Genomic DNA, 54,057 nt, shown 5'->3' on the forward strand with positions numbered 1-54,057 from the left:
CATGATTTCCTCCAACCGGCTGGCCGTCTGACGCGGATGCCGAACCCAGCCTAGAAGCTATCCGCGTGATGCGGAAACACAAATCTTTTTGAGAAAACGCCGCGGCTTGGGGGCCGCGGCGCCTTCATTCTTCAAGCGGTCAAACTCAGTTGCAGGCCGCGACGCTGCCGGCGGCGACGCCCGCGCAGACTTCGTCCTTCTTGATCCAGCCGGCGTCGATGACGAGGTTGAGATTGTCCTTGGTGATGGCGACCGGGGTCAGGAACAGCGACTTGACGGTGTTGCCGCCAGGCGTCGTGAAGTCCTTCGCGCCGGCGATGTCGGTCATCTTCTTGCCGTCGGCGAGCTGCGAGGCGATCTCGGCGGCGTTCTTGCCGAGTTCACGCGCATCCTTCCACACCGACACGGTCTGGGTGCCGAGCGCGATGCGGTTGAGCGCGGCGTGGTCGCCGTCCTGGCCAGAGACCGGCACGGTGCCGGCGAGCCCCTGCGCCGTCAGCGCCGCGACGACGCCGCCGGCGGTGCCGTCATTGGCCGCGACCACGGCGTCGACCTTATTGTCGTTGGCGGTGAGGAACTGCTCCATGTTCTTCTGGGCGTTGGCGGGCAGCCAGCCGTCCGTATAGGCTTCGCCGACATTCTTGATCTTGCCGCTGTCGATGGCTTCCTTCAGCACTTCCATCGAGCCCGAGAACAGGAAGTCGGCATTCGGGTCGGCACCCGAGCCCTTGATGAAGACGTAATTGCCTTCAGGCTTGACCTTGAACACCTCGCGAGCCTGCATGCGGCCGACTTCCTTGTTGTCGAAGGTCAGGTAAAAGACGTCCTTGTTCTCGATCAGGCGGTCATAGCCGACGACCGGAATGCCCTCGTCGAGCGCCTTCTGCACCGCTGGGCCGATGGCCGAAGCATCCTGCGCCAGGATGATCAGCGAATTGGCGCCCTGGGAAATCAGGCTTTCGACATCGGTCAGCTGCTTGCCGGGATTGGACTGCGCATCGGCGGAAATGTACTTGTCGCCCGCGGCCTCGATCGCTTTCTTCATGGCGGCCTCGTCGGTCTTCCAGCGCTCTTCCTGGAAATTCGACCAGGAAACGCCGATGACCTTGTCCTTCGCCTGCGCCACCGACGCCAGCGTCAGCGACATGGCGACACCCGCCAGGATGGCGACTGTGAATCTCTTCATGGTATATCCTCCCTGCGCCGCGTATGGCGCGACCAAACTGGCCCGAAGGCCGGCATAGGCCCTATTTTTTCGAGCCTCGAAAAAACACTGATCCATCGTCGGAACACTGTCAACATCGATTCTGATGGATTTTGAGGTGCCGGGAGCCTTTTTTCGAGTCCCGCAATAAATAAATGACAGCTCCTGCCGCATCTGCCAGTATTCGGCCCATTGCCGGAGAGGTTCGAGGGGGTGTCAAGAACCGCGGCGACGGGAGGATGTGGGAAGCATGTCGGTCGGAATCCGCCACGACGATCTGCGCCGGCGCAACCGCGCCATGGTGATTGCAGCCGTGCGTCAGGGTGGTCAGCCCTCGCGCACCGAGATCGCCGCCACCACCGGCCTCAGCCACTCGACCATATCGGCGATATCAGCCGACCTGATCGACGAGGGTATCCTGACCGAAGGCAAGCCGAACGAAGCCGGTTCACTGAAACGCGGCCGGCCGCAGGTTGGCCTTGGCCTCAACCCCGAGGCCGCGGCTGTGATGACCGTGGTGCTGTCGCTGAATTTCCTGTCCGTCGCCGTCATCGATTATTCCGGCCAGGTGGTCGCCGAGGAACAGCGACGGCTGGACACGCTGACCATGTCGCGCGAGGCGCTGATCGGCGAATGCACGGCAATAGTGCGGCGGCGCCTCGAGGACCCCGATCTCGACGTCCGCAGTATTGCCCGCATCGCGCTGGCGATCCAGGGCATCACCGACAGCGAGGCGCGTGCGATGCTGTGGTCGCCGATCACGCCGCAGACGAACATTCCCTTCGCCGACATACTTGAAGCCGAGTTCGGCATCCCCGCCACCATGGAGAACGACTGCAACATGATGGCGGTGGCGCTGCGCTGGCGCGACCCCGAACGCTACCGCGACGACTTCATCGCCATCCTGCTCTCGCACGGCATCGGCATGGGCCTGGTGCTGAAGGGCGAGCTGTTCACCGGCACGCATTCATCGGGAGGCGAGTTCGGCCACATGATCCATCGCCCGGGAGGCGCGCTCTGCCGCTGCGGACGGCGCGGCTGCGTCGAGGCCTATGCCGGCAACTACGCCATCTGGCGCAACGCCAGGCAGCTTGGCGAGGACGCCGAACCGGTCGCAGATGTCAGCGATGCGCAGATGCGGACACTCGCCGCGACGGCAAGGGAGAAAGACGGACCGGAGCGCGAAGCCTATCGCAAGGCCGGCGAGGCGCTGGGCTATGGGCTGGGCAGCCTGTTCGCGCTGATCGATCCCGCACCCGTCGCCATGGTCGGCGTCAGCGCCGCCGCCTTCGACCTGATCGAGCCGGCCTTGCGCGAGGCCATCGGCCAGACCGCCGGCGGCCAGCATTCGGAATCGATTTCCTTCGACACCGAGCCGAACGAGCTGCCGCTCATCCGCGAAGGTTGCGCTATGCGCGCATTGACCTTCGTGGACCAGGAGATTTTCGCGCCGGGCGTGCTGGCGAGGCCCGGCGTTCCGGGCAAGAATGTAGCCTGATTTCAGTCTTCGCGGATCGCGTAACCAGCGCCGCGAATGGTGCGGATCACGTCCGGCATACGGCCGTTGTTGACCGCCTTGCGCAGCCGGCCGACATGCACGTCCACGGTGCGTTCATCGATATAGATCGTCTCGCCCCAGACATTGTCGAGCAGCTGGCTGCGCGAGAACACGCGGCCGGGATGACGCATCATGAATTCGAGCAGGCGGAACTCGGTCGGTCCGAGCCGGATCTCGCTCTTCTTGCGATAGACACGGTGCGATTCCCGGTCGAGCACGATGTCGCCGACCTTGAGCACGCTGGACAGCACTTCCGGCTTGGCGCGGCGCAGCAGCGCCTTGACCCGGGCCATGAATTCCGGTGTCGAGAACGGCTTGACCAGATAGTCGTCGGCACCGGTCGAGAGGCCGCGCACGCGGTCGCTCTCCTCGCCGCGCGCCGTCAACATGATGATCGGCAGCCTCTCGGTCTCGGGCCGCATTCGCAGGCGCCGACAGAGTTCGATGCCGGAAACCGCCGGCACCATCCAGTCGAGCACCAGGAGGTCGGGCACGTTCTCCTGGAGGCGGATCTCGGCTTCGTCGCCGCGTGTCACCACCTCGACCTGGTAGCCTTCCGATTCCAGATTGTAGCGGAGAAGCACGCCGAGCGGCTCCTCGTCCTCCACCACCATGATGCGTGGCGCGATCATCGATTGATCATCCCTGCCGTCAAGCCGCCGGCACCGACATCGCCGTCTCGTCCTGCTTCGGACGGTTGGCGGGCAGTTGCGTGCCGGTCAGCACATAATACGCATTCTCGGCGATGTTGGTCACGTGGTCGCCGATGCGTTCGAGATTCTTGGCGCAGAACAAAAGATGCGTGCAAGCCGTGATGTTGCGGGGATCCTCCATCATGTAGGTCAGGAGTTCGCGGAACACCGAAGTGTATTTGATGTCGATGCGTTCGTCGTCATTCCTGAGCTTGGCGAGGGCGGCGGCATCGCCTGCCGCGTATTCCTCGACTACCCCCTGCACCTGGATCAGCACCAGCTGCGCCATGGAATCTATCGAGTGCGACAGATCGCGCGGGGTGGCGGTAAGGCCGACGGAGCCGACGCGCTTTGCAATGTTCTTGGCAAGGTCGCCGATGCGTTCGAGATCGCCCGCCATGCGGATGGAGCCGACGACATGACGCAGATCGTCGGCCATCGGCTGGCGCTTGGCGATCAGGGTGATGGCGCGATCGTCGAGTTCGCGCTGGCGCGCGTCCATGATGGCGTCGTCGGAGACGACGCGCTGTGCCAGCGCATTGTCGGAATTCAGCAGCGCCTTGGTGGCGCCGCCGACCATCGTGCCGGCAAGATCGCCCATGTCGCTGATCAGCTTGCTGATCTGTCCGAGATCCTCGTCGAAGGCTGCGACTGTGTGTTCGGCCATGATCCTGGTCCTCGTATGCGTGAGATCAGCCGAAGCGGCCGGTGATGTAGTCCTGCGTGCGCTTCTCGCGAGGCGACGTGAAGATCTTCTCGGTCTTGTCGAATTCGACCAGCTCGCCCAGATACATGAAAGCCGTCTGCTTCGAGACCCGCGCGGCCTGCTGCATGTTGTGTGTGACGATGACGATCGTGTAGTCGGCCTGCAACTCGTCGATCAATTCCTCGATCTTGGCAGTCGACAATGGGTCGAGCGCCGAGGCCGGCTCGTCGAGCAGGATGACCTCCGGCTTCACCGCCACGGTGCGGGCGATGCAAAGCCGCTGCTGCTGGCCGCCCGACAGACTGAGGCCGCTGGCATTGAGCTTGTCCTTGACCTCGTTCCACAGCGCGGCGCGCTTCAGCGCCTGCTCGACACGGCCGTCCATCTCGGCCTTGCCGATCTTCTCATAGAGCCTGACGCCGAAGGCGATGTTCTCATAGATCGACATCGGGAACGGCGTCGGCTTCTGGAACACCATGCCGATCTTGGTGCGCAACAGGTTGAGATCCTGCGAGCGGTCGAGAACGTTCTGGCCGTCGAGCAGCACCTGACCCTCGGCGGTCTGCTTGGGGTAGAGTTCGTAGATGCGGTTGAAGACGCGCAGCAGCGTCGACTTTCCGCAACCCGACGGTCCAATGAAGGCCGTCACGCTGCGCTCGGGCAGCGACAGCGTGATGTCCTTCAGCGCCTTCGACTGGCCGTAGTAGAAATTGAGGTTCTTGACCTCGATCTTCGCCTTGGCGGCCGCCTCGGTGGCAATCGTCATGTCTGGAGACAACATCTGGCTCATTTGTCCTCTCTGCGTCCGGTCAGGCTGCGCGCAAAGATGCTGAGCGCGAGAACCGTCAATGTGATTATGAGTGCGCCGGTCCAGGCCAGTTGCTGCCATTCCTCATAGGGGCTGAGAGCGAACTGGAAGATGGTGACCGGCAGGCTGGCCATCGGCGCGTTGAGGTTGCTCGACCAGAACTGGTTGTTCAGCGCCGTGAAAAGAAGTGGCGCCGTCTCGCCGGAAATGCGGGCGATGGCCAGCAATATGCCGGTGACGATGCCGGACATCGCCGCGCGGTAGGCCACCGAACGGATGACCACCCAGCGTGGCGCGCCAATCGCCGTGCCGGCCTCGCGCAAGGCGTTCGGCACAAGGTTGAGCATGTCCTCGGTGGTGCGCACCACGACGGGAATGACCAGGATGGCCAGTGCCACGGCACCGGCGATGGCCGAGAAATGCCCCATCGGCCGCACCATCAATTCGTAGACGAACAGGCCGATGATGATTGAGGGCGCCGACAGCAGGATGTCGTTGATAAAGCGTACCACGGTGGTGAGTTTCGAAAAGCGGCCGTATTCGGCCATGTAGGTGCCGGCCAGCACGCCGATCGGCGTGCCGACGACGATGCCGATGATGGTCATCACGATGCTGCCGTAGATGGCGTTGAGCAGGCCACCGGCATCACCGGGCGGCGGGGTCATTTCCGTGAACACCGAGAGCGAAACGCCCGACAGACCCTTATAGAGCAGCGCGCCGAGGATCAGCGCCAGCCAGGCAAGGCCGATGCCGGCGGCGATGACGCAGAGCGTCATCATCACGCCGTTCTTGCGCTTGCGGCTCTGGTGAAGCGATGCGGCTGTCGACATCGGTCAGACTCCGGTACGGGCATCGATGCGCATCAGCATGTACCGGGCGATGGCAAGGATGAGGAAGGTGATGACGAACAGGATCAGGCCGAGCGCCACCAGCGAGGAGGTGTAGAGATCGCCGACGGCTTCGGTGAATTCGTTGGCGATGGTTGCCGAGATCGTCGTTGCCGGCGCGAACAGCGAGGCGCTGATCCGGTGGGCGTTGCCGATGACGAAGGTGACCGCCATGGTTTCACCGAGCGCACGGCCGAGAGCAAGCATGACGCCGCCCATTATGCCGATGCGGGTGTAGGGGACGACGACCCGGCGTGTTACCTCCCAGGTCGTGCAGCCAATGCCGTAGGCGGACTCCTTCAGCACCGGCGGCACCGTGTCGAACACATCCTTGGTGATCGAGGTGATGAAAGGCAGGATCATGATGGCCAGGATCATCGCCGAGGTCAGCAGGCCAATGCCATAAGGGGGCCCGGCGAACAGGCTGTTAAGGCCGGGAATGCCATGGAACACGCTGATGATGAAAGGTTGCACTGTCGTCTGCAGGAACGGTGCCAGCACGAACAGACCCCAGATACCGTAGATGATCGAAGGAATGCCGGCCAGCAGCTCCACCGCCATGCCGATTGGGCGCCGAAGTGGGCGCGGGCAAAGCTCGGTCAGAAAAATGGCGATGCCGATGCCGAGCGGCACGGCGATCAGGATAGCGATGGCCGAAGTGATGATGGTGCCATAGATCGGCGCCAAGGCGCCGAATTTCTCGGTAACGGGATTCCAGCTCTCGGTGGTCAGAAAGGAGAAGCCGAAGGTCGACAGTGCCTGCCAGGAACCGGCGAACAAGGAGATGGCAACGCCGCCGAGCAGCACCAGCACGAGAATGGCGGCGGCGCGGGTCAGCCCATGGAAGATCGAATCGGTCAACGCGAACCGTCTGACGGTGGCGTCGCGTGAACCTCGAATGGCTGGCAAGGCTTCCTGGGCAGCGCTCATGTCAAGCTCGGCTCTTTGTGTTGATTGAAAAGGAGCGCCGCGGGGCGGCGCTCCTCCAGAAAGATATTACTCGCCGGCGTAGACGGGCTTGCCGTCGGCCTTGATGTCGGCCTTCCACGAAGCCTTGATCAGGTCGACGACGCTATCGGGGATCGACACATAGTCGAGCGCCTTGGCGGTTTCCTTGCCGTCCTTGTAAGCCCAGGCAAAGAACTTGAGCGCTTCGCCGGTGGCCGCGGCATCGTCCGGAGCCTTGTGGATCAGCACCCAGGTCGAGGCGGCGATCGGCCAGGTGGCGTCGCCGGGCTCGTTGGTGATGATGACGTTGAAGTTCTTCGCGCCCTTGAAGTCGGCATTCGAAGCGGCGGCGCCGAAGGATTCGAGCGACGGCTCGACGACCTTGCCGGCTGCATTCACCATCTTGGAGTAGGACAGCTTGTTCTGCTTGGCATAGGCATATTCGACGTAGCCGATGCCGCCGTCGGTCTGCTTGACGGTGTTTGCAACGCCTTCGCTGCCCTTGGCACCGACGCCGGTTGGCCATTCGACGGCCGTGTCCGAACCAACCTTGTTCTTCCAGTCGGGCGACAGTTTCACCAGGTAGTCGGTGAAGTTGAAGGTCGTGCCCGAACCGTCCGAGCGATGCACGACCGCGATCGCGGTCGACGGCAGGGTGAGCGAGGGGTTCAGCGCCTTGATCGCGGCGTCGTCCCAGGTGGTGATGGCGCCGAGATAGATCTGGGCCAGCGTCTTGCCGTCGAGGACGAGTTCGCCCGGCTTGATGCCCGTGAGGTTGACGATCGGCACGATACCGCCCATCACCATCGGGAACTGCACGAGGCCGTTCTTTTCGAGGTCTGCGTCGGACATCGGCTTGTCGGTGGCGCCGAAGGTCACGGTCTTGGCGATGACCTGCTTGATGCCGCCGCCGGAGCCGATCGACTGGTAGTTGAGGCCGATGCCGGTATCCTTCTTGTAGGTGTCGGCCCATTTGGCGAACACCGGATAGATGAAGGTCGAGCCGGCGCCGGAAAGGTCAGCTGCCATTGCTGCGGAAAGGGTGAGGGTGGACGCCGCAGCCATTGCAATCGCAACGGCCGCCGAGCGGATGAAGTGTCTCATGTGGCCTGCTCCTGTTCGGAAGATGGTCTCTCGGCGCCACTTCTTTCCGGCGCCCGCTGAGGCCAATAGCCTTGGATTATAACAGTCGCATGACAGTTTCATGTCAGCCCGGTAACGCGTCGTCGGCACCGGGAAAAGCACCGGTGTCGGGCGCTTCGCGGCGCGATCCGAGTTTACCGCCGGAATCAGGGGCTTGAGCCGTTCGACGGCTGGAAGCACCCGGAATTCGACGGGGCTTTCCCAAGTGAAGAAAATCCGGACGGGAGCGCGTTGCTCGCAGCCAGAGCGTGTCATGGCTGGGCCATCGCCAAAAACAGGTCCGTTGGGGTAGAGTGACACTGTTTCTTGCAGGCGGTCGCTGCTCCCGCCCGTAACTGAGAAGAGCGGAATTCGATTTTGCTATTGTTCCGGCTGGACACCGTCTTTGATATGGCGCGATCGCACCATAGTCACTGCACGCGGAAGTAGCGGCAAATCCCCAGCTGATTCCCTCGATTTGCCTCACCGGATCCAAAATCCAGCGACGCGGGCGCTATCCCGCGTTGCGATGGACCTGACGGCCGGCGCCGACCCAACGCTCGACCTTCTCGAGCAGGGCCTTGGGGCTGATCGGCTTGGGCAGATAGTCGTCCATGCCCGCCTCCAGGCAGCGTTCGCGGTCACCCTTGAGCGCATGCGCGGTGACCCCGACGATCGGCACATGCGTACCGGTTTCCTGCTCCAGCAGGCGGATCGCGGCCGTCGCTTCGAGACCGCTCATCTCCGGCATCGAGACATCCATCAGGATCATGCACGGATTGAGCGTGCCGAAGGCGTCGAGTGCCTTGCGGCCATTGCCGACGATCTCGAAACCGTAGCCGGTCTCGCCGAGGATCTGGGTGAAGACCATCTGGTTCACCTCATTGTCCTCCGCCACGAGGATATCCAGCCTGTGCCCGCCCCCGGTGGCAGGCAGTCTGGGACGAACCGGCGGCGGCTGCAGCTGCGCGCGCTGCTCGGAAAGCGCCAGAGGCGACCGCGGGGTAATCTCGAGCGCCTCGCTCGCTGGCGGCTGAACGGCCTGATCGTTGGTGGCGTGGCGATGGCGCTGGATGGTCGCGACCAAGGTCTCCAGGAGGACCGAGGAGCGTGCCGGCTTTATCAACTGCGCGTCGATGCCGAGATCGCGGTAGCTGGTGTTGGCAAGCGACTGGTCGACCGAGGTCAGCATGATGATCGGCGTGTCCGCGAGGCCCTCGGTGTTGCGCACGATGCGCGCCATTTCGGCGCCGCTCATCTCAGGCATCTGGTAGTCGAGCACGACACAATCCACCGCCACGCCATAGGCTGCCGCGGCGATCAGCACCTTGAGACCTTCGGCGCCGCTTTCGGCCGCGCAGGAATCGAACGTCCACGAGGTCATCTGCTCGGTCAGGATGGCGCGGTTGACGGCATTGTCGTCGACGATCAGCACGCGTGCGCCCGTCACGTCCACCGGCGTGATGCGCTGCCCGTTCTGCTGCCCGGCCCCCGGCAGCGTCACCGTGAACCAGAAGGTCGACCCCTTGCCTTCGGCGCTCTCGACGCCGATGTCGCCACCCATCAGGTCGACCAGCCGCGAGGTGATGGCAAGGCCAAGCCCGGTGCCCTCGTGGCGCCTTGTCGACGACGTGTCGACCTGGCTGAATTTCTCGAACACCAGTTTCTGTTTTTCGTCGGGGACGCCGATGCCGGTGTCGGTGACCGAGATCGTCAGCCTGGTTCCCGTCGGAACTCGTTCGCCGCTCACATCGACCAGCACGTGGCCTTCTTCGGTGAACTTCACCGCATTGCCGACCAGGTTGGTGACGATTTGCCGGATGCGGCCGACATCGCCGATGAACAGGCTTTCGAGCCGCGGCTCGATGCGCACGATGAGCTCGAGGTCCTTTTCCTTGGCCCGCGTAGACACCAGCGTCGCCACGTCCTCGATCGCCTCGGCGAGATTGAAGGGCGCCGGGTCGAGCACCAGCTGGCCGGCATCGATCTTGGAGAAATCCAGGATGTCGTTGATGATGGTCAACAGCGCATTGCCCGATTTGACGATGATGTCGGTGAATGTCTTCTGCTTCGGGTCGAGATTGGATTTGGCCAGCAGTTCAGCCATGCCCAGCACGCCATTCATCGGCGTGCGGATCTCATGGCTCATATTGGCGAGGAATTCCGATTTGGCGCGGTCGGCGAGCACGGCGCGCTGACGCGCTTCGCTGAGCTCCGCCTCACGCTGCTTCAGTTCCGTGATGTCGGTCGTCGAACCGATCAAATAGAGCGAACCGTCGGAGGCGATCATTGCGCCCTTGCGGGCGAACTGATGTCTGACGCTGCCGTCGGGAAGGCGCACCGTCTCCTCAATCTCCTGGGTCTCGCCGGTACGCAGCACGGCGAGATCGCTGGCCACGAAGGCCTCGCCATCCGGCCCGAAGATCTCGACGTCGGTGTTGCCGATCGCCTCCTGCTTGCTGAAGCCGGTGAGGTCGCACCAGCCCTTGTTGACATAGAACTGCCTGAGATCGGAGCGCTTGGCGTAGATCGACACCGGTACATTGTCGATCAGGCTGCGGAACACCTCGTTCTCGCGCATGCTCTCTTCCAGAGCTTGCTCGCGTGCCTTGACCTCGGTGATGTCGGTGCTGGAGCCGACCAGATGCACCGATCCGTCCGTAGCCACCAGGCGGCTCTTGCGCGTCACCAACTGCCGCACCGTTCCGTCACGATGGGTGACGGGCTCCTCGACCTCACGCACATTGCCGTTCGTCACGACATCGGTGTCGTCCTGGCTGAAGCCCTCTGCTTCCTCGCCGCTGAACAGCTGGCGGTCGGTCCGGCCGATGACATCGTCCTTGGCGAGACCGGTCAGCGCGCACCAGGCCTTGTTGACGAATTCGATGCTCAGGTCCTGCGCCTTGATGAAGGCGGCTACCGGCAACTCGTCCATGACATGCCGGAAGAGATCGAGCTGGCGCATCGAGTGATGAAGCGCAGCCTCGCGGCTCTTCAGGTCGGTGATGTCGACGCGCACGCCGATGAAGGTGCCGTCTCCGGTGCGCATGTCGTAGACCTGGTACCAGCGTCCATCCCCATTGAGGCGCTCATAGGAGGAATTCGGCAGGCGGTAACGCGCCAGGATGCCATCAAGCCAGCGTTCGGAATCGACTTCGTGAAGGCTGTCGATTCCAGGATCGCCGCTCGACCGGAAATAGCCGACCGAATGGCCGAACTCCAGCGCTTCGCGGAAAGTGCGGCCGGGCTGCCAGAAGGGCTTCAGCGCCGGCAGCGAATCCTGCAGCCTGTGGTTGGCGAAGACGAACTTGTCGTCCCGGTCGTAGATGATAACGCCTGCCGGCAGCGATTCCAGCACGCTGGCGAGATGCTTGCGCGCATCTTCGGCTTCGGTCTCGCGCCGCTTCATGTCGGAAATATCGAAGAGAAAGCCGGCGACATAGTCGCGGCCGCTTGCCATGCGGACGCGGTTCTTCCTCACAATGCGCGAACGGCTGGCGCCGTCGGCCTCGAAGCTTTCTTCCACTTCATATTGCCGCCCGCCAGCCAGCACCTCACGTTCGCTGCTTTCGAAAAGCGCGACGTCGGCCGGCCCGAGGAAATCGCCCCCCGGCCTGCCAAGCATGGCTTGCGGCGCCTGCTTGAACAGCGCCGCGAAGGCCTCGTTGACGAAGACGAATCGCAGATTGTCGTCCTTGACGAAGATCGGATCCTTGACGCCGTTGATCACGGCCTCCGCCAGCCGCGCCTTCTCCAGTGCTTCGGCAAGTTCAGCCTCTCGGTCCTTCATGTCGGTGATATCGACGTAGGAAATGAACCGCTTGCCGCCGGCCAGCGCCGCCATCGACGAGATCAGCGTCCGGCCGTCATTGCGCGGGAACTGCCGCGATCCGGCTGTGCCGGCTCTGATTTCAGCCTCGCGTTCGGCGACATGTCGCTGCCATGTCGCGTCGTCCGAACCATAGGGGTCTATGTCGCGGCTCGCGTCCATCAGATCGCGGAAGCTGCAGCCGATCTCGGCGCGCCGGGCGTCGATCTGCCAGAAATCGTAAAAGGCGCGGTTGATGACCTCGGCACGCATGTCGGCATCGAGGACGAGGACACCGATCGGCATCTGATCGACCATGGTGCGGAGATTGGCGAATGTCTCGGCGATCTTGGCGTTGGCATTCTCGATCTCCGCGTCACGACGCTTGACCTCGGTGACCTCATAGTAGGTCAGCAGCCGCTTGCCTCCCGACAGAGCCGTCACCGAGAACATCATGGTCCGCCCATCGGTGTGGACAAACTCCCGAGGTGCGACGGTACCGCCCCTGATCTCCTCGATGCGAGTGGCGAGGTAGCGCTGCCATTGCTCTTCGTCGATGTCGCCATAGATGCCGTTGCGGCGGTTGAGTTCCATCAAAAGGCTGAACGGCGCTCCAACCGTGACGGCCCCATCCGGAATCCTGGAGAGATCGCGATAGGCCTTGTTGACGATCAGCGTGTCGAGCCCGCCATCCAGAAGCACGACGCCCATATGCATGGCGTCCATCGTCCGCTCGAGATCGGCAAGATGCTGGACGGGCTCGCCGCCAGCCGGAGGCTCCATGTCCTCGAAGGCACTGGCCATCGCGGTGACATTGCGGCCTATGCCGCGATAGCCGGCAAATTTTCCGTCACTGTCGAAACGCGGGAAACCTGACGTCAGCACCCAGCGGCAGTCGGGGCGGCCACCCTTCAGTTCGTAGACGAAGTCGCGGAACGGCCGGTGCGCCTGCAAGTCCTCCAGATGGGCTGCCGCGCTGCGGTTGCCCTTCCGGACCTGATTGAGAAAATCGAACCGGAACCGGCCAAGCACATCAGCCGGATCGATGCCCGTCGCAGCCTGGTAGTCTTGAGAAAGCCAGGAAAAGCGAAGCTCCGCGTCGGTTTCCCAGGTCCAGTCCGAAGCCGCTTCGACGAGCTGGCGAAGCGCGCCGGCGCGATCCATGTCTACGCCGGACGGTCCATCGCCGCCATGCGCGGCGGCCTTGCCGGGCTCACGCTTGCCGCGCGCGCCGATTGCTTCGTTCGATTCCGCCATGCTGTCCCCACCCCGAAAATCAAGGCCGAACCCTCCCTCCGCGGTTCGTCGGCGGAATGTGCCGCAGAAGCATTAACGATCCGCTAACCTTAACGGCGCAACCGGCTTGTTCCTGCTGCGTTATTCCGTCCGGTTGTGGCGCGCGGCAAGGCCGCGCTATAAGCATGCGCAGGGGTGTTGCTAATGTATGGACGAATAGGGTCTTTCTTGCTGGGCATGGCGCTGCTTTTCGGCGGCGGCTGCTCGCGCAGCTATGACGGCACGGTCATCATCCCGCGGCCGCTCGACGCCAGGCGGATCTGGGACCGGCCACCGCCCAATGTCGATTACCAGCCGCAGGTCGACAACGGCGCCTTTCCGGGGCCGCCACAACCCCCCGGACCGGTTTCCGAGCGCAAGGCCCTGAAACCTGCGCCGCACAGACGGCATCAGGCCAGGGCGTCACCGCCGCCTTCCCCGTCATCGGACTCCGAAAAGCAATTGGCATGCAGGAACGTGAGCGCGCCCGGCCAAAGGGTTCGCATGGTCTGCGAATAGAGCGGTTCGGCGTTTGACAGTGCCGCCAGACCGCTCCCGCGAACAATGTCCTATAGCGACGCCGCGACCTTCCTCGGTTGCTTGGCTCCAGCCTGTCATTCAGCCGGGAAGAAGGCGGGACCGACCACACGCACGGTGCGCTTGCCGGGGTCGATCGACTGGAGTTGAGCGGCACCCGGAGCCTCGATGTCGGTTTCCGGAATTGCCGCGACGCTGCCGAGGTCCGGCTTTGCCTGAGGCAAAGGGATGATTGCATTGGTCATGTTCGTGGGCGTCACCGTCCTAGCCCTCAGTTCGGCAACCCGCTGACAATAACGCTTGACGTCGCAGGCCTTGAAATTGGCATCGTCACGATACCGGAAAGCGGCCGGCAACTCGGTGTATGGTTTGCGCGTGTCGAGCGCCACCATGCTGTCGGTTTCCTGGCTGATATCGCTCAGCGTGTAGAGATCGACCGCCGGATCATCGCAGATGTAGCGGCATTGATCGGCCATTTCCTTGAGATCGCGGTTGCCGGCGAATTGCGACTTTGGCGCGGGGAAGAAATACCCATCGGAAAGGCGGACGCAAAACAGCATCGCATTGCCGCCGGTCGTGGCCCCGGCCGCTGCCGTCGCGGATTTCGCCTTCGGCGCCGGGCGCTCCTGCTTTACCCCCGATGAACAGCCGAGCGCCGCGAACCGCGCCTGCAGATTGTCACGGCCGGAATTGGACGCAGCCGCGATCTGGCGCTGCACCTCAGTCCGGTTTCGAGCGAGGTCGGCACAAGCGTTGAAGAAGCCGCTCGCGGCACTTTGCGCGGTGCACTTGCGCTGCCTCTCCAGGCCCTGGATTGCCGCGAGCTGGCGACGAAGCTGAGCCAGTGCCGGGCTCACGCCTCCGCCGTGACCAGCGGACAGCAATTGACTTTTGATCGCACCACAACTGTCCGCGTAGGAAGGTGTCGTGCCGGACGCAAACGCAGCGACCGTTGCCAGCGCCATCATCATCGAAAGACAGAAACGGGTCATCCGAACGCCATGATCCTTGTTGCAGATAGTCCGCAACTACGCTCTTTCGACTTGGGCAAACTTCCACTAAATGAGCTATACCTAATATTTTAAGGCTTTTAACCTCAACAAACCTTCATCTGGTGTAATATAGTCCTGCATGTAAATTCCATATTACATTTTTATTTCAAGATTGAGACGAAAAGGGAAGCAACGGAGACAGATCCGCGTTCGTCGGCAGGCCGATGTGTCGAGCCATGCGATCAATCGGGCGTTACCGGTCTCTGGCCTTGAAACCTTTGCTCGTGCTGCTGCGTTGAGGGGCGAAGGAGAACGCGGATGTCGATCCACTTCACGGTGTCGGAACTGACAAGAAACCTTTTTCACTCCCTCGGGCGAGATCACGAGCGTGGCCCACGGCCGCTCAACCCCGAGCAAAACCTGTTGCTCGAGTGCTATCTGGCCGGGCAGATTCCTGAATCGGCATGGAGCGACTATGTCTTTGAGACACCGGATCTGGCACGGCATGCCGAAGTACGGCGCCTGAGCCGTTGATTTGCGCCAACCAGGGAAAGACGCCCGACGCAGCTTTCCGATTCAGACGAACCAGCCACCTTGATGCCCGTTCCATGGCAGACTTTTTTGGGCGTGCCGCTACTGCTTGGGCGAAACGAATTGCTGTGTGAACACGTTGCCGGCAATTCCTTGCGACAGCTCCGGCGATAAACTCAGCGGCGTACAATTCTTCACCGCCGCTATTGCCGCCTCGATGAACGACTGACGCGCCTTGTCGTCGCCGGCCACCTTGACGGCGGTTGGTCGCGGCGCGCCGATCAGAGTACCGTCGCGCTTGAAACTGAAACTCAGGGTTACAGTCGAATTCCCGGCGTCGGCGGGCGGCGTCCAGCACGACTGAATCGCGGCCCCGACAGCGTCCATGGTGTTGAGCGTTGCGGCAACCGATGTGCATACGACACCTGTCGACACCACACCCGCGATCACCAGCTTTGCAACGCCTTTCATCGCACGCCTCATCGTCACGACCAGCCGGCAATCCGCGCGCGGACTGCCGGAATCGATGGTAGGGCCGATACAGGCAATGGCAATATCCCTCGCCAAAAAGTTGTTCGGAGAGAGCCGACTGCGAAGCCGCCCGGGCGACGGAGCGAGACCGATGCGAGCCAATGCCGAAAACAAAAAGGCCGGCACTGAGCCGACCTTTCCTTTCCGCCTCGACAGTTGCGCCAGTACATCCGTGGTCGCGGGCCGAAAGCGAATTGTCTCCAGTAGACAGGCTATTGGTAAACCAAACCTTAACGTGCCTGCCGTCCCACGCACCAAGTCAGGATTCGATAGCCGTGAAGACCATCATCATCTTGCGGTAGAATGGTCCAGGCGACCGCCCTGAACTCGGCTTCCGGCAGGTGGATTCGGGCATGGGAACTGCCGGTTTTTCACGGGGCATCGTGCACGCTTTCGAGGCATGCCGAGCCATGCAGGTATTGGTCCGAACTTGTTAGCTTGTCAGGAGGGCAACGACCGGGCCGTTGCTTGGTACGCCCAAGGGGAATCGAACCCCTGTTCCCGCCGTGAGAGGGCGGTGTCCTGACCGCTAGACGATGGGCGCGTTCAAGAAGGGGCGATATAGGCTGGCGGCTGGGAAAAAGCAACTGGGGTTTGCCGGCTTTGCAGCATCGAACGAAAAACAGCCGGCAAGCTAGCGTTTCAGCTCGATCAGGTCCCAGAGATTGCCGTGGAGATCGGCGAAAACGGCCACGGTGCCGTAGGGCTCGAAGCGCGGCGCCTCGCGGAATTCGACGCCCTTGTTCAGCATGGCGGCGTGATCACGGAGAAAATCGTCGGTTTCGAGGAACAGGAAGACCCGGCCGCCGGTCTGGTTGCCGATGCTTTTCCTCTGCGCCTCGTCGGACGCCTCGGCAAGCAGCAGCCTGGCACCCTGTCCGTTGTCCGGCGCGACGGTCACCCAGCGCTTGCCGCCGCCGAGATCGACATCCTCGGTCAGGGTAAAACCCAGCCGCTCGACATACCAGGCGATCGCCTCGTCATAATCGGCGACGACCAGCGTCACGGTCGCGACACGGCGATGTTCGGCAAACCCGGTCATATCCGGCGCAAACTTGTTTGCTGCATTGCCGCCTGCCTATTTGTTGCGGATTGCAAAACGGCCGATCAGGCGGCGCTCGGCGATATCATAGACGAAGATCGCACGGCTGCCGTCGGCAAGCTCGGCGTCGATAGAAAGGCGGCTGCCCGACAGTGACTGACCGACCACCCGGGAGCCTACCGGCAGCACGATGTCCCCGCTGAGCGGTTCGCCGGCGGGCACCTGGACGTCGCCGGCCAGCGGCGGGCTCACCGGCGTTGCCTTGCGTGATTTGTAGACAATCGCCGCGATCACCACCATAAGAGCCAGAAGGAGCAGGCCGAGATTGATGGCCATGAAGCGGATGAGCCTGCCGCGCAGCTTGTCGACCGCGGGGTCAAGCGGCTTTTCCTGCTCTTCATCGGCATCGGGCCGGGCCATGGCAAATATTCCGGAATGGTTTTTCGATGAGCGCTCATAGCGAAGAGGCCCCTGAATTGATAGAGGCCGCGCCCACCTTGCTGGTCGCCGGCGCGGATGCGGCCGGCCAACGCCTCGACCAGTGGCTGGCGGCAGCGCTTGGCCCGGACATGTCACGCAGTCGCGTGCAGATGCTGATCAGGCAAGGCGGCGTCGTCATCGACGGCAAGCCGGTCAACGAAACCAAGCGCAAGATGAGCGCTGGCGAAAATGTGTCGGTCGCTATGCCGGAACCGGAACCGGCGCTGCCGCAGGGCGAGAACATCGCGCTCGACGTGCTCTACGAAGACAACGAGTTGATCGTCATCAACAAGCCGGCGGGGCTTGTCGTGCACCCCGGCGCCGGCAACTGGACCGGCACGCTGGTCAATGCGCTCATCCACCATTGCGGCGACAGCCTGTCGGGCATTGGCGGGGTGCGTCGCCCGGGCATCGTCCACCGCCTCGACAAGGAGACCAGCGGCGTCATGGTGGTCGCCAAGACCGACCGCGCCCATAAGTCGCTATCGGAAGCTTTCGCCGACCACGGCCTGACCGGCGACCTCGAACGCGCCTACCTGGCTTTGGTCTGGGGTACACCGCAAAGGCCGACCGGCACGATCGATGCGCCGCTTGGCCGCGCCGCCGACCGGGTGCGCCGCGCCGTCGTGCCGGAAGGCCGCGACGACGCGCGCCACGCCGTCACCCGCTTTGCCGTGCAAGAGCGCTTCGGCGAGGGCCAGCGGGAATTCGCCACCGCGAGCCTCGTCGAATGCCGGCTGGAAACCGGCCGCACCCACCAGATCCGCGTCCACATGGCCCATATCGGCCATCCCGTTATCGGCGATCCCGATTACGGCTTGGCATTCCGCACCAAGGCCAATCGGCTGCCGGAGCCCCTGAAAACTCAGGTCAAGGCATTTTCCCGGCAAGCTTTGCATGCCTGGCTCCTTGCATTTCGGCACCCCACTACCCATTTAACGATGAGGTTCGAGGCGTCGATACCGGAGGATATGGAGGAACTCGTCGAAGGCTTCCGCAAACTCTGAACCAACCATCAAAAAACCTGACTGTCATTGTTCACTTCAGCGTGACACACTGTTTCGTGTTGAACAAATGCCTGTCTTTTCTGGTTTTGTTCCTGTATAAGATCTGATGTCGCGGGCGAGCCTTTTGGTGCTCGCGTCACATGCCCGCCGCGTTTCGGGGGCATTACTCCAATAGAGAGGGGGCGCTATCATGGCCCAGTCATTACCCAGTATCGTTTCCGGCGAAGGCGGCCTCAGCCGCTATCTGGAAGAAATCCGCCGCTTTCCCATGCTTCAGCCGCAGGAAGAATACATGCTCGCCAAGCGTTATGCCGAGCATGAAGACACCACGGCCGCGCATAAGCTCGTCACCAGCCATTTGAGGCTCGTCGCCAAGATCGCCATGGGCTATCGCGGCTACGGCTTGCCGATCGGCGAGGTGATCTCGGAAGGCAATGTCGGCCTGATGCAGGCCGTCAAGAAATTCGAACCCGAGCGCGGTTTCCGCCTCGCGACCTACGCCATGTGGTGGATCAAGGCCTCGATCCAGGAATACATCCTGCGCTCGTGGAGCCTGGTCAAGATGGGCACGACCGCCAACCAGAAGCGCCTGTTCTTCAATCTCCGCAAGGTGAAGGGCAAGATTCAAGCGCTGGACGACGGCGATCTCAAGCCCGACCAGATCGCCGAAATCGCCACGCGGCTGAACGTTTCCGAGGCCGAAGTGGTGTCGATGAACCGCCGCCTGTCCGGCGACGCGTCACTCAACGCGCCGATCCGGGCGACGGAAGGCGAGTCCGGCGAATGGCAGGACTGGCTGGTCGACGACCACGAAAGCCAGGAAGAGATGCTGATCGAGCAGGACGAACTGGAAAACCGGCGCGGCATGCTGTCGGGCGCTCTGGCCGTGCTCAACGATCGCGAGCGGCGCATCTTCGAGGCGCGTCGCCTCGCCGAGGAGCCGCTCACCCTGGAAGAGCTTTCGGCCGAGTTCGACATCAGCCGCGAGCGCGTGCGCCAGATCGAGGTGCGCGCTTTCGAGAAGGTGCAGGATGCCGTCAAGGCCGCCGCCAAGCGCCAGATGCAGGCGCTGCGCACCATCGAGGCGCAGCCGGCGGCTTAAAGCCGGGACCGATTACGAAATAGAGGGCGGCGTCAGGAAACTGGCGCCGCCCTCTTCGTATACAAGAAGCCGGAGCGTACCCTCAAAGCCCATCAAGCGGAAACTTGAGGTACCGCCGGCCATTGGCTTCCGGCTCCGGCAGCCGTCCGCCATTCATGTTGACCTGCAGCGCATGCAGGATCAGCCGCGGCATCGGCAATGTCCGGTCACGCGCCTCGCGCAGGGCGACGAACTCGGCCTCGCTGCGGGCAGCGACAAGATGGATGTTGGTCGCCTTTTGCGCTCCGACCGTGCTCTCCCACATCGGCTCGCGCCCGCCGGCCTGGTAATCATGGCCGACGAACAGCCGGGTTTCCTCCGGCAAGGCCAGGATGCCCCGGATCGAACGCCAGAGCCGCGCGGCGCTGCCGCCGGGAAAATCCGTCCTTGCCGTGCCGCTGTCGGGCATGAACAGCGAGTCATGCACGAAGGCGGCGTCACCGATCACATAGGTGATCGAGGCCAGCGTATGTCCGGGTGAGAACAGCACCTTGACTGGAAGGGTTCCGATCCGAAACGTCTCGCCTTCGGCAAACAGCCTGTCCCACTGCGAACCGTCGGCGGGAAAATCGGGCCAGTTGTAGATGACCTTCCATAGTGCCTGGACGTCGACGATCCTGTCGCCGATCGCCATCGGCGCTTCGGTCTTCTGTTTCAGATAGTGCGCCGCTGAGAAATGGTCGGCGTGGGGATGGGTGTCGAGAATCCACTCGAGCTCCAGCCCATTTTCTCCAATGAAAGCGAGCAGCGCATCCGCGCTCCTCGTACCCGTTGCGCCGGATTTCTCGTCGAAATCCAGGATCGGATCGATGATGGCGCAGCGCTTCGTCGTCGGGTCCGCGACGACATACTGGATGGCTCCGGTCGGCTTGTCATAGAAGCCGCTGACCAAAGGCCTGGCCAAAGCTACATCCATTCCCGGCTCCATCGCTCACAGCCGGCAGGAACGATTTTCTCCGCCGGAACCCGCCGCGAGCATGGTTGTCCGCCCCGTCGAGCCAGTCAAGCATGACTTGGCTCGCAGGAGAGGAAAACCAAAAACTGTTCCGACGAGTCGGCTTCAGGCGGAAGGTTGTTTGGTCTTCCTGAGGTAGGGCAGGATGGTCTCGTAAGCGCCGAAGCGCTTGATCGCATCCTCGTTGGAAACGGCGGCCGTGATGATGACGTCCTCGCCCTGCTTCCAGTTCGCCGGCGTCGCCACCTGGTGCTTGGCGGTGAGCTGCATGGAATCGACCGCGCGCAGGATCTCGTCGAAGTTGCGCCCCGTCGTCATCGGATAGGTCAGCACCAGCTTGATCTTCTTGTCCGGTCCGATGACGTAGACCGAGCGCACGGTGGCGTTGTCGGCGGGCGTGCGGCCTTCCGAGGTTTCGCCGGCGCCGCCTGGCAGCATGTCGTAGAGCTTGGCGACCTTGAGGTCCTTGTCGCCGATCAGCGGATAATGCACCGAATGGCCCGTCGCCGTCTTGATGTCGTCCTGCCATTTGCCGTGGCTTTCGACCGGGTCGACCGAAATGCCGATGATCTTGACGTTGCGCTTCTTGAACTCGCCCTCGAGCCCCGCCATCGTGCCAAGCTCGGTCGTGCAGACCGGCGTGAAATTCTTCGGATGGCTGAACAGGATCGCCCAACCGTCGCCGATCCAATCATGGAACTTGATGGTCCCTTGCGTGGTCTCGGCGGTGAAGTCCGGCGCGATGTCGTTGATACGAAGACTCATGACCTATCCCTACCCCTGGTGAAATTTAGCCTGCATTCTATCGCCGGCCGGCGCCGGCACCTATTCCTAGCACCGCTACGTGACTGATTAAACGGTGGAGATGACGGCTATTCACCCGACGGGCAAAAATTTTTCCGCGCCTTCGGATCGGGGCGAAAATAAAGCGTGACATTGGGCATGAGACAAACGCCAGGGATCGGCGAGGCCCGCCTCAGGCCTTGGTGATCGCCAGCGACGTCGCCAGGTCTTCCATGCGCTGCGCCAAGGCGCCGAGCGCGTTGGTCAGCACGCTGTCGCTCTTGTCGGCCTTGGTCAGTGCCTCGTCGCGCGTCTTGCGCAAGGTCAGCACTTCGCTCTCCATGCCCTTGACGCGCTTCTGCAGTTCGGAAAGCTCGTCCATCACCATGATGCCGGCCATGACGGTCAGCCGCTGGTCGCCAATCTCGCCAAAAGAATCCTTCAGATGCGAGACATAACGATCGAAGCGTTCGGCGAGATCGATCAGATGCTCTTCCTGGCCCTCGTCGCAGGCCATGCGGTACTGCTTGCCGTCGATTGAAACCGTGACCTGTGCCATCGGGCCAGCTCCTATCTGTCCAACACGGCGCGGATGGTTTCCATCGCGGTCACCAGCCGTCGCGAGACTTCCTTGTTGGCGTCTTCCAGCCGTTCGGCGCGCGCTTCGGAATTGTCGAGCTCCTGCGCCAGCCGCGAGCGATCGGCATTCATCCGCTGCACTTCTGCCTCGGCTTCCGAATAGTCGCGTTCGTGCTCGAGCTTGGCCGCGACGGCGTTTTCCAGCCCCTCGATGGCCTTGCTCAGCCTGGCGATTACTTCCTTGAGCGTGGTTTCCCCGGTCATGGCCTTCGTCCTGTGCCCTGCCCATCACCGAATCGTTCGCGTTCAGAACGCGTTATGTCAGAAACATTAGGCACCGGGTGAAGGCCACGTCAACAAAGCTCTCGCGACTGTCCCCCGCTAACGCTAAAGTAGTCCCGCCTGCGGCATCACAAGACCGGCAAATGTGCACCCGATTTGTTGACTAAAAGCCCGCGCCTGCTATGTGTCGCGCACCCTTTTCAAGGGCTCTCCCAAGCCCCCAAACCCCCACCCTGGAGGTACCATGACGTCGCGTGAACAACATGACCGGATGGCCAATGCGATCCGTTTTCTCTCCATGGACGCCGTCGAGAAGGCGAATTCCGGCCATCCTGGCCTGCCCATGGGCTGCGCCGACATCGCCACGGTGCTGTTCACCCGCTTCCTGAAATACGATCCCAAGGCCCCGCACTGGGCCGACCGCGACCGCTTCATCCTGTCGGCGGGCCATGGCTCGATGCTGCTCTACTCGTTGCTGCATCTGACCGGTTACGAAGACATGACCATCGACCAGATCAAGCACTTCCGCCAGCTGGGCTCGAAGACAGCGGGCCATCCCGAATACGGCCATGCCACCGGCATCGAGACCACGACCGGTCCGCTCGGCCAGGGCCTCGCCAATTCGGTCGGCTTCGCGCTTGGTGAGCGCATCATGAACGCCGCCTTCGGCAACGACCTCGTCAACCACTACACCTATGTGCTGGCCGGCGACGGCTGCCTGATGGAAGGTGTTTCCCAGGAAGCCATCGCGCTTGCTGGCCACCTCAAGCTCAACAAGCTGATCGTCTTCTGGGACAACAACAACATCTCGATCGACGGCCCGGTCTCGCTCGCCGACAACACCGACCAGGTTGCCCGCTTCCAGGCATCCGGCTGGAATGCGAGCCATATCGACGGCACCGATCCGGAAGCGATCGCCTACGCCATCGAGGCCGCACGCCACTCGGACAAGCCGACGATGATCGCCTGCAAGACGACGATCGGTTTCGGCGCCCCGACCAAGGCCGGCACGAACAAGGCGCATGGCTCGCCGCTGGGCGCCGACGAGATCGCCGGCGCGCGCAAGTTCTTCAGCTGGGACTCGCCGCCCTTCGAGATTCCAGCCGACATCCTCGACGCCTGGCGCACCGCCGGTAAGGCTGGCGTCAAGGCGCGCACCGACTGGGAAGGCCGCCTCGCCAAGGCCGATCCGAAGCTGAAGGCCGAGTTCGAGCGCCGCACCGCGGGCAAGCTGCCGGCGAATTTCGACGCCGTCATCGCCGACTACAAGAAGAAGCTTACGGCCGACAAGCCGAAGGTCGCCACCCGCAAATCGTCCGAGATGGCGCTGGAAGTCATCAACGGCGCGGTGCCCGAGACCATCGGCGGCTCGGCCGATCTGACTGGCTCCAACAACACCAAGACCAGCCAGACCAAGAACATCACGCCGGACGATTACGGCCAGCGCTACGTTCACTACGGCGTTCGCGAGCATGGCATGGCCGCGGCCATCAATGGGTTGACGCTGCATGGCGGCCTCATCGCCTATGGCGGCACCTTTCTGTGTTTCTCCGACTATGCCCGTCCGTCGATGCGGCTTGCCTCGCTGATGGGCATCCGCTCGATCTTCGTCATGACCCATGATTCCATTGGTCTGGGCGAAGACGGCCCGACCCACCAGCCGGTCGAGCACATGGCGGCCCTGCGCGCCATTCCCAATCACAATGTGTTCCGTCCGGCCGACGCCGTGGAGACCGCCGAATGCTGGCAGATCGCGCTCGAATCCGAAAAGACGCCGTCGACCCTGGCGCTGACCCGTCAGAACCTGCCGACGGTGCGCACCGAGTTCACCGAAAAGAACCTGAGCAGCCAGGGGGCTTATGAACTCGCCGCCGCCAGCGGCGAGGCCGCCGTGACGATCTTCGCCACCGGTTCCGAGGTCGAGATCGCGCTTGGCGCCCGCGACCTTTTGGAAAAACATGGCCACCCGACCCGTGTCGTCTCGGTGCCTTGCTTCGAACTGTTCGACAAGCAGAGCGACGCCTATCGCAAGAACACGATCGGCGACGCACCGATCAAGATGGCGATCGAGGCCGGCATCCGCCAGGGCTGGGATCATCTCATCGGCTCGGACGGTATCTTCATCGGCATGACCGGCTTCGGTGCCTCGGGGACCATCGAGCAGCTCTATCCGCATTTCGGTATCACCGCCGAGGCGGCCGCCAAGGCAGCGGAAGCTCGCTTGCACGGTAAATGACTTTGGGGGTCCGGCGAGATCGCGTGAAAAGCGGTTTTGCCGAACTGGCCTAACCTAATCGATTTAAATCCGGCCCGCTGCGGCTGGATTCTTCGCCCGTCCGCCGCTATGAAGCTGCGGAACAATCGTCTGCCTTCCAGCTCCCAGGGAGAGAACAATGACCGTCAGAGTTGCCATCAACGGGTTTGGCCGCATCGGCCGCAACATCCTGCGCGCCATCCATGAGTCCGGCCGCAGGGACATCGATGTCGTCGCCGTCAACGATCTCGGCCCCGTCGAGACCAACGCCCACCTGCTGCGCTTTGACAGCGTGCACGGCCGTTTCCCGCATGAAGTGTCGGTCGACGGCGACCAGATCACCGTCGGCAAGGAGAAGTTCAAGGTCACGGCGATCAAGGACCCGACGCAATTGCCATGGAAGGAACTCGGCGTCGACATCGCGCTCGAATGCACCGGCATCTTCACCGCCCGCGACAAGGCCGCCGCGCACCTGACCGCCGGGGCCAAGCGCGTGCTGGTCTCGGCACCTGCCGACGGCGCTGACTTGACCGTCGTCTACGGCATCAACCACGACAAGCTGACCAAGGACCACATCGTCATCTCGAATGCGTCCTGCACCACCAACTGCCTGGCGCCGCTCGCGGCCGTCCTGCACGAGACGGTCGGCATCGAAAAGGGCATGATGACGACGATCCATTCCTACACTGGCGACCAGCCGACGCTGGACACCATGCACAAGGATCTCTACCGCGCCCGCGCCGCCGCCCTGTCGCAGATCCCGACCTCGACCGGTGCCGCCAAGGCCATCGGCCTCGTCCTGCCCGACCTCAAGGGCAAGCTCGACGGCATCTCGATCCGCGTGCCGACGCCGAATGTGTCGGTCGTCGACTTCAAGTTCATCGCCAAGCGGTCGACCACGGTGCAGGAAATCAACGAGGCGGTGATCGCCGCCTCCAACGGCAAGCTGAAGGGCATCCTCGGCGTCACCCATCACCCGAACGTGTCGATCGATTTCAACCACGATCCGCGCTCCTCGATCATGGCGCTCGACCAGACCAAGGTGATGGACGGCAACTTCGTTTCGGTGCTGTCGTGGTACGACAATGAATGGGGCTTTTCCAACCGCATGGGCGATACCGCCGTCGCTTTCGGCAAGACCATCGCCTGATCGAAGATCCGTCTTCTCGACACTCGAAACGCCCGGCTTCGTCCGGGCGTTTTCGTTTGCCGGAGCAGCAACGCGAAAATCAGCGGCGCGGGGCAAAAAACCACCCTCCCGCCTTGCACTGGTCACGCCTTCGCCCCACTCTGCCGTAAAGCCAGCAAGCAGAGGAATTCGAGGGGCAAATCACGGATGGAGCATGCGATCTATCTCGTCACGCTGGTCGGCACGGCGCTTGTTGTCGCCGCCGCGTTTTCGAGCCTGATCGCCTTCCGCTTCGGCGCCCCGCTCCTGCTCCTGTTTCTGTGCATCGGGCTCGCCACCGGAACCGACGGCCTCGGCATCCAGTTCGACAACGCCCGCGTCGCCTATTTTGCCGGCTCACTGGCGCTCGCCGTCATCCTGTTCGATTCCGGTTTCGGCACGCCGCTCAACGCTTTGCGGCAGGCGGCGGGACCAGCCCTGTCGCTGGCGACCTTCGGCGTGCTTCTCACCACCGGCCTGTTCGGCGCCGCCGCCTATTATCTGCTCGACCTCAGCTGGCTGGAATCCTTCCTGCTCGGCGCCGCCGTCGCCTCGACCGATGCGGCGGCGGTGTTTTTCCTGCTGCGCGCCGGCGAGATCAATCTGCGCGAGCGCGTGCGCTCCACGCTCGAGGTGGAATCCGGCACCAACGATCCGATCGCCATCTTCCTGACCATCACACTGGTCGAGATCATCGCCGCCCACGCCAATCCCGAAGCCAATGCCCTGGTCACCAATCTGATCCTTGGTTTCCTCATCAACATGGGCCTCGGCGCCATCGTCGGCGTGCTTGGCGGCCTCGCCATCGTGCGCCTGGTCGACCGGCTCAACCTCGACCATGGCCTGTTGCCGATCTTCGTGCTGACCCTGTCGCTGATGGTCTTCGCAGCCGCCGGCGCGATCGGCGGATCGGGCTTCCTGGCGGTGTATATCGCAGGCCTGATTGCCGGCAACTCCGACATCCGCGCCGTCACCATCCTGAAGCGCTTCCAGGACGGCATGTCGTGGCTGGCGCAGATCATCATGTTCCTGATCCTCGGCTTGTTCGCCACGCCCTCGCAATTTCCGGCCATCATGGTGCCTGCGGTGCTGCTTGGCCTGTTCCTGATGTTCGTCGCCCGCCCTGTCGCGGTCTGGCTCTGCCTGATCCCGTTCCGCCTGCCGCGTCCCGAAGTCGCCTTCGTCTCCTGGGTCGGCCTACGCGGCGCCGTATCCATCCTGCTCGCCATTACACCGCTGCTCGGCGGGCTGGAGAACGGCCGCACTATCTTCAACGCCGCCTTCATCATCGTTCTGGTATCGCTGGTCATCCAGGGCTGGACCGTCGGCCCACTGGCGCGTCGCCTGGGCCTGATCGTGCCGGCGCGGCTCGGACCGCTGGACAAGGTCGAGCTGGAACTGCCCGGCTCCGCGCATCACGAGCTCCTTGCCTATCGTGTGGCGCCGGGCAGTCCGGTGGCGCGCGGCGAGCGCATCCCGCGCTGGGCGCGGCCCTCGCTGGTGCTGCGTGACGGTCGCTCGATGCGCTTCCAGGACATGGGCCGGCTCGCCGCCGGCGATCAGGTCTACATCTTCGTGCCCGACCGCTATCCGCGCCTGCTCGACAAGCTGTTCGCCAGCCGCGCCGTGGTCGATCCGGAGGATGCCGATTTCTTCGGTGCCTTCGCCGTCGATCCGGCGCGTTCCGCCGCCGAACTGGAAGCCGCCTACGCGCCCGGTCTCACCGAGGCCGAGCAGAAACAGACCGTCGGCGCATTGGTCACGGCGCGGCTCGGCGGCCATGCCGAATATGCCGACCGCGTGCTGCTCGGTCCGATCGAACTGATCGTGCGCGACGTCGACGACAAGGGCAAAATCACCGGGCTCGGCCTATCTTTCGAACCGACCGCGCCGGTGGCAAGGGTGCCGGTCTTCCTCAGTGCCGGCGAGATCGGCGACCGTCTCGTCGCCTTTATCCGCGACTGGCGTAAGCCGGCTGAGACGCAGGTGGCACCGCGGGCGGATGAGACCCCTGAGCCGCCGGTCGAGAAGGCATCGACCGAAAGCTGACACGGTCGACCGTTGCACCGCCTCGACATGCGCCGGGCGGTCTTCACCGACTATGTCCCCGCCCGTCTCAAAATTTCGCATCCGACCCCGGCCAAAGCCTTGCATCGCCGCCGATGCGGGGTATGGTCCCGGCGATTTTCAGACGAAAGGGACCGGCATGGCTGCCTTCAAGACACTGGATGATATCGGCAACATCAGCGGCAAGCGCGTGCTGGTGCGCGTCGACCTCAACGTTCCCGTCGCCGACGGCAAGGTCACCGACGCAACCCGCATCGAACGCATCGCGCCGACCATCGCCGAATTGTCCGGCAAGGGCGCCAAGGTCATCCTGCTCGCCCATTTCGGCCGGCCCAAGGATGGTCCTTCGCCGGAATTCTCACTGGCGCCGATCGCCAAGGCGACCGCTGGGGTGCTCGGCCGCCCCGTCGGCTTCGCCAGTGATTGCGTCGGCGACACGGCGGGACGCGCTGTCGCCGCCATGGACAAGGGCGACGTCCTGCTGCTCGAAAACACCCGCTTCTACAAGGCCGAGGAGAAGAACGATCCCGCCTTTACCGAACGGCTCGCCGCCAATGGTGACATCTTCGTCAACGATGCCTTTTCCGCCGCCCACCGCGCTCATGCCTCGACTGAAGGGCTGGCACACCTGTTGCCCTCCTTCGCCGGCCGCACCATGCAGGCCGAGCTTGAGGCGCTGGAGAAAGGACTGGGCAACCCGGTGCGTCCGGTTGTCGCCATCGTCGGCGGCGCCAAGGTCTCGACCAAGATCGACCTGTTGATGAACCTGGTGAAGAAAGTCGACGCGCTGGTCATCGGCGGCGGCATGGCCAACACCTTCCTCGCCGCGCGCGGCACCGATGTCGGCAAGTCGCTGTGCGAGCATGACCTGGCCCCGACCGCCAAGCAGATCATGATCGAGGCCGCCGAAGCCGGCTGCGCCATCATCCTGCCGGTCGACGGCGTCGTCGCCAAAGAATTCAAGGCGGGTGCCGCCTGCGAAACCGTCGCCATCTCCGACGTGCCAGCCGACGGCATGATCCTCGATGTCGGCGCCAAGACCGTGACGACGATCGGCGAATGGATCGACCGCGCGGCGACGCTGGTCTGGAACGGTCCGCTCGGCGCCTTCGAGATCGAGCCGTTCGATCACGCCACGGTGGCGGCGGCCAGGCATGCGGCCGCGCGTACAAAGGCCGGCAAGCTGGTTTCGGTCGCCGGCGGCGGCGATACGGTGGCGGCGCTCAACCATGCCGGTGTCGCCGACGATTTCACTTATGTCTCGACCGCCGGCGGCGCCTTCCTGGAGTGGATGGAAGGCAAGCCGTTGCCCGGCGTCGACGTGCTGAAGCGCTGAGGGCACCCCGGCTCGCCAACAATCCGATCAACTCGAGGGAGCCGGCGGCGGCGCCGGCGACTTTCAATCGATTCGAGCTTTCCGGCATCATTCCTTTGGCGGTAGTGTTCTGCTAGGCGCAGATAAACCGGTTCAGGAGAAGCATGATGAGCGAACGTCTCGAAGACATTGCCGCCGCGATCGTTGCCAACGGCAAGGGCCTGCTGGCCGCCGATGAAAGCTCCGGCACCATCAAGAAGCGCTTCGACGTCATCGGCGTCGAATCGACCGCCGACAGCCGTCGCGACTATCGCGAGATGATGTTCCGCGCCAAGGACGCGATGACCAGGTACATTTCCGGCGTCATCCTCTATGACGAGACCATCCGCCAGAAAGCCGCCGACGGGACGCCGCTGGTCGACATCATCAAGGCATCAGGTGCCATTCCCGGCATCAAGGTCGATGCCGGCGCCAAGCCGCTGGCAGGCTTTCCCGGCGACACCATCACCGAGGGCCTCGACGGGTTGCGAGAGCGCCTTGCCGACTATTATAAGCTCGGCGCCCGCTTCGCCAAATGGCGCGCGGTGATCGACATCGACACGACCAGGGGCGTGCCCTCGGCCACCTCGATCGGCGCGAACACCCATGCGCTCGCCCGCTATGCGGCCCTTTGCCAGGAAGCCGGCATCGTGCCGATCGTCGAGCCTGAAGTGCTGATGGACGGCGCCCACGACATCGGCACCTGCTACGAGGTTTCCAAGGCCACGCTGACGAAGCTCTATGACGAGCTTTATGCCGCCCGTGTCGTGCTCGAAGGTACGATCCTGAAGCCCAACATGGTGCTCTCTGGCAAAAAGTCGGGCACGGTGGACAGCCCCGAGGAAGTCGCGGCAAAGACCATAAAACTGTTTCGCGAGACGGTGCCGGCGGCGGTGCCGGGCATCGCCTTCCTTTCCGGCGGCCAGGAGGACGAGGAGGCGACCGCCAACCTCAATGCCATCAACGCCATCGGCCCGCATCCGTGGAAGCTGACCTTCTCCTACGGCCGCGCGCTGCAGGCCGCCCCGCAGAAGGCCTGGAGCGGCAAGGCCTCGAACGTCGCCGCCGGCCAGGCCGCCTTCACCCACCGCGCCCACATGAACCACCTGGCGGCACTCGGTAAATGGAAGGCGAGCCTGGAACAGGCTGCCTGAAGACCCACTGCTGTCCCTTCCCTTCAAACCCGGGCCGATATGCCCGGGTTTTTCGTTTTGTCGCACCGGCCTTGGGGCAAGGCATTCGCATTCTTATTTTCTCTGGGCATTCCTGGCAGCGGCGATGTCGGCTTGCGCCCATCCCGTACGTCCTTGGGGTGCAAACAGGGAGAAGTTCATGCATCGCAACAAGGTCGTTTCGCGCGAAGAATGGTTCGAGGCTCATAAGGCACACCTGGCCCGCGAGAAGGAACTGACGCGGCTTCGCGAACGCGTCGCGGCCGAGCGGCGCGAACTGCCCTGGCTGAAAATTCGCAAGGACTACGTCTTCGAGACCGAACGAGGGCCGAAGAAACTTGCCGATCTGTTTGGCGCCAACAGCCAGCTGATCGTCTACCATTTCATGTTCGGGCCGGGCTGCGTCAATCATTGCGAAGGCTGCTCCTTTCTTGCCGATCATATCGACGGTGCCAACCAGCACCTCATGCACCACGACGTATCGCTGGTCGTAATCTCGCGCGCGCCGCTGGACGAGCTTGTAGCCTACAAGCAGCGCATGGGCTGGAAGTTCGACTGGGTGTCGTCCTATGCGTCGGATTTCAACTTCGATATGCAGGTTTCCTTCACCGACAGGCAGATCGCGGCTGGCGACACCACCTACAATTTCGAGACCCGACCCCGGACATCGAAGGAGCTTCCGGGCGCCAGCGTTTTCTACAGGGACAAGAACGGCGACATTTTCCTGACCTTCGTTTCGCGTGCCCGTGGCGGCGAACAACTGATCGGCGCCTACCACTATCTGGACCTGTCGCCGAAGGGCCGCGACGAGACCGGCCTCTACCGCAACCTGATGGATTGGGTGCGGCTGCACGACCAATATGCAGGCGAGCCGCAAGCGGAGCGCGATTGCCACGATGGCTAACCAGCAGTGCGAAGCAGTCTTGCCTTCGGAATTGCGTAAGACAAAGGGTAGAGCGTTCGAGGCGATCGTTTTTTCACCGGAACTGCTCGTTCACCTGTCTCGCGACATGCGTTAAATGCTGGTCGAAAACCAGTTCAATGGACCAGCGATGCTACGCTTTCCGACCATCCTCACCTGGCTCGCCTTCCCCGCCTATGTCTGGCAGGGATTGGGTGTCCGCCGCCGCACCTCGCGTATGCTGCCGGCGCAAGGCCCGGTCATGCACGATCTCACCGGCGAGGCGCCAGCGATTTCGCTACTGGTGCTGGGCGATTCCTCCGCCGCGTCGGTCGGCATCGGCAATTCCGAAAACGGCCTTGCCGCGCAGCTTGCCGTCATGATTGCGCAGCGCACCGGCAGCGCTGTGCGCTGGCGTGCCGCCGGCTTCAATTCGGCGACGTCGGGCCAGATCCGCGACCACGTCCTGCCCAATCTGTCGGCCGATCCGTGGACGCATATCGTGCTTGCCATCGGCACCAACGACACCAAGAATTTTCATTCCGTACCGCGTTTCAAGAGAGAGTTCGGCGGCCTGCTCTATGCATTGCGCGCCAAATGGCCGGAGGCGCGCGTGGTATGGTCGCCAGTGCTGGAGTTCACGCGTGCGCCGGCCATGCCGTCGCTGCTCGGCAAGATCCTCGAGATCCGCGCCACCGCGATGAACCGGATGGGCGAACGGCTCTGCCTGGAACGCGGCGCGGTGCCGGCCCCGCGCCTGCCGATCACCAATCCCGAGGCCGGCTTTGCCTCCGACGGGTTTCATGCCTCGGAGGCCGGTTACCGGGCGTGGGCGGAACATCTCGTCGGCCCGGTGCTTGCGGACTGAAGCCGACGGCAGGTGTCGCGAGGGCCTATGTCAAATGCCCGAGCACGGCCGCCAGCGAAATTGCCGCCATGGCGAGCAATGCCAATTTCCAGAAATCGCCGCGACGCCTGAGCCCGGGCCAACCGAGCGGCTTGATGATCTGAATCACCATGAACCCGACAATGACAAGGGCGAGGAGTTTCGTCATGTAGCCTTTGACCAGCAACGCTGACACCTGTCAAAGCGGTTCGTTCTGTCTCCGCGAAAGAAAAGGCGCCGCGATCCCCGGAACGCGGCGCCCGCCTTGACCGCGCAGCGATCTATTTCAGCGGCTTGAGGCCGGCCTCGATCGAGGCGCGTTTTGCCTCCAGGAACGGCGGCAGGGCAAGGCTTTCGCCGAGCGTCTCCAGCGGCTCATCGGCGGTGAACCCCGGCCCGTCGGTGGCGATCTCGAACAGGATGCCGTTCGGCTCGCGGAAATAGAGCGAGCGGAAGTAGTAGCGCTCGACCTCGCCGCTCGACGGCAGCCGGAATTCGGCCAGGCGCGCTGTCCATTGATGCAACGTCTCCTGGTCCGGCGCCCTGAAGGCGACGTGGTGAACCGCACCGGCGCCTTGGCTTGCGGGCGCCAGCCCAGGCTGCACGGCCACATGAAGCTCCGCCGCCGGCCCGCCCGCGCCCATCTCGAAGACGTGGACCTGGCCCTCGCCGTCCGGCGAGGCATAATCACGCGCCTTGCGCAGGTTCATCACCTCGGTCAGCACCGCCTCGGTGTTGGTGATGTCGGGGACACTGATCACGATCGGCCCGAGCCCACGGATCTGATGCTCGGCCGGCACCGGGCTTTGCACCCAGGGATGGCTGCCGCCCTCGCCGCCATCGCTGACGAGCCGCAGGCGCTGGCCTTCGGGATCCTCGAAATCCAGGCTGGGGTAACCGCCGATATCGGCAATCTCTCCTGTCGCGATGCCTTCGCTGGCAAGGTTCTGCTTCCACCAGGCAAGGCTCTCCCGGCTGCCGACCCTGAGACTGGTCCGCGCGATGCTGTGCGTGCCACGCCGTTCGCGGCCGACCGGCCAGTCGAAGAAGGTGAGGTCGGTACCCGGCGTTGCCTCGCCGTCGGCATAAAAGAGATGGTAGGCCGAGGTATCATCCTGGTTCACCGTCTTCTTGACCAGCCGCAGCCCCAGCACCTTCGTGTAGAAATGAAGATTGCCGGGCGCATTGGCGGTGATGGCGGTCAGATGGTGAATTCCTGTCAGTTGCAAGCTCATGGTCGTCTCCCTGTTTTTGGGGGAAGAATTTTCTCCTTTGATATCAGAACTCCGGTCACCTCGTTGAAGGCCGCCTATCCCGACAGTTCGTCACCAAGCGATGAACAATACGGCCCCGATTAGCCTTATCCTGGTGAACGATCCGCAGCCGCATGACCTGTCACGGCAAAAACGGAACTGTCGTCGCAGGACCTGCCATCCTCCTGACAGACTGCTGTCAGCAGGGGTGTGCGATACTGTCTCCAGTTAGAGAGAGGAGATTGGTCATGAACGGTCTTACCATTCTGCGCGGCATGCAGCATTATGTCGGCAAGATCCGCACGATGCGCAACGAGATCCGGACCCAGCGGTTCATGAATGCGCTGCCCGCCGACATTCGCAAGGATATCGGCTGGCCTGACATGTATGCCGAGCGTCGCCACCACGGCAATTGAGACGAAATTTTCAACGCAGCAGTTGGACGCTGACGCGTCAGCACCCAGATATTAGATCCGGCGCGCGAGGGATGGAGCGAGCTTATGCCCGATCGGAAGACAATCGGCTTTCTGTTCATCGAGGGTTTTGCCGACTGGGAGTATGGGCTGCTGGCGGCGTCGGCGGTCGAATGGTTCGGCGCTCGCGCCGTCTCGGTTGCGCCCGAAGGCAAGCCGGTGACCGGAATCAGCGGTTTTCGGCTGACACCAGACCGGTCGGCCAGCGTCGATGAGAATACCGATCTCGATGCCGTGGCCGTCATCGGTTCCGACCATTGGGCGGGCAAGGCGCCGCCGGATATATCCGAACTGCTGGCGGACGTCGCCAGGCGCGGCGGTGTCGTTGGCGGGATTTGCGCCGGGACGCTTGCGCTGGCTCGAGCCGGCATGTTCGCGAACGCCAAGCATACCAGCAATGGCCGTGACTGGATCAACCACCACGAGGCCGGCTATGCCGGCGAGGGCAATTATCAGGACGTGCCTTATGCCGTGGCCGACGGCAGGATCGTATCCGCGCCGGGTTCGGCGCCCGGCACTTTCGCCCTTGCCTTTCTGCAGACGCTCTACCCGGAAAAAGGCGGCGATCTCGCGCAGATGCGGACGCTGTTCGCCAAGGAGTATGCTGAAGCCTCCTGACAGTATGCTGTCAGGAGGCGCGTGCGATGGTGGGATGATGCACATGGCCGGCCGAGAGGACGATCGATGAAAAACTGGAACGACAGGCTGAACACGCCTGGTATCAACGGTGTGAAACCAACGCCGCGCACGGTGGGAGACGTCGTCGAGGGCCAGCCGATGCTGGTGCCGACCGCGCGCCAGGTCGATGATTTCATCCGCTCTATCCCCGAAGGCGTCGAGATGGACGTTCGTGCGCTGCGCACGGCGCTTGCCATCGGGCACGGCGCCGAAGTGACATGCCCGGTCACCATAGGCTATCATCTGCGCACGGTCGCTGAAGCCGCCAAGGAGGATTTCGAGCGCGGCATGACGCTCCGCGACATCGCTCCCTCCTGGCGCGTGCTGGATGCGAAGGCGCCGACAACGAGGAACCTGTCCTTCGGCGCGAAATTTGTTGCCACGCAGCGCAAGCGCGAAGGGCTGAAACCGTAATGCATGTCATGTGGAAGTGGATCCGGTCAGGGAGCCACGGCATGCATGGGAGAAATACTGGGGAAGCAAACGATGCGCCGCGCCGACAGGCTCTTTCAGATCGTGCAGCATCTGCGTGGTGGCCGCTTGGTCACCGCCCAGAAGCTCGGCACATGGCTCGAGGTTTCCGAGCGAACCATCTATCGCGACATAGCCGACCTGCAGTCGACGGGCGTGCCGATCGACGGCGAGGCCGGCGTTGGCTACATGATGAGGGAGGGTTTCGACCTTCCGCCGTTGATGTTCACGCGTGACGAAATCGTGGCGCTGGTTGCCGGCGCCCGTATGGTTCGCGCCTTTGGCGGCGCTGCGATGGCGCGGGCCGCCGACGAAGCGCTGGTCAAGATCGGTGCCGTGCTGCCCGATGCCGAAAAGGACCGCATCGCCCGCACCGAGATCCACACGCCGATGTGGGTGGTCAGCGACGCCGCCCGCGAGGCGATCGACCTGATCGAACGCGCGGTCGAAAAGCGCCAGGTGCTGACCATCGACTACTCCGATGAAGCCGGCCGCGGCACGCTGCGCGATATCAGGCCGCTCGGCCTGTGGTTCTGGGGTAAGGTGTGGACGCTGGTCGCCTGGTGTGAGATGCGCGATGATTTCCGCGCCTTCCGCATCGACCGCATCGCCTCGGTGGTCATCGCAGGGCGCATCTTCAAGCCGGAACGCGGCAAGCAGCTTGCCGATTTCTACCGGGCGGTGGAGCGCAGCGAGGATTACGGCATGGCGCCGGATCGCGCGGCGCGAAGCTGAGATTTGCCGGACCGTACAAAAAAGCCCGCTCGAAGCGGGCTTTTTTGTTGCGTAGGCGAAAAGCCTATTCCTCGTCGTCCCTGTCGGTATCCTTCGACTTGAGCGCCGACAGCTTGGCGAAGACGGCGTTGGCGTCGAGCTCCGCATCCTCGTCCTTCGGCTTCTCCGGCGCCGGCACCAGCCGCTCGGTCAATGCCGCCGGCAGCAGCGTGTCGCCGACCGGCTGCGCCTGCTCGCGGCCACGCGAGGCGCGGTTGACTTCCATGTCGAGGTCGATCTGCGAGGCGAGACCCAGCGTCACCGGGTCCATCGGTTGAAGGTTGGCCGAATTCCAGTGCTTGCGTTCGCGGATCTGCTCGATCGTCGACTTGGTGGTGCCGACGAGGCGCGAAATCTGCGCGTCCTTGAGTTCGGGATGGTTGCGCACCAGCCACAGGATGGCATTGGGCCGGTCCTGGCGCTTCGACAGTGGCGTGTAGCGCGGACCCTTGCGCTTGGATTCCGGCACCCGCACCTTGGGGTCGGAAAGCTTCAGGCGCTGGTTCGGGTCTTTCTCGGCGCGCGCGATCTCGTCGCGGGTCAGCTGGCCGGTCATGATCGGGTCCATGCCCTTGATGCCTTGCGCCGATTCGCCGTCGGCGATCGCCTTGACCTCGAGCGGGTGCAGCCCGCAGAACTGCGCGATCTGCTCGAAGGAAAGCGCGGTGTTGTCGACCAGCCAGACGGCGGTCGCCTTGGGCATCAGCAGCGTATTGGCCATGTGCAAAATCCTTCTCGTTCGCCCGCGTTCCCGCGCGGGCGGTGGTTTAGGGCCACCAAAATGGGAAATTCGCGGCCTGTATAACCGTTCCAGACTGCTTTCGCAACGTTTTTGGAAGAGCTGGGACGACGTGGCCAACCAAGGCACGCGGTGGCGGCTAACAAAGATCCGACAGTCGGCATTTGCCGATTGTCCATGACATGGCGTTCCTCCAGCTTGCGCGCCGCCCTGCCACCGCATTTGCCGCGGATCGCCATGGCATGTCACGCCGAAGCCGAGATGAATCCGAAGCCCCAAAAGACAAAACCCGCCGGACAGGGTCCAGCGGGCTTGGAACCGGCGACGACAAGCGTCCGCGGCGGCTCTGCATTGCGACCCTGCCTTGCGGCGGGTCGCGCTTGCAATCAGATCGCCTGACGGGCGATCCGCTCGATGTCGCCGCGGTTGATGCCGAGGTCGCTGAGCTGACGTGCGTTGAGGCGGTTCAGTTCGCGAACGGTCTCGTTGTACATGCGCCAGTTACGGAAAGCACGGATCGGGTTCATGGTAGTCCTCCTGAATTGGGTTCGTTTCGATGATGCTCAAATAGTGATCATCGAGCGGGACTTGAACAGCCGATTTTGCATAGCAATGATGCAAATGCTGCATTGCACCATTAAGCTTCTGTTCATCCTGTAGGCAGGGGCGAAGGGCGTTGGCCAGACCGTGTCGAGATCCGGTCAGGCCGGGCCGAAAATGCTGGCGTCCTAGCCGACGTCGAGCACGATCTTGCCGATATGCTCGCCCTCCTCCATCCGCTCATGCGCACGCCAGGCGTCGGTGAGCGGGTAGATCATGTCCATGACGGGCGCCACCTTGCGCGTGCTCAGCAGAGGCCATACTTGCGCCTCCAGCGCCGCCGCGATCGCGGCCTTGAATTCGACGCTGCGCGGCCTCAGCGTCGAACCCGTATGGGTCAGCCGCTTGACCATGACCTTGGAAAAGTCGGCGCTCGCCACCGCGCCGGCCTGGACGGCGATCTGCACGATGCGGCCCTCGACAGCGGCGGCCTCGTAGTTTCGCTGGATATAATCGCCACCGACCATGTCGAGGATGACGTTGGCGCCCCGGCCTTCGGTCGCCTCTTTGACCGCGGCGACGAAATCCTGCTCGCGGTAATTGATCGCGCGGTCGGCACCGAGCTTCAGGCAGGCGTCACACTTCTCCTGGGATCCGGCGGTGGTGATGACATAGGCGCCGAAGGCCGAGGCGAGCTGGATCGCCGTAGTGCCGATGCCGGACGAGCCGCCATGGACGAGCAGTGTCTCACCCTTCTTGAGCCCGCCGCGCTCGAACACATTGTGCCAGACGGTGAAGTAGTTCTCCGGCACCGCCGCCGCTTCCGTGTGGGTGAAACCCGCCGGCAGCGGCAGAACGCTGCCTGCATGAACCCTAGCATATTCGGCATAGCCGCCGCCGGGCGTGAGCGCGCAGACCCGGTCGCCGATGCGCCAGCGCGATATCTCGTCGCCAAGAGCGGCCACTTCTCCCGACACCTCGAGGCCCGGCAGGTCCGATGCGCCGGGCGGTGGCGGATAGGCGCCCTTGCGCTGCTGGACGTCGGGCCGGTTGACGCCGGCGGCATGGACCTTGATCAGGATTTCTCCGGGGCCGGGCAGCGGCACGTCGCGCGTTTCCGGCTTCAACACCCGGGGGCCGCCCGGCTCCGAGATCGCGATCGCCGTCATCCGTGCCGGAATTTTCTGTCCGCTCGCCATGAAGTTTCCCGTCTTTCCTCGCCGCACTCTTACCGGCTGTTTGCATCGGCACCCCTGCCCTATGTATGCTCATTGGCAAATCAGGCAAATGGCCAATCTGGTCTGGCGGAGGAGGAGCAACGATGGCGATCTTCGACGACGAACCCGAGAAGAAGGCACGTCCGCACGAGATCGGGCAGGACCTGTCGCTGCTTTCCGTCGGTGAACTGTCCGAACGAATCGGCATCCTGCGCGACGAGATCGCCCGCCTGGAGGCCGAACTCAAGACCAAGGACAACACCAAGTCGGCCGCCGAGGCGCTGTTTCGCCGCGGATAATTCGCTGAGGTAACCGCCCGCCGCCGAAAAGCCCGAATGCGACTGTCTTCAAATCTGCGTCCCTCCCAGTCCAGCCGGATCAAAAAATGCTCGCAGCCTACAGACCGATCCTTTCCCTGCTTCGCGGCACCGCCTTCCTTCTGGCGGCATCGGGACTGCACGGGCTGCTGTTGCCTCTGCGCGGTCAGGTGGAAGGATTCTCGACCGCTTCGCTTGGCCTGATGGGCACGGCCTGGGCCGGCGGCTTCGTCACTGGCTGTTTCTTTGCGCCGCGCATCGTGCGCCGCGCCGGACATGTGCGCGCCTTCGGCGCCTTTGCCGCGTCCGGCGCGATCGTGGCGCTGCTAACGGGCCTTGTCATCGACGAGTATGTCTGGATCCTGCTACGGGCCTTCACCGGTTTTACCATGGCCGGCGCCTTCATGGTCATCGAGAGCTGGCTGAACGAGAAGGCCACCAACGAGAACCGCGGCACCGTCTTCGGCCTCTACATGATGGTCACCTATGCCTCGATCATGGGCGGACAGATGATCGTCGCCGGCGGCGACGTGAAATCGGCGTCGCTGTTCATGATCACAGGCATCCTGTTCTGCCTGTCGCTCATTCCGACCGCGGTCTCGACGGCCTCGCATCCGAAGCCGCTGCAGGACGTCAAACTCGACGTCAAGGGGCTCTACGCCAACTCTCCCGTGTCGGCGATTGCCTGCCTCTTGATCGGCATCGCCAATGGCGCCTGGGGCACGCTTGGCGCGGTTTACGGAGCCCGCATCGGCATCCCTACTGCCGAGATCGCCTTGATGATGAGCCTTGTGGTCGTCGCCGGTGCCGCCATGCAGCTTCCGGCCGGGCGTCTCTCCGACAAGACCGACCGGCGTTTCGTGCTGGCCGGTGCCGCTTTCGGCGCGGCGCTGTTTGCGCTTCTCATCTTCCTGTTCGAGCCGCGCTCCGCAGTTTTCGTCCTCGTCTTCACCGCCGCCTACGGCGCTTTCGCCTACACGCTCTATTCGATTGCCGTGGCGCATGCCAACGACCACGCGCGCTCCGAGGATTTCGTCAAGGTATCGGGCGGCCTGCTGCTGCTTTACGGCTTCGGCACCATGATCGGGCCGTTGCTGGCGGCGGCCCTGATGGGCTGGATGCGCCCGGAGGGCCTGTTCCTGGCGACCGCCTTGGCGCATCTGTCCCTGGCTGGCTACACGCTGCTGCGCATCAGCCGCCGCGCTCCGGTGCCGATCGAGGATCGCGATGCCTTCAAGACGCAGCCTGCCGACCGTTCGGTGACCCCCGAAGCATTGCGGCTTGATCCGAGAAGAAAAGCAGAAGCAAACAGTTGAGATTTGAAAAACTTTGCCTCACAAATGAGGCATGATGTTTTCCGACGCCTTCATGGCGATCGCCGATCCCAATCGGCGCCATCTTCTGGAAGAACTTCGACGCGGTCCGAAGACCGTCAACGAATTGGCGGCCGGGCTGCCGGTCTCCCGTCCGGCCGTGTCACAGCATCTGAAAGTGTTGCTCGATGCCGGACTGGTCAACGCCAAGGCTGAAGGCACGAGGCGTGTCTATACGGTGAGCAATGCCGGCTTCCTGAGACTCAACATCTGGCTCGATCAATTCTGGGAAGCCTGATCATTTCTAATGCATGTCGCGCAAAAGTGATCTCGGTTTTGCGACAACGACACGCATCGGGCAAAGACCTGAGGCGCGTCGCAAATATCCTTTTCGACGCGACGCGCTTTAGCCGCGGTACCCGCGCTGTCTAGCTCTCGGCCAGGAAGTCGCCGCGCCGATCCAGCCGGCGTTCCCATGAGAGGCGCCGCTCGTTGATCCAGTGCTCGGCCGCTCGCAGTGCCTTCCGCTCGATCTGGCAGGTGCGCACCCGCCCGATCTTCTGTGTGCGCACGAGACCGCTCGCCTCCAGGAGATTGGGGTGCTGGACGACCGCCGACAGCGACATGGCCAGCGGCTTGGCCAACTGGCTCACCGAGGCGGGGCCGCGTGACAGCCGGTCGACCATCTGCCGCCGCGCCGGAACGGCGAGCGCCTGAAACATCAGGTCGAGCTGGGCGGGATCATGCAGCATCGCGATCAGCCGTTGTTGTAGGGGAAGAGCTTGAAGTAGGGCTGCGCCTCCTCGATCACCCTGATGAAGGCAGCGCGCTGCAGCAGGCGGTCGTGATAGCGCTTCACGGCAGGATATCTGTCGCCGAACGGCTCGACCTTGTTGGCGTAGAAGAGCGCCGGAGACGCCGCGCAATCGGCCATGGTGAAGGCATCGCCCACAGCCCATTCTCTCGATTGCATCTCCTGTTCGATGATGGCGTAGGAATTGCGCAACTGGGCGCGCGCCTGCTCGACACCGAATGGATCAGTCTTGTCCTGCGGCCGCAACCTGTCGCCGACGATCTTCTGCATCGGCTCCTGCACATAGAAATCATAGAAGCGGTCGGCCTGCCGGACCGCCAGCGCCATGTCGATGTCGGCGGGAACGAGGTCGACCGGTCCCGGATAGTGCGCGGCCAGATACTCCACGACAATGGTTGATTCCAGCACCGTACGGTCACGCGCGTCGTCGCGCAGCGCCGGCATCTTGCCGGTCGGCGAAACCTTCAGGAAGGCCGCGCGCGATCGCTCGTCGCCGAGATCGACAATGACCGGCGAAAAAGGCGTGGCGTTCTCATAGAGCGCGATCAGCGGCTTCCAGCAGAAGGAGGCCAGCGGATGGAAATGCAGCGTCAGGGACATTCTTGTGCTCGTCTGTTTCTGCAACAACACTGAATCATCTGCTTAACTATTTCGGTGAGCCTTGCTCATCAAGGCTGACCCGCGAAGTCTCAGCTGGATCGGACGTGCGCGACGATAGCGGCTTCCATGTCAGGCCAGTCGTCCGGATGCAGTTCGTGACCGCCGCCTTCGACGCGAAGGAGTTTCGCGCCGGCAACAGCTTGGGCCAGGGCTTCGCCATGCTCGACCGGAAAGATCGGATCCGACGTGCCGTGGATGACCAGCAATGGCGCCTTCATCTCGTGCAGGCGACCCTTCCACTGATCCGTGCCCTTGAGCATGAAATGATTGGTGGCGCTCAGGAAGCCGCCGGACCTGATATAATCCCGTTCGATGAACGCTCTCATCCCCTCCTCGTCGAACGGATGGGCGGTGCTGGCGATTGCGCGCGCATCCCTGATCATGAAATCGATGACCTGGCGGCGGTCCGCCCAATCGACTTTGGCCCCATCGGCCGAATGCTCCAAATAGGCGTCGGTCGTCCGCGGCAAATGCGAAGTGTCGGTCCCCACGGGCGAACTGCTGATCACCGTCAGCGATGCGACACGGGAGGGGTGCTTGAGCGCGACGAGTTGCGCGATCATGCCGCCCATCGACATGCCGACGACATGGGCCTTGCCGATGCCGTGGCTGTCGAGAACGGCCATCGCGTCGCCGGCCATGTCGTCGAAAGTGTAGGGCGGCTGTCCCACCGGATATTTGGTTGACCGGCCGGTGTCGCGATTGTCGTAGCGGATCACGTATAGGCTGGCATCCGCCAGCTTCCGGCAAAACGCCTCCGGCCACCAAAGCATCGAGGCCATAGCGCCCATGATAAGCAGCAGTGCCGGACCCGCTGGATCGCCGAAGGTTTCGGATATGATCTCGGGACGGTCTTTGGTTGTCATCTCATGGCCTCCTCTTCTGCTTGCATTTTGCAATCGGTTGCACGATAATAAAACCGATACGATAATGCAACCGGTTTTGTGGAGAAAATGGAATGACCCTCGATCGCCGGTCCGGCTGCCCGATCAACCTCTCGCTGGAGGTGTTCGGCGACCGCTGGAGCCTGATCATCCTGCGCGACATGATTTTTGGCGGCAGGCGCCATTTTCGTGAACTGCTCAACGGGTCGATGGAAGGCATTGCCTCCAACATCCTCGCCGACCGGTTGAAGCGGCTGATGGAGCTCGGCATGCTGACCAAGGCGGACGATCCTTCGCACAAGCAGAAGGCGATCTACAGCCTCACCGAGATGGCAATCACGCTGGTGCCGATCCTGGCCCATCTCGGCGCCTGGGGCCGGGTCTGGCTGCCGACCAGCGAGGAACTTTCGATCCGCGCCGAACTCCTGGAAAAGGGCGGACCGCCAATGTGGGAGAAATTCATGGCCGAGTTGCGCCATGAGCACCTCGGCACCCCCCTCGATCCGGCTTCCGGCTCCTCTGTCCGCGCGACGCTGCAGGCCGCCTATGAAGCGGTGGTTGCCGAAAAGGCCCTCAACGCCAGCCCGGCCGCCTGACCAACTATTTTCCCCGTTGAAAGGCCGGCTCTGCTACAAGGGACGGAAATCACACGTGACGGATTGGATAGGCTCTTGGTTGAGAACTCTAGGGACACCGCCCGCGCGCGTGCCGATCTGCGCTTCAAGAAGCAGGAAGAGGCGGCGACGGTCCGTCAGAAGGCCATGGCCGAGTACGTCGCCGAGAGCGACGCCCGCAAGGCCAAGACCGACAAGCTGCGAGCGCTGCGGCTTGCCAAGGAAGCCGAAGATCTAGCCAACACGCCTGCCGCCCCCGCCAAGAAGCCGGCCCGCGCCAAGAAAAAGTAACGCCCCGCCTTTCCGCCAATTCCTAGCCTTAAATCGAGCGGTCGTGACGCCGTCGGACAGGTGCGCCTTGATCCCGCTGCTTCGCAGGAAGCAATTTCAATCGAAAGCGGGATTGCCTGGTCCGGCTGGCCGGCGATGATTGGGCTGTTCAACAGGAGATTGCCATGACCGCGCTGTCGCTCGAAAAAGCCGTCGAGATCATCAATGCCGCCTTCGCCAGGGGCACCGATCTCAAGCTCAAGCCGCTCGGCGTATCGGTGCTCGACGCCGGCGGACACCTGGTCGCCTTCCAGCGCCAGGACGGCGCCTCGTTCCTGCGCCCGCAAATGTCGGCCGGCAAGGCTTATGGCGCGCTGGCGATCGGCATGGGCTCGCGCAAGGTCGAGGCCTTCGCCAAGGAGCGTCCGCATCTGGTTGCCGGTATTTCCGACGTTTCGGGGGGACGGGTGCTGCCGGTCGTCGGCGGCGTGCTGATCCGCGACAAGGGAGGGAGTGTCATCGGCGCCGTCGGCATTTCCGGCGACACGTCTGACAATGACGAGGCGGCCGCGATTGCCGGCATCGAAGCCGCCGGCTTCACCGCCGATCCTGGCTGAGGCTCCGGTCTAATTCAAATTGATGTCGCGGCTGGCCGACCGCATCGACACCGCGAACCCGGCCAGCACGTCGAACAGGGCGATGATCATCAGCGTGAAGAAGATGGAATGGGCGGCACCCTTCACCAGCAGGAACTCGACCAGGAAAGCGACGAAGACAAGCGTCGACAGCAGATGGTCCATGATCGAGGCCGTGGTCGTGCGCGCCGACTTCACCATTTCGAGGAACAGGAAGATCAGCCCGATCAGCACGATCAGGTCGCCGAGCGTCATCGAGAACACCCCGCCCGACATCATGCGGAACGAGAATATCTCGCTCGCCCACGGATCGTCGCCGCCGCCGAATATACCGAGCAGGCCGAGATTGTAGAGCACGAAAGGCACGATCAAAAGCGGGACGGCACCGAACATCTGGCGTCTCCATATGGGGGCACCTTCTGTAGAATGCTCCACAGGCACGGCGTCAAGATTTTTCGTGCACGGCCGCAAACACGGTCGAAGACCGGATGCAACAACCATGTCAGCCGGTTGCCCGGCCGACATGAAAACGACAGACGAAAGCTCAGCGCTTGAAGTAGCCGGCGCGCACGCCGCACCAAACGCAAAAAGACCAGCCAGAGGCCGGTCTTTTGCAACTCTAACCTTCGAAAAAAAGCCGGGCTCAGCTTTCCTTGGGCGTCAGCACCTGGCGACCGCGATACATGCCGGTCTTCAGGTCGATGTGGTGCGGGCGGCGCATTTCGCCGGAATTCTTGTCCTCGACATAGGTCGGGGCCTTGAGGGCGTCGGCCGAGCGGCGCATGCCGCGCTTGGACGGAGAGGTTTTGCGTTTCGGAACGGCCATGGATATGCTCCACTACATGGTCAAAAGCCCGCCCGCCCTCGTGAAAGGGCCATGTCGGGCCTAAATCTGAGAAAGTCGGGTGCCTATACACGCCTGACACCGTTTTGGCCAGCACTGCGGTGAATCTTTTTTGTACGGCTAGTCCAGACAGCCGACATAAGCGCCTGAGCGCCCGGCGCGCCGCTCGATCAGGTTGGCAAGCCGTCTGAGGCCCGGTCCGGGTTTTGCCGGATTGCGGGCGATCGGGTTTGGCAGAGTGACGGCGAGAAGGGCCGCCTGCCGGCGCGACAACTGCTTTGCGGAAATGCCGAAATGGTGCTGCGCCGCCGCCTCGATGCCGTAGATGCCCGGCCCCCATTCGGCGATGTTGAGATAGATCTCCATGATGCGCCGTTTCGACATCACCGCGTCGAAGTAGACGGCCAGCGGCAGTTCGACGACCTTGCGCACCGAGCCCAGCGGCCTTGACCAGAGGAAGAGGTTCTTCACCGTCTGCATGGTGATGGTCGAGGCGCCGCGCGTCGCCTCGCCGGCCAGCGCATCGTCGACGACGCCCCTGAGCTCGCCAAGATCGACGCCGCGGTGGAAACAGAACTGCCCATCCTCCGACATGATGACCGAATGGGCGAGCACGGGTGCCACGTCATCAATGGAAACCCAGCGCCGGTCGTAGCCGGAGAAGGTCGCCAGGTCCTTCAGCATCAGCGTCGATACCGGGTGCACGAAGAACGGCAGGTAGAGAAAGGTCAGCACCACCGGGATAAGCGCCAGCACGGCGGCCACGACGATGCCACGCCGGACCCAGCGCCTGAGACTGCGACGGTTCACGCCTCGCGATCTCGTCGCCATGTCCAGCTTTTCGGTCTCATGATCGACGATCGGTTCCGCCAAGCCGCCCAACCCGTACTTCTCCTTGCTCCGGCATAATGGCGCTTGCCTTCTTGCGCAACGTCTGAGTGTCGGCTACCGGTCCCGGCCATGACGAATGAGGACGAAATGGCGTTCGAAATGGCGCTCATCAGGCGCGCGGCCGCCGCCGAGGTGATGCTGCGCCGGTTGCTCGACGACCGCCCGCTATCGGGCGAGATCGCGCGGCCCGATCGCCTGATGGCGGCGATGCGCCATGGCGTGCTGAACGGCGGCAAGCGCCTTCGCCCCTTCCTGGTCATGGAAAGTGCGGCACTGTTTTCCGCCGATGGTGAAGCCGCGCTGCGCGTCGCGGCGGCACTCGAATGTGTGCATTGCTATTCGCTGATCCATGATGACCTGCCGGCAATGGACGATGATGACCTGCGCCGCGGTCAGCCGACCGTGCACAAGGCCTTTGACGAGGCCACCGCCATCCTGGCCGGCGACGCACTGCTGACGCTCGCCTTCGATATCCTCGCCGGCGAAGCGACCGCGCTGCCGGCCGAGCGGCGGTGCGCGCTGGTGCTGGCGCTGGCCCGCGCCGCCGGGGCCGGTGGCATGGTCGGCGGCCAGAAGCTTGATCTCGAAGCCGAGCTGGTGCGACCGGACGAGGCCGGCATCATCCGGCTACAGGCGATGAAGACCGGCGCCTTGATCCGCTTCGCCTGCGAGGCGGGTGCAATCCTGGCCGGCGCACAGCCGGATGACCGGGAAAGGCTGGCCGAGTTCGGGTCAGCGATCGGCCTTGCCTTCCAGCTCGCCGACGACCTGCTGGATCTGACGGCCGACGCCAGGCAGATGGGCAAGGCGACCGGCAAGGATGCCGCCGCGGGCAAGGGGACGCTGGTTGCCTTGCACGGCGCGGATTGGGCACGCAAGCAGCTCGACGGTCTCGTCGGCCAGGCGCACGCGTTGCTCGAACCCTATGGCGAAAAGGCGGCCCTGCTGAAGGCCGCCGCGACCTTCGTGGCAACCCGCAACAGCTGACGGAAGGCCCATATCGGATTGCACATTGCACCTGTGGTTGTGCCAACGAAATCTTAATGTAAATGAAGCGTAATCCCAATTCTTAGAATGCGTATGTGTTGGGGTTGCGCATGCCGGAATATTCTTCTTTCATCCGGTCCGTCCGGATACGTTATCTTTCAGGATTGTTGGTTTTCGCGCTGGCTTCGGCCGCCATCATGGGTGCGCTCAATCGCGTCAATTCCTTGCGCCATGAAATCGATGCGCTGAGCAGCAATCTCGTCGTTTTCACCCGCGACCTGCGCAACGCCACCAGCTTCGCCGAGACAACCAGCTCCGCCTGGCGGATCGACACGCGCGATGCGCTGACGGCTTCGGCACGCGACCATTCCGAGCGTCTGACCGGCGAGATCGAGGCACTGACCGCCCAGTTCGCGGCGATACGTCAGCGCCTGTCGGCCAAGACCGTCGACGAACTGGCAGCCGCTTCCGTCAACGGCGATCTGTTCTGGTCGCCGCGTGACATGGTTCGCAACTTCAATCTGATGTCGGTGGCGCAAAAGACCGATGAATGGAGCGCTCGCGAAATCCGCAACCAGAACGACCTGTTCGTTCAGCCCATGCTGGTGCGGGTCCGCACCGCGATGGATGAGGAACGCCATCTGGCGGACGCCTCCAGCGACCGGCTGCTTTTGTGGGCGAGCGGCCTGTTGTTCGCCGTCCTGGCCATTGTCGCCTTCTGGATCTTCCGGCCGATGGAACAGGCGATCCGCCGCGCTTTTGCCCAGTCGGCCGAATCCTTGTTCAAGGCCGAGGCGGCCGACCGCGCCAAGTCGGAATTCCTGGCCAATATGAGCCACGAGATCCGCACGCCGATGAACGGCGTGCTCGGCATGGCCGAATTGCTGGCCAAGACCGAGTTGAACCCGCGCCAGAAGACCTTCACGGACGTTATCGTCAAATCAGGCAACGCGCTTCTCACCATCATCAACGACATTCTCGATTTCTCGAAGATCAATGCCGGGCAGCTGACGCTCGACCCTGCTCCTTTCCGCCTCTCGGAAGCGGTGGAGGATGTGGCGACGCTGGTCTCGGCGCGCGTCGCCGAGAAGAACCTGGAACTTATCGTGCGCGTCGACCCCAGGCTGCCGGCCCATGTCGTTGGCGACGCCGGCCGCTTTCGGCAGATCGTCACCAACCTGGTCGGCAATGCGGTTAAATTCACCGAGAAAGGCCATGTGCTGATCGATGTCGGCGGCGAAACCGTCAACGACGTCGTCCAGCTCAAGCTGCGCGTCGAGGACACCGGCATCGGCATCCCGGCCGAGAAATTGCAGAACGTGTTCGAGAAGTTCGCCCAGGTCGATGGCTCCTCGACCCGCCGTCACGAAGGCACCGGCCTTGGGCTCGCCATCGCCGCCCGTCTCGTCGACCTGATGGCCGGCAAGATCGGCGTCGAGAGCGAGATCGGCCGCGGCTCCGTCTTCTGGTTCGCCGTGCCGCTGCCGGTCCACCGTGCCGAGGCGCGCGATGCTATCGTGCCGGTGGACGTCACCGGCGCGCGCGTTTTGGTCATCGATGACAATCCGGTCAACCGCGAGATCCTGCTGGAACAGCTCAGAAGCTGGAGCTTCGACTGCGCCGCCGCCGAAAGCGGCGCGGTAGGCCTCGCCTTCCTCGATCGCGCCTGCCAACTCGGCGCCAGCGTCGACTGTATCATCCTCGATTATCAGATGCCCGGCATGAACGGCGCCGATGTCGCCCGGGCCATCGCCGCCGACAGCCGGCTGTCCACCATCCCGGTCGTTATCCTGACCTCGGTCGACCAGGTCGATTTCGGCAAGATGATCATCGACTTCGGCATATCGGCGCATCTGACCAAGCCGGCGCGCTCGGCGGTCCTGCTCGGCACGGTCATCTCGGTCATCCAGAAGGCGCGTTCGCAGGCCGGCAAGGCGCAGTTCATTCGCGAGCCGGTCCAACCGATGCCCCAGCCGGCTCCGCCGGCCTTCACGGTTATCCGTGGCCCGGCCGTACCGGTCGCGGCAGTGCCAGAATCGAATGCGGCGCCGAACAGCCCGATCGACATCCTCATCGCCGAGGACAATGACGTGAACCAGATGGTGTTCGGCCAAATCCTCAATGGGCTCGGCTTGAGCTACCGCATCGCCGGCAATGGCCGCACCGCGGTCGAGATGTACCGGTCGCTGCACCCGAGGCTGGTTCTGATGGACGTCTCGATGCCGGAAATGAACGGTTATGAGGCGACACGCGCCATCCGGACGATCGAAGCTTCGTCCGGCGGCCACATCCCGATCGTCGGTGTCACCGCGCATGCGCTGAAGGGCGACCGCGACAAGTGCATCGAGGCCGGCATGGACGACTATCTGCCCAAGCCCGTTTCGCCCGATCGCCTCGGCGCCAAGATCGGCACCTGGCTCAGCGAGACGGTGGTGGCCAAGATCGCCTGACCACCCATCAACGCCTCAGACGGCTGCGTCCAGATGAAAGCGGCGCATCCAGTCCAGGCTCGTCTCGTCGGCGAGCTTGGCGACGCCGGGCCTGACATGCCGGACATCCGGTGCCCGGACGCCCAGGGCTTCGCAGATGCGCAGCAGTGCCACGGCCGGCTCGGCGGCAAGGTGCTCATAGCCGATCCGCAATGGCGCTATGCCGTGTTGCGCGAACCAGATGTCCCAGGCGCCATCATAGGCTTCCAACTCTTCGACCTCACCCTTGATGCGCTCGAAATCATAGTGAGGTTCCCTGGCAGGCCCTACCCTTTCGATTTCGGTTCCGTCGGGAGCGATATGCCAAAGACCGGTTTGCCGGGCTTTGACCAGGGAGACGGCCTGCGCGAGCTTGTTTTCGCGCGACAGGTGTATGTAGAGGACACGGCCAAAAGCCCTCTCGAAACGCGCTTTGTCCGACGCAAGCTCCGGAAAAATCCGGTCGAGTATCGCCGAAAGCTCGCCCAGGTTCTCCCGCATCAGGCGCAAGCCGAAGATTTCAGTATCGCCCTTGCCGGCACCGATCGCCGCATTGAGATAGGCAAGCTGGAATTCAAGCTCGCCCATCGTGTCGCGAGCGGGCAGTCCCCAATCCTCGGCCCACTCCGACACATCCTGCCGCCGGTAGAATGAGTGGGGGTCGCCGGTCGTTCCGGTGGCCGCCAGCAGCTTGCACAGCAGGGTGCTGCCGGTTCTGGGCGTGCCGCAGATGATGTATCCGTCGAACATGGGCGCTCGCGATGACAGGGCTGCTGCCCAAGGAGAGATGGTGGCCGCCCTATAGCTGAAATTGTTGCTGGATGCGACGGGCGCCGTCTTCAGGCCTTTACCGGTTGCGCACCACCACGCAGGCGCCACCGACGCTTTGCAGTTTCTGGCAGATGACATTGGCCGCAGTTCGGTCGTCGATCCCGATCCTGACGGCGTAGATGCCGCGCCGGCCGATCGGCGTGCGCACCCGGCTCACCACCGGATCATGCCCGGCAAGCAGGGCCGGAAAACGGCCCCGCACCCTGAGCCATTGGCTGATCGCGGCGCTGCGGCGGAAATTGCCCGCCACCTGGACGCCCCATGGCTTGATGTTGATCGAGGCCATCGCCACCGTTCTCGACATGATCACCGGCAGCTTGCGGCAGGCGACCGCGAAATCCAGCTTGCCGTCGAGTGGCTCGACTTTTCCGGCATAGGCCCGGTCCGTGAACTTGTCGACCGGCTCGCCCATCACGTCGAAGACATAGCTTTCCGTCTCCATCGGCAGGAAGCCGCCGGAATTCAGCCAGCGCGACACCCGGCTCTCGCCGGCATTGTACGCGGCGGCAGCCAGACCGAGATTGCCATAGCCGGCCTTCATTTCGGCGAGATATCTAGCCGACGCCGGAATCGCCTGGGTGATGTCGAAGGAATTTTCCAGCCCCCGCATCTTGGCGGTGGCCGGCATGAACTGGGCGATGCCTTCGGCGCCAACAGGGCTCACGGCGTTGGGATCGAACCGGCTTTCCTTCCAGATCAGACGGGCGAAGAAATCCCGGGGCAGGCCGTTCTGGTCGGCATGCGCCTGGATCAGGTTGCAGACCTTGTCGATCAGCCGCTGCTTGGCCGATTGCGGTGGATCCGCCTGGGCAAGCGTCGACCAGGCCATACCACACAGGAATATCAGCGCCGCCCAGAGGAAACGCCGCATCTGGCCTACTCTGCCGCGGCCTTGCCGCCCTGACCGAACCGCTGTTCGATATAGTCGGCGACCATTTTCTCGAAATCCGCCGCGATCGACGGCCCGCGCAGCGTCGCCGCTTTCTTGCCGTCGACGAAGACAGGCGCGGTCGGCGTCTCGCCGGTGCCGGGCAGCGAAATGCCGATATCGGCATGCTTGGACTCACCCGGGCCGTTGACGATGCATCCCATCACGGCGACCTTGAGATTCTCGACGCCCGGGTATTTCTCACGCCACACCGGCATGTTCTTGCGCAGGTCCGCCTGGATGTTCTGCGCCAGTTCCTGGAACACGGTGGAGGTGGTGCGGCCGCAGCCGGGGCAGGCCGCGACGATCGGCACGAACTGCCGGAAGCCCATGGTCTGCAGCAGTTCCTGCGACACCTGCACCTCACGGGTGCGGTCGCCATTGGGCTCCGGCGTCAGCGAGATGCGGATGGTGTCGCCGATGCCTTGCTGCAGGAGGATGCCCATCGCGGCGGAAGAAGCGACGATGCCTTTGGAGCCCATGCCGGCTTCGGTGAGGCCGAGATGCAGCGCGTGATTGGAACGGGTGGCGAGTTCGGTGTAGACGGCGATCAGGTCCTGCACGCCACTGACCTTGGCCGACAGGATGATTTTTTCGCGGCTAAGGCCAATCTCTTCGGCCATCTCGGCCGACAGGATCGCCGACTGTACGATCGCTTCTCGCGTGACTTCCTGCGCGGTCAGGGGGAAACCGTTGTCCTGGTTGTCGTCCATCAGCCGGGTCAACAGTTCCTGGTCGAGCGAGCCCCAGTTGACGCCGATGCGTACCGGCTTGTCGTGCTTGATCGCCATTTCGACGATATCGGTGAACTGCCGGTCCTTCTTGTCCTTGAAGCCGACATTGCCGGGATTGATGCGGTACTTGGCCAGCGCCACGGCGCACGCCGGATGGTCGGCCAAAAGCTTGTGGCCGATATAATGGAAGTCGCCGACCAGCGGCACATCGATGCCGAGCCGCAACAGGCGCTCGTGGATACGCGGCACGGCGGCCGCACTCTCGTCGCGGTCGACGGTGATGCGCACGATCTCGGAACCGGCGCGGTGCAGCGCCGCGACTTGCGCGACCGTCTGGTCGATATCGGCCGTGTCGGTATTGGTCATCGACTGTACGACGACGGGCGCGCCGCCGCCGACGACCACACCGCCGACATCGACGCCGACCGAGGTGCGGCGGGGGAAAGGAAAGGAAAAATATCCGGTCATGCCGGCAGCCTTTTGTCTCTGGAGCGCCATGCGTCTCTCTGGAGCGCCATGCGTCTCTCTGAAGCCCGTGCGTCCGCTTGGACGCACAAGCCGGGTCCGATGCGCTGAAGTCCGGGCATGAGGTGGAGGAGCAAAGGTGGCTTGTCAATGGCGACAGGTCGCCACTGGCAGCAATTGATCCCCGCCGGGGACCTGAAACAGCACGCCGACCTGACGGCGGCCGGGCACAAATGAGCCTGAAGGATATTAGCTTCGACTGATGGAATCGCTGAAATTAAAACCACTGCACCGGCGGCAGGTGCCGCCGGCAAGGAAGACCGCCAGTGGTGAGCGGCTATGTCAGGTGAGCGTCAATGCGAGGTTGGTTGCGCCCTCAGTTTCTCAATCGCATCCTTGAGTGCCAGCTTGCGTCGCTTGAGATTTACGATGTCGAGATCGTCCACCGACGGGTGGTTCATCGCGTCATCGATTTCGCGTTCGATGTCGCCGTGTTTCCGCTGCAACTCATCAAGATGGGATGCAAGAGACATGATTGGTTCTCCCTTTCATGGTTTCCTCGATTGCAGCCGTCAAAGGCACGTCCACCGCAGGTCGCATCTGTGACGGCACAATGACAGTGTGCCACCATCAGGCAGCGATGTCGAATGCTGCGTGGTAGCATTCCACGACAACGTGAAATGTGATATGGGCTGCGCGCCGGTGGCAGAAATTGCCGCCCCCGCCCAACCAAGCCCAGTTTTGGGCGCCGCAGACGTGCAGACGGTAGAGAATGTCCGATCAGGAACAGGCCGATACTCGCCTCGAATTTTCCCGGCTGAAGCAGGAACACGCCGATTTCGATGCGGCGATCAACGCGATGATCGCCATGAATTGCGACCCGCTGCAGATCCAGCGCATGAAAAAGAAGAAGCTGGCCCTCAAGGACCGGCTGATGAAGCTGGAAGACAAGATCATTCCAGACATCATCGCCTGAGACGGAACCGGCCCGCGCTCGCCGGCACTTTCCGCCTATCCGCCAATCGAAAGCCCGGCGGCGCGGCCGCGCAGCAGGCCGATGAGATCGGCGGTCCGCTCCTCCGACGTGTCGATCGGAACCACCAGGCACATCGTTGCCTCGACCTTGCCTGGCGCTGAAAAGACCGGCACGGCGAGGCATTTCGTATAGGCGTCGACCAGACCCGAGGTGACGCAGTAGCCGGTCACCCCTGCCTTTGCGATGTCGGCGATGAAATCCTCGAGCCGCAGCTTGCGGCCGTCGGGCAGCACGAGATCGTCGTCCGACACCATGGCTTCGATCGCCGCTCTATCCAGCCCCGCAAGCAGCAGCCGGCCCGAAGCGGTCCAGGGCAGCGGTATCTGCAGGCCGGTGGCCGAACTGATGCGGAACGGCCTGGTGCCGGGGCTGGAGTGGACGATCGTGTAACGGCCGCTCTGCAGCATGCACAGTTCCGAGGTCTCGCCGGTCTCGCGCGACAGATGATCGACCTCCTGGCGCCCGCGCCGCAACAGGTCGTTGCCGCGCACATAGTCCATTCCGTAGAGGTAGAGCTTCTTGCCGAAGTAGACGCGGTTGCCATCGCCGGCCATTTCCAGCAGCCCGGCATCGACCAGTGACCGCACCAGCGTGTAGGTCGTCGAACGCGGCGCATTGACCCCCTTGGCGAGATCGCCAATGCCGATCGCACGCTGCGTCGTGTGAAGAAACTCCAGGATCTCCAAGACCCGGTTGAGACCCTTTTCACGGGAGCCCGGCGTCTTCTCGTCGGCTGAAACAGCCAAAACACTACCATCTTGCATTGTCGATTCCCGGTGTTAGTATCTGTCTTGTACAGGATACATGCGTCTCTTGTAAGGGACAATCTTTGATAGTCGCTGTCGCGTGCATGGCCTGTGCATAGGGGAACACAACACGAAAGGAGGTCGCCGTGAACGACACATCCGGAAGACGTGATTTTCTGAAATTGGGAATGGCGGGACTTGCGACGGCAGGCGTTCTGGCAACCGTCGATGCCCAGAAGGCCGCAGCGCAAGCCGCATCCGACAGCCTGCTGCGCACCGTGCTCGACCGCGGCAAGCTGATTGTCGGCACCGGCAGCACCAACGCACCCTGGCATTTCGAGAACGATGCCGGCGAACTGGTCGGCATGGACATCACCATGGGCCGCATCCTCGCCAAGGGCCTTTTCGACGATCCGACCAAGGTCGAGTTCGTCATGCAGGATCCGGCGCAGCGCATTCCCAACGTCACCACCAACAAGGTCGACATCACCATCCAGTTCATGACCATGACGGCCCAGCGCTCGCAGCTGATCAATTTCTCCCGACCCTACTATGTCGAGGGCGTTGCCTTGCTGACGCTGCCGACCGCCGAGAACAAGACCTTCGACAAGCTGCTCGCCGGCGGTTCGGCGACCCGCATTTCCATCCTGCAGAATGTCGACGCCGAAAGCTCGGTCCACTACGCCCTGCCACAGGCCCAGGTGCTGCAGATCGACACTCAGGCCAACGTGCTGCAGGCGCTTGAATCCAAGCGCGCCGACGCTGCCGCTGTCGACCTGTCCACCGTTCGCTGGCTCGCCTCGCG

58 protein-coding genes, 1 tRNA gene and 1 pseudogene (2 of these 60 cut by a window edge) are annotated in these 54,057 nt (G+C 63.1%); 26 read left to right on the top strand and 34 right to left on the bottom strand.

Annotated features, from left to right (window positions below; genetic code table 11):
- Window positions 1-3, bottom strand: the 5' portion of a protein-coding gene (locus tag FJ492_RS10075; RefSeq protein ID WP_140769791.1) for a sugar ABC transporter permease. 1,350 nt of this gene lie to the left of the window's left edge; only the first 3 of its 1,353 coding nucleotides appear in the window; the start codon lies at window positions 1-3; the stop codon falls past the left edge of the window.
- A 142-nt stretch (window positions 4-145) separates the two neighbouring features.
- On the bottom strand, window positions 146-1,186 hold the full coding sequence (xylF, locus tag FJ492_RS10080) for a D-xylose ABC transporter substrate-binding protein (protein WP_027141905.1): 1,041 nt from the start codon (window positions 1,184-1,186) through the stop codon (window positions 146-148).
- A 268-nt stretch (window positions 1,187-1,454) separates the two neighbouring features.
- Here xylF and FJ492_RS10085 point away from each other — a divergent pair, with 268 nt between their 5' ends.
- Entirely contained in the window at window positions 1,455-2,702 is a 1,248-nt protein-coding gene (locus FJ492_RS10085) for an ROK family protein (RefSeq protein ID WP_140509739.1), read from the top strand.
- Between the two features lie 2 nt (window positions 2,703-2,704).
- Here FJ492_RS10085 and phoB read toward each other — a convergent pair whose 3' ends face one another.
- From phoB to FJ492_RS10120, 7 genes are all read right to left on the bottom strand, one after another.
- Window positions 2,705-3,394 carry a phosphate regulon transcriptional regulator PhoB gene (phoB, locus tag FJ492_RS10090; RefSeq protein ID WP_010911896.1) on the bottom strand — a complete coding sequence of 230 codons (690 nt, stop codon included), beginning with the start codon at window positions 3,392-3,394 and terminating at the stop codon, window positions 2,705-2,707.
- A 19-nt stretch (window positions 3,395-3,413) separates the two neighbouring features.
- Complete coding sequence (gene phoU / locus FJ492_RS10095; protein WP_140509735.1) at window positions 3,414-4,121, bottom strand: phosphate signaling complex protein PhoU; 708 nt, start codon at window positions 4,119-4,121, stop codon at window positions 3,414-3,416.
- A 25-nt stretch (window positions 4,122-4,146) separates the two neighbouring features.
- Complete coding sequence (gene pstB / locus FJ492_RS10100; RefSeq protein ID WP_140509733.1) at window positions 4,147-4,950, bottom strand: phosphate ABC transporter ATP-binding protein PstB; 804 nt, start codon at window positions 4,948-4,950, stop codon at window positions 4,147-4,149.
- On the bottom strand, window positions 4,947-5,798 hold the full coding sequence (gene pstA, locus FJ492_RS10105) for a phosphate ABC transporter permease PstA (protein WP_015315385.1): 852 nt from the start codon (window positions 5,796-5,798) through the stop codon (window positions 4,947-4,949). Before pstA ends, pstB begins: the two co-directional genes overlap by 4 nt.
- A gap of 3 nt (window positions 5,799-5,801) precedes the next feature.
- On the bottom strand, window positions 5,802-6,785 hold the full coding sequence (gene pstC / locus FJ492_RS10110) for a phosphate ABC transporter permease subunit PstC (RefSeq protein ID WP_140712935.1): 984 nt from the start codon (window positions 6,783-6,785) through the stop codon (window positions 5,802-5,804).
- Window positions 6,786-6,851: 66 nt separating this feature from the next.
- Complete coding sequence (gene pstS / locus FJ492_RS10115) at window positions 6,852-7,907, bottom strand: phosphate ABC transporter substrate-binding protein PstS (RefSeq protein ID WP_140769793.1); 1,056 nt, start codon at window positions 7,905-7,907, stop codon at window positions 6,852-6,854.
- Between the two features lie 532 nt (window positions 7,908-8,439).
- Complete coding sequence (locus FJ492_RS10120) at window positions 8,440-12,990, bottom strand: PAS domain-containing protein (RefSeq protein ID WP_181166626.1); 4,551 nt, start codon at window positions 12,988-12,990, stop codon at window positions 8,440-8,442.
- A 216-nt stretch (window positions 12,991-13,206) separates the two neighbouring features.
- On the opposite strand from FJ492_RS10120, the gene FJ492_RS10125 reads away from it, so the two are divergent.
- Entirely contained in the window at window positions 13,207-13,527 is a 321-nt protein-coding gene (locus tag FJ492_RS10125; RefSeq protein WP_246675959.1) for a hypothetical protein, read from the top strand.
- A gap of 95 nt (window positions 13,528-13,622) precedes the next feature.
- Here FJ492_RS10125 and FJ492_RS10130 read toward each other — a convergent pair whose 3' ends face one another.
- The gene (locus tag FJ492_RS10130; RefSeq protein ID WP_140769797.1) at window positions 13,623-14,537 is read right to left on the bottom strand and encodes a DUF2865 domain-containing protein; all 915 of its coding nucleotides are present in this window, start codon (window positions 14,535-14,537) and stop codon (window positions 13,623-13,625) included.
- A gap of 318 nt (window positions 14,538-14,855) precedes the next feature.
- Here FJ492_RS10130 and FJ492_RS10135 point away from each other — a divergent pair, with 318 nt between their 5' ends.
- Window positions 14,856-15,071: a hypothetical protein gene (locus FJ492_RS10135; protein ID WP_084636366.1), complete on the top strand. Its 216-nt coding sequence runs from the start codon at window positions 14,856-14,858 to the stop codon at window positions 15,069-15,071.
- Window positions 15,072-15,170: 99 nt separating this feature from the next.
- Here FJ492_RS10135 and FJ492_RS10140 read toward each other — a convergent pair whose 3' ends face one another.
- From FJ492_RS10140 to FJ492_RS10155, 4 genes are all read right to left on the bottom strand, one after another.
- Window positions 15,171-15,539, bottom strand: coding sequence for a cell envelope integrity protein TolA (locus FJ492_RS10140; RefSeq protein WP_140509724.1), 369 nt, complete (start codon window positions 15,537-15,539; stop codon window positions 15,171-15,173).
- Between the two features lie 529 nt (window positions 15,540-16,068).
- Window positions 16,069-16,143 (bottom strand) — tRNA-Glu (locus FJ492_RS10145).
- Window positions 16,144-16,233: 90 nt separating this feature from the next.
- Window positions 16,234-16,641: a VOC family protein gene (locus FJ492_RS10150; protein WP_140748082.1), complete on the bottom strand. Its 408-nt coding sequence runs from the start codon at window positions 16,639-16,641 to the stop codon at window positions 16,234-16,236.
- A gap of 36 nt (window positions 16,642-16,677) precedes the next feature.
- Window positions 16,678-17,061: a fimbrial protein gene (locus FJ492_RS10155; protein ID WP_140509720.1), complete on the bottom strand. Its 384-nt coding sequence runs from the start codon at window positions 17,059-17,061 to the stop codon at window positions 16,678-16,680.
- A gap of 26 nt (window positions 17,062-17,087) precedes the next feature.
- Between FJ492_RS10155 and FJ492_RS10160 the strand changes: the two genes are divergently transcribed.
- Window positions 17,088-18,128, top strand: coding sequence for an RluA family pseudouridine synthase (locus FJ492_RS10160; protein WP_140769799.1), 1,041 nt, complete (start codon window positions 17,088-17,090; stop codon window positions 18,126-18,128).
- 190 nt (window positions 18,129-18,318) lie between these two features.
- Complete coding sequence (gene rpoH / locus FJ492_RS10165; protein WP_015315375.1) at window positions 18,319-19,230, top strand: RNA polymerase sigma factor RpoH; 912 nt, start codon at window positions 18,319-18,321, stop codon at window positions 19,228-19,230.
- An 82-nt stretch (window positions 19,231-19,312) separates the two neighbouring features.
- On the opposite strand, the gene FJ492_RS10170 is transcribed toward rpoH, so the two are convergent.
- The 4 genes from FJ492_RS10170 to FJ492_RS10185 form a co-directional block, all read right to left on the bottom strand.
- Entirely contained in the window at window positions 19,313-20,185 is an 873-nt protein-coding gene (locus FJ492_RS10170; protein ID WP_140712947.1) for an MBL fold metallo-hydrolase, read from the bottom strand.
- A gap of 144 nt (window positions 20,186-20,329) precedes the next feature.
- Window positions 20,330-20,989: a peroxiredoxin gene (locus FJ492_RS10175; RefSeq protein ID WP_140509714.1), complete on the bottom strand. Its 660-nt coding sequence runs from the start codon at window positions 20,987-20,989 to the stop codon at window positions 20,330-20,332.
- A 211-nt stretch (window positions 20,990-21,200) separates the two neighbouring features.
- The gene (locus tag FJ492_RS10180; RefSeq protein ID WP_027141889.1) at window positions 21,201-21,566 is read right to left on the bottom strand and encodes a cell division protein ZapA; all 366 of its coding nucleotides are present in this window, start codon (window positions 21,564-21,566) and stop codon (window positions 21,201-21,203) included.
- Window positions 21,567-21,577: 11 nt separating this feature from the next.
- Window positions 21,578-21,850, bottom strand: a complete 273-nt coding sequence (locus tag FJ492_RS10185) for a DUF4164 domain-containing protein (protein ID WP_015315371.1) — start codon at window positions 21,848-21,850, stop codon at window positions 21,578-21,580.
- Between the two features lie 262 nt (window positions 21,851-22,112).
- On the opposite strand from FJ492_RS10185, the gene tkt reads away from it, so the two are divergent.
- From tkt to FJ492_RS10220, 7 genes are all read left to right on the top strand, one after another.
- A complete protein-coding gene (gene tkt / locus FJ492_RS10190; RefSeq protein WP_140769801.1) occupies window positions 22,113-24,104 on the top strand; it encodes a transketolase in 1,992 nt (663 codons plus the stop codon).
- A gap of 157 nt (window positions 24,105-24,261) precedes the next feature.
- On the top strand, window positions 24,262-25,272 hold the full coding sequence (gene gap, locus FJ492_RS10195) for a type I glyceraldehyde-3-phosphate dehydrogenase (protein ID WP_027141887.1): 1,011 nt from the start codon (window positions 24,262-24,264) through the stop codon (window positions 25,270-25,272).
- A gap of 186 nt (window positions 25,273-25,458) precedes the next feature.
- A complete protein-coding gene (locus FJ492_RS10200) occupies window positions 25,459-27,339 on the top strand; it encodes a potassium/proton antiporter (protein WP_140769803.1) in 1,881 nt (626 codons plus the stop codon).
- A gap of 157 nt (window positions 27,340-27,496) precedes the next feature.
- Complete coding sequence (locus tag FJ492_RS10205) at window positions 27,497-28,693, top strand: phosphoglycerate kinase (RefSeq protein WP_140769805.1); 1,197 nt, start codon at window positions 27,497-27,499, stop codon at window positions 28,691-28,693.
- 146 nt (window positions 28,694-28,839) lie between these two features.
- Complete coding sequence (locus tag FJ492_RS10210) at window positions 28,840-29,865, top strand: class I fructose-bisphosphate aldolase (RefSeq protein WP_140712955.1); 1,026 nt, start codon at window positions 28,840-28,842, stop codon at window positions 29,863-29,865.
- A 178-nt stretch (window positions 29,866-30,043) separates the two neighbouring features.
- Entirely contained in the window at window positions 30,044-30,787 is a 744-nt protein-coding gene (locus FJ492_RS10215) for a thioredoxin family protein (protein ID WP_140769807.1), read from the top strand.
- 148 nt (window positions 30,788-30,935) lie between these two features.
- Entirely contained in the window at window positions 30,936-31,652 is a 717-nt protein-coding gene (locus tag FJ492_RS10220) for an SGNH/GDSL hydrolase family protein (protein WP_140509810.1), read from the top strand.
- 25 nt (window positions 31,653-31,677) lie between these two features.
- On the opposite strand, the gene FJ492_RS10225 is transcribed toward FJ492_RS10220, so the two are convergent.
- Entirely contained in the window at window positions 31,678-31,839 is a 162-nt protein-coding gene (locus FJ492_RS10225) for a hypothetical protein (protein WP_140509700.1), read from the bottom strand.
- A 112-nt stretch (window positions 31,840-31,951) separates the two neighbouring features.
- A complete protein-coding gene (locus FJ492_RS10230) occupies window positions 31,952-32,905 on the bottom strand; it encodes a ring-cleaving dioxygenase (RefSeq protein ID WP_140769810.1) in 954 nt (317 codons plus the stop codon).
- A gap of 266 nt (window positions 32,906-33,171) precedes the next feature.
- On the opposite strand from FJ492_RS10230, the gene FJ492_RS10235 reads away from it, so the two are divergent.
- From FJ492_RS10235 to FJ492_RS10250, 4 genes are all read left to right on the top strand, one after another.
- The gene (locus FJ492_RS10235) at window positions 33,172-33,339 is read left to right on the top strand and encodes a hypothetical protein (RefSeq protein ID WP_140769812.1); all 168 of its coding nucleotides are present in this window, start codon (window positions 33,172-33,174) and stop codon (window positions 33,337-33,339) included.
- Window positions 33,340-33,423: 84 nt separating this feature from the next.
- Window positions 33,424-34,014 (top strand): DJ-1/PfpI family protein, encoded by a 591-nt coding sequence (locus FJ492_RS10240; RefSeq protein ID WP_140769814.1) that lies wholly within the window; start codon window positions 33,424-33,426, stop codon window positions 34,012-34,014.
- 66 nt (window positions 34,015-34,080) lie between these two features.
- The gene (locus FJ492_RS10245; protein WP_140712963.1) at window positions 34,081-34,488 is read left to right on the top strand and encodes a hypothetical protein; all 408 of its coding nucleotides are present in this window, start codon (window positions 34,081-34,083) and stop codon (window positions 34,486-34,488) included.
- A 72-nt stretch (window positions 34,489-34,560) separates the two neighbouring features.
- Complete coding sequence (locus FJ492_RS10250) at window positions 34,561-35,280, top strand: YafY family protein (RefSeq protein WP_140712965.1); 720 nt, start codon at window positions 34,561-34,563, stop codon at window positions 35,278-35,280.
- 64 nt (window positions 35,281-35,344) lie between these two features.
- Here FJ492_RS10250 and FJ492_RS10255 read toward each other — a convergent pair whose 3' ends face one another.
- From FJ492_RS10255 to FJ492_RS10265, 3 genes are all read right to left on the bottom strand, one after another.
- Window positions 35,345-36,040, bottom strand: a complete 696-nt coding sequence (locus tag FJ492_RS10255; protein WP_140509080.1) for a DUF1013 domain-containing protein — start codon at window positions 36,038-36,040, stop codon at window positions 35,345-35,347.
- 404 nt (window positions 36,041-36,444) lie between these two features.
- Entirely contained in the window at window positions 36,445-36,585 is a 141-nt protein-coding gene (locus FJ492_RS10260) for a DUF1127 domain-containing protein (protein ID WP_013892619.1), read from the bottom strand.
- A gap of 201 nt (window positions 36,586-36,786) precedes the next feature.
- A complete protein-coding gene (locus FJ492_RS10265) occupies window positions 36,787-37,797 on the bottom strand; it encodes an NAD(P)H-quinone oxidoreductase (RefSeq protein ID WP_140712967.1) in 1,011 nt (336 codons plus the stop codon).
- 122 nt (window positions 37,798-37,919) lie between these two features.
- Between FJ492_RS10265 and FJ492_RS10270 the strand changes: the two genes are divergently transcribed.
- The 3 genes and pseudogenes from FJ492_RS10270 (at window position 37,920) to FJ492_RS10280 (ending at window position 39,743) form a co-directional block, all read left to right on the top strand.
- Complete coding sequence (locus tag FJ492_RS10270; protein ID WP_140509076.1) at window positions 37,920-38,114, top strand: DUF1192 domain-containing protein; 195 nt, start codon at window positions 37,920-37,922, stop codon at window positions 38,112-38,114.
- 74 nt (window positions 38,115-38,188) lie between these two features.
- A pseudogene (locus tag FJ492_RS10275) lies at window positions 38,189-39,448 on the top strand (MFS transporter); the annotation flags it as partial.
- 31 nt (window positions 39,449-39,479) lie between these two features.
- Window positions 39,480-39,743, top strand: coding sequence for a metalloregulator ArsR/SmtB family transcription factor (locus FJ492_RS10280; RefSeq protein WP_010911936.1), 264 nt, complete (start codon window positions 39,480-39,482; stop codon window positions 39,741-39,743).
- Window positions 39,744-39,873: 130 nt separating this feature from the next.
- On the opposite strand, the gene FJ492_RS10285 is transcribed toward FJ492_RS10280, so the two are convergent.
- The 3 genes from FJ492_RS10285 to FJ492_RS10295 all read right to left on the bottom strand — a co-directional run bounded on the left by FJ492_RS10285 (window position 39,874) and on the right by FJ492_RS10295 (window position 41,785).
- Window positions 39,874-40,197: a metalloregulator ArsR/SmtB family transcription factor gene (locus FJ492_RS10285; RefSeq protein ID WP_140769816.1), complete on the bottom strand. Its 324-nt coding sequence runs from the start codon at window positions 40,195-40,197 to the stop codon at window positions 39,874-39,876.
- A gap of 5 nt (window positions 40,198-40,202) precedes the next feature.
- The gene (locus tag FJ492_RS10290; protein WP_140748102.1) at window positions 40,203-40,859 is read right to left on the bottom strand and encodes a glutathione S-transferase family protein; all 657 of its coding nucleotides are present in this window, start codon (window positions 40,857-40,859) and stop codon (window positions 40,203-40,205) included.
- A gap of 89 nt (window positions 40,860-40,948) precedes the next feature.
- Complete coding sequence (locus FJ492_RS10295) at window positions 40,949-41,785, bottom strand: alpha/beta hydrolase (protein ID WP_140769818.1); 837 nt, start codon at window positions 41,783-41,785, stop codon at window positions 40,949-40,951.
- A 92-nt stretch (window positions 41,786-41,877) separates the two neighbouring features.
- On the opposite strand from FJ492_RS10295, the gene FJ492_RS10300 reads away from it, so the two are divergent.
- The 3 genes from FJ492_RS10300 (at window position 41,878) to FJ492_RS10310 (ending at window position 43,304) form a co-directional block, all read left to right on the top strand.
- Window positions 41,878-42,399: a helix-turn-helix domain-containing protein gene (locus FJ492_RS10300; RefSeq protein ID WP_140769820.1), complete on the top strand. Its 522-nt coding sequence runs from the start codon at window positions 41,878-41,880 to the stop codon at window positions 42,397-42,399.
- A gap of 75 nt (window positions 42,400-42,474) precedes the next feature.
- Window positions 42,475-42,708: a hypothetical protein gene (locus FJ492_RS10305; protein ID WP_135863133.1), complete on the top strand. Its 234-nt coding sequence runs from the start codon at window positions 42,475-42,477 to the stop codon at window positions 42,706-42,708.
- 164 nt (window positions 42,709-42,872) lie between these two features.
- Entirely contained in the window at window positions 42,873-43,304 is a 432-nt protein-coding gene (locus tag FJ492_RS10310) for a heme-binding protein (RefSeq protein ID WP_140748111.1), read from the top strand.
- Between the two features lie 9 nt (window positions 43,305-43,313).
- Here the strand turns inward: FJ492_RS10310 and FJ492_RS10315 are convergent, their stop codons facing one another.
- From FJ492_RS10315 to FJ492_RS10325, 3 genes are all read right to left on the bottom strand, one after another.
- Window positions 43,314-43,715, bottom strand: coding sequence for a hypothetical protein (locus tag FJ492_RS10315; RefSeq protein ID WP_027141869.1), 402 nt, complete (start codon window positions 43,713-43,715; stop codon window positions 43,314-43,316).
- Window positions 43,716-43,965: 250 nt separating this feature from the next.
- The gene (gene rpmF / locus FJ492_RS10320) at window positions 43,966-44,148 is read right to left on the bottom strand and encodes a 50S ribosomal protein L32 (protein ID WP_008834724.1); all 183 of its coding nucleotides are present in this window, start codon (window positions 44,146-44,148) and stop codon (window positions 43,966-43,968) included.
- Between the two features lie 138 nt (window positions 44,149-44,286).
- On the bottom strand, window positions 44,287-45,048 hold the full coding sequence (locus FJ492_RS10325; protein WP_140712977.1) for a transglycosylase domain-containing protein: 762 nt from the start codon (window positions 45,046-45,048) through the stop codon (window positions 44,287-44,289).
- A 96-nt stretch (window positions 45,049-45,144) separates the two neighbouring features.
- On the opposite strand from FJ492_RS10325, the gene FJ492_RS10330 reads away from it, so the two are divergent.
- The gene (locus FJ492_RS10330) at window positions 45,145-46,044 is read left to right on the top strand and encodes a polyprenyl synthetase family protein (RefSeq protein WP_246672660.1); all 900 of its coding nucleotides are present in this window, start codon (window positions 45,145-45,147) and stop codon (window positions 46,042-46,044) included.
- A gap of 110 nt (window positions 46,045-46,154) precedes the next feature.
- Entirely contained in the window at window positions 46,155-48,494 is a 2,340-nt protein-coding gene (locus FJ492_RS10335; RefSeq protein ID WP_140769822.1) for a response regulator, read from the top strand.
- Between the two features lie 15 nt (window positions 48,495-48,509).
- Here the strand turns inward: FJ492_RS10335 and FJ492_RS10340 are convergent, their stop codons facing one another.
- From FJ492_RS10340 to FJ492_RS10355, 4 genes are all read right to left on the bottom strand, one after another.
- Window positions 48,510-49,262 carry a Stf0 family sulfotransferase gene (locus FJ492_RS10340; protein WP_140769824.1) on the bottom strand — a complete coding sequence of 251 codons (753 nt, stop codon included), beginning with the start codon at window positions 49,260-49,262 and terminating at the stop codon, window positions 48,510-48,512.
- 97 nt (window positions 49,263-49,359) lie between these two features.
- Window positions 49,360-50,214 (bottom strand): lytic transglycosylase domain-containing protein, encoded by an 855-nt coding sequence (locus FJ492_RS10345; protein WP_140769826.1) that lies wholly within the window; start codon window positions 50,212-50,214, stop codon window positions 49,360-49,362.
- 5 nt (window positions 50,215-50,219) lie between these two features.
- On the bottom strand, window positions 50,220-51,473 hold the full coding sequence (gene ispG, locus FJ492_RS10350) for a flavodoxin-dependent (E)-4-hydroxy-3-methylbut-2-enyl-diphosphate synthase (RefSeq protein ID WP_140509088.1): 1,254 nt from the start codon (window positions 51,471-51,473) through the stop codon (window positions 50,220-50,222).
- 350 nt (window positions 51,474-51,823) lie between these two features.
- Window positions 51,824-52,003: a YdcH family protein gene (locus FJ492_RS10355; protein ID WP_027141862.1), complete on the bottom strand. Its 180-nt coding sequence runs from the start codon at window positions 52,001-52,003 to the stop codon at window positions 51,824-51,826.
- Window positions 52,004-52,242: 239 nt separating this feature from the next.
- On the opposite strand from FJ492_RS10355, the gene FJ492_RS10360 reads away from it, so the two are divergent.
- Window positions 52,243-52,446 carry a YdcH family protein gene (locus FJ492_RS10360; protein WP_027141861.1) on the top strand — a complete coding sequence of 68 codons (204 nt, stop codon included), beginning with the start codon at window positions 52,243-52,245 and terminating at the stop codon, window positions 52,444-52,446.
- 35 nt (window positions 52,447-52,481) lie between these two features.
- Here the strand turns inward: FJ492_RS10360 and FJ492_RS10365 are convergent, their stop codons facing one another.
- Window positions 52,482-53,270 carry an IclR family transcriptional regulator gene (locus tag FJ492_RS10365; protein WP_027141860.1) on the bottom strand — a complete coding sequence of 263 codons (789 nt, stop codon included), beginning with the start codon at window positions 53,268-53,270 and terminating at the stop codon, window positions 52,482-52,484.
- A 170-nt stretch (window positions 53,271-53,440) separates the two neighbouring features.
- Between FJ492_RS10365 and FJ492_RS10370 the strand changes: the two genes are divergently transcribed.
- Window positions 53,441-54,057 carry the 5' portion of a transporter substrate-binding domain-containing protein gene (locus FJ492_RS10370; RefSeq protein ID WP_010911956.1) on the top strand. The gene runs 214 nt beyond the window's last position, so the window shows 617 of its 831 coding nt (coding positions 1-617); its start codon is at window positions 53,441-53,443; its stop codon lies beyond the right edge, outside the window.

It is taken from the genome of Mesorhizobium sp. B2-5-4 (assembly GCF_006441095.1).
In the GTDB taxonomy this organism is placed as follows: domain Bacteria; phylum Pseudomonadota; class Alphaproteobacteria; order Rhizobiales; family Rhizobiaceae; genus Mesorhizobium; species Mesorhizobium salmacidum.

What these genes read in the sequence shown, in the direction of transcription:
- xylF (WP_027141905.1), bottom strand. Translation starts at nt 1,186, where the DNA reads ATGAAGAGATTCACAGTCGCCATCCTGGCGGGTGTCGCCATGTCGCTG.
- FJ492_RS10085 (WP_140509739.1), top strand. Translation starts at nt 1,455, where the DNA reads ATGTCGGTCGGAATCCGCCACGACGATCTGCGCCGGCGCAACCGCGCC.
- phoB (WP_010911896.1), bottom strand. Translation starts at nt 3,394, where the DNA reads ATGATCGCGCCACGCATCATGGTGGTGGAGGACGAGGAGCCGCTCGGC.
- phoU (WP_140509735.1), bottom strand. Translation starts at nt 4,121, where the DNA reads ATGGCCGAACACACAGTCGCAGCCTTCGACGAGGATCTCGGACAGATC.
- pstB (WP_140509733.1), bottom strand. Translation starts at nt 4,950, where the DNA reads ATGAGCCAGATGTTGTCTCCAGACATGACGATTGCCACCGAGGCGGCC.
- pstA (WP_015315385.1), bottom strand. Translation starts at nt 5,798, where the DNA reads ATGTCGACAGCCGCATCGCTTCACCAGAGCCGCAAGCGCAAGAACGGC.
- pstC (WP_140712935.1), bottom strand. Translation starts at nt 6,785, where the DNA reads ATGAGCGCTGCCCAGGAAGCCTTGCCAGCCATTCGAGGTTCACGCGAC.
- pstS (WP_140769793.1), bottom strand. Translation starts at nt 7,907, where the DNA reads ATGAGACACTTCATCCGCTCGGCGGCCGTTGCGATTGCAATGGCTGCG.
- FJ492_RS10120 (WP_181166626.1), bottom strand. Translation starts at nt 12,990, where the DNA reads ATGGCGGAATCGAACGAAGCAATCGGCGCGCGCGGCAAGCGTGAGCCC.
- FJ492_RS10125 (WP_246675959.1), top strand. Translation starts at nt 13,207, where the DNA reads ATGGCGCTGCTTTTCGGCGGCGGCTGCTCGCGCAGCTATGACGGCACG.
- FJ492_RS10130 (WP_140769797.1), bottom strand. Translation starts at nt 14,537, where the DNA reads ATGACCCGTTTCTGTCTTTCGATGATGATGGCGCTGGCAACGGTCGCT.
- FJ492_RS10135 (WP_084636366.1), top strand. Translation starts at nt 14,856, where the DNA reads ATGTCGATCCACTTCACGGTGTCGGAACTGACAAGAAACCTTTTTCAC.
- FJ492_RS10140 (WP_140509724.1), bottom strand. Translation starts at nt 15,539, where the DNA reads ATGAAAGGCGTTGCAAAGCTGGTGATCGCGGGTGTGGTGTCGACAGGT.
- FJ492_RS10150 (WP_140748082.1), bottom strand. Translation starts at nt 16,641, where the DNA reads ATGACCGGGTTTGCCGAACATCGCCGTGTCGCGACCGTGACGCTGGTC.
- FJ492_RS10155 (WP_140509720.1), bottom strand. Translation starts at nt 17,061, where the DNA reads ATGGCCCGGCCCGATGCCGATGAAGAGCAGGAAAAGCCGCTTGACCCC.
- FJ492_RS10160 (WP_140769799.1), top strand. Translation starts at nt 17,088, where the DNA reads ATGAGCGCTCATAGCGAAGAGGCCCCTGAATTGATAGAGGCCGCGCCC.
- rpoH (WP_015315375.1), top strand. Translation starts at nt 18,319, where the DNA reads ATGGCCCAGTCATTACCCAGTATCGTTTCCGGCGAAGGCGGCCTCAGC.
- FJ492_RS10170 (WP_140712947.1), bottom strand. Translation starts at nt 20,185, where the DNA reads ATGGATGTAGCTTTGGCCAGGCCTTTGGTCAGCGGCTTCTATGACAAG.
- FJ492_RS10175 (WP_140509714.1), bottom strand. Translation starts at nt 20,989, where the DNA reads ATGAGTCTTCGTATCAACGACATCGCGCCGGACTTCACCGCCGAGACC.
- FJ492_RS10180 (WP_027141889.1), bottom strand. Translation starts at nt 21,566, where the DNA reads ATGGCACAGGTCACGGTTTCAATCGACGGCAAGCAGTACCGCATGGCC.
- FJ492_RS10185 (WP_015315371.1), bottom strand. Translation starts at nt 21,850, where the DNA reads ATGACCGGGGAAACCACGCTCAAGGAAGTAATCGCCAGGCTGAGCAAG.
- tkt (WP_140769801.1), top strand. Translation starts at nt 22,113, where the DNA reads ATGACGTCGCGTGAACAACATGACCGGATGGCCAATGCGATCCGTTTT.
- gap (WP_027141887.1), top strand. Translation starts at nt 24,262, where the DNA reads ATGACCGTCAGAGTTGCCATCAACGGGTTTGGCCGCATCGGCCGCAAC.
- FJ492_RS10200 (WP_140769803.1), top strand. Translation starts at nt 25,459, where the DNA reads ATGGAGCATGCGATCTATCTCGTCACGCTGGTCGGCACGGCGCTTGTT.
- FJ492_RS10205 (WP_140769805.1), top strand. Translation starts at nt 27,497, where the DNA reads ATGGCTGCCTTCAAGACACTGGATGATATCGGCAACATCAGCGGCAAG.
- FJ492_RS10210 (WP_140712955.1), top strand. Translation starts at nt 28,840, where the DNA reads ATGAGCGAACGTCTCGAAGACATTGCCGCCGCGATCGTTGCCAACGGC.
- FJ492_RS10215 (WP_140769807.1), top strand. Translation starts at nt 30,044, where the DNA reads ATGCATCGCAACAAGGTCGTTTCGCGCGAAGAATGGTTCGAGGCTCAT.
- FJ492_RS10220 (WP_140509810.1), top strand. Translation starts at nt 30,936, where the DNA reads ATGCTACGCTTTCCGACCATCCTCACCTGGCTCGCCTTCCCCGCCTAT.
- FJ492_RS10225 (WP_140509700.1), bottom strand. Translation starts at nt 31,839, where the DNA reads ATGACGAAACTCCTCGCCCTTGTCATTGTCGGGTTCATGGTGATTCAG.
- FJ492_RS10230 (WP_140769810.1), bottom strand. Translation starts at nt 32,905, where the DNA reads ATGAGCTTGCAACTGACAGGAATTCACCATCTGACCGCCATCACCGCC.
- FJ492_RS10235 (WP_140769812.1), top strand. Translation starts at nt 33,172, where the DNA reads ATGAACGGTCTTACCATTCTGCGCGGCATGCAGCATTATGTCGGCAAG.
- FJ492_RS10240 (WP_140769814.1), top strand. Translation starts at nt 33,424, where the DNA reads ATGCCCGATCGGAAGACAATCGGCTTTCTGTTCATCGAGGGTTTTGCC.
- FJ492_RS10245 (WP_140712963.1), top strand. Translation starts at nt 34,081, where the DNA reads ATGAAAAACTGGAACGACAGGCTGAACACGCCTGGTATCAACGGTGTG.
- FJ492_RS10250 (WP_140712965.1), top strand. Translation starts at nt 34,561, where the DNA reads ATGCGCCGCGCCGACAGGCTCTTTCAGATCGTGCAGCATCTGCGTGGT.
- FJ492_RS10255 (WP_140509080.1), bottom strand. Translation starts at nt 36,040, where the DNA reads ATGGCCAATACGCTGCTGATGCCCAAGGCGACCGCCGTCTGGCTGGTC.
- FJ492_RS10260 (WP_013892619.1), bottom strand. Translation starts at nt 36,585, where the DNA reads ATGAACCCGATCCGTGCTTTCCGTAACTGGCGCATGTACAACGAGACC.
- FJ492_RS10265 (WP_140712967.1), bottom strand. Translation starts at nt 37,797, where the DNA reads ATGGCGAGCGGACAGAAAATTCCGGCACGGATGACGGCGATCGCGATC.
- FJ492_RS10270 (WP_140509076.1), top strand. Translation starts at nt 37,920, where the DNA reads ATGGCGATCTTCGACGACGAACCCGAGAAGAAGGCACGTCCGCACGAG.
- FJ492_RS10280 (WP_010911936.1), top strand. Translation starts at nt 39,480, where the DNA reads ATGATGTTTTCCGACGCCTTCATGGCGATCGCCGATCCCAATCGGCGC.
- FJ492_RS10285 (WP_140769816.1), bottom strand. Translation starts at nt 40,197, where the DNA reads ATGCTGCATGATCCCGCCCAGCTCGACCTGATGTTTCAGGCGCTCGCC.
- FJ492_RS10290 (WP_140748102.1), bottom strand. Translation starts at nt 40,859, where the DNA reads ATGTCCCTGACGCTGCATTTCCATCCGCTGGCCTCCTTCTGCTGGAAG.
- FJ492_RS10295 (WP_140769818.1), bottom strand. Translation starts at nt 41,785, where the DNA reads ATGACAACCAAAGACCGTCCCGAGATCATATCCGAAACCTTCGGCGAT.
- FJ492_RS10300 (WP_140769820.1), top strand. Translation starts at nt 41,878, where the DNA reads ATGACCCTCGATCGCCGGTCCGGCTGCCCGATCAACCTCTCGCTGGAG.
- FJ492_RS10310 (WP_140748111.1), top strand. Translation starts at nt 42,873, where the DNA reads ATGACCGCGCTGTCGCTCGAAAAAGCCGTCGAGATCATCAATGCCGCC.
- FJ492_RS10315 (WP_027141869.1), bottom strand. Translation starts at nt 43,715, where the DNA reads ATGTTCGGTGCCGTCCCGCTTTTGATCGTGCCTTTCGTGCTCTACAAT.
- rpmF (WP_008834724.1), bottom strand. Translation starts at nt 44,148, where the DNA reads ATGGCCGTTCCGAAACGCAAAACCTCTCCGTCCAAGCGCGGCATGCGC.
- FJ492_RS10330 (WP_246672660.1), top strand. Translation starts at nt 45,145, where the DNA reads ATGGCGTTCGAAATGGCGCTCATCAGGCGCGCGGCCGCCGCCGAGGTG.
- FJ492_RS10335 (WP_140769822.1), top strand. Translation starts at nt 46,155, where the DNA reads ATGCCGGAATATTCTTCTTTCATCCGGTCCGTCCGGATACGTTATCTT.
- FJ492_RS10340 (WP_140769824.1), bottom strand. Translation starts at nt 49,262, where the DNA reads ATGTTCGACGGATACATCATCTGCGGCACGCCCAGAACCGGCAGCACC.
- FJ492_RS10345 (WP_140769826.1), bottom strand. Translation starts at nt 50,214, where the DNA reads ATGCGGCGTTTCCTCTGGGCGGCGCTGATATTCCTGTGTGGTATGGCC.
- ispG (WP_140509088.1), bottom strand. Translation starts at nt 51,473, where the DNA reads ATGACCGGATATTTTTCCTTTCCTTTCCCCCGCCGCACCTCGGTCGGC.
- FJ492_RS10355 (WP_027141862.1), bottom strand. Translation starts at nt 52,003, where the DNA reads ATGTCTCTTGCATCCCATCTTGATGAGTTGCAGCGGAAACACGGCGAC.
- FJ492_RS10360 (WP_027141861.1), top strand. Translation starts at nt 52,243, where the DNA reads ATGTCCGATCAGGAACAGGCCGATACTCGCCTCGAATTTTCCCGGCTG.
- FJ492_RS10365 (WP_027141860.1), bottom strand. Translation starts at nt 53,270, where the DNA reads ATGCAAGATGGTAGTGTTTTGGCTGTTTCAGCCGACGAGAAGACGCCG.